We start from the raw sequence: 50,543 nt of genomic DNA on the forward strand, positions 1-50,543 counted from the left end.
CTTCTAAACTCTAAAGGTCCAGTTGCACAAGGTCAGTCAGACCTCATGATGACTGCGATTTACTTAATGCTTTTGGTCGTAATTCCTTCGATCATCATGGCATTATGGTTTGGTTGGAAATATCGCGCGTCGAATAAAGATGCAGACTATAAACCTACATGGGCACACTCAACTGCAATTGAAATTGTAGTATGGGGCGTTCCTGTCATTATTATTGGTATTCTTGCGTATTTAACATGGTGGGGCTCACATAAATATGACCCATACCGTCCGCTTGAATCAGAGAAAGCACATTTAGATATTCAGGTTATTGCTGAACAGTTTAAATGGGTATTTATCTATCCTGAGCAACAAATTGCAACTGTTAACGAAGTTCGTTTTCCTGAAAAAACACCTGTTAGCTTTAAAATTACTTCTAACTTTACAATGAACTCTTTCTTCATTCCTAAGTTAGCGGGTCAAATTTACGCAATGGCGGGTATGCAAACTCAACTCCATGTATTAGCAGATGAAACTGGTGAATACCGTGGCTTCTCTTCTAACTATAGTGGTTATGGCTTTACACAAATGCGCTTTAAAGCACATAGTGTGACTGAAGCGGATTTCAACAATTGGGTTGCAGCAGTTAAAGCAGGTAACGGAACTTCAGTAAACCCTGAAGCTCAACAAAAAACTGTTTTAGATGCAGCAGAATTTGCAACGCTTAAAGATGGTGACCGTTCTAAGCACCAAATTGAAGCAATGCTTAAAAATGCGCATACTCCAGAAGAAAAAGCAAAAGCAGAAGAAGCTGAACGTAAAGGTCCATTCCCTACTAAGCCTCATCCTGTAACTTACTATTCTTCAGTTGAGCCTAATTTGTTCGAAAGCATTATCAACAAATACATGAGTAACTATCATGGTGCAGATCACTCTTCACCTGCTAGTCATGCTGAAACTGTTGGTGCTGAACATGCAACTGCTTCAGTAGAGGAATAAGACATGTCGGTATTATTCGGTAAACTCAACTGGGACTCGATCCCATATCAAGAGCCTATCGTTCTAATTACCATGATTATCATGGCAATTGGTGCTGCTGCGCTTCTTGGTGGTATTACCTATTTTAAAAAATGGGGCTACCTGTGGAATGTATGGTTTACATCTGTAGACCATAAAAAAATTGGTATCATGTATATCATTGTATCCGTTGTCATGTTAATTCGTGGTTTCGCAGATGCAATCATGATGCGTCTTCAACTGTTCCTTGCAAAAGGTGGCGGTGAAGGTTACTTACATCCTGACCATTACGATCAAATCTTCACTGCACACGGCGTGATCATGATTTTCTTCGTAGCAATGGGTCTGGTTGTTGGTATGATGAACATCGCTGTACCACTTCAAATTGGTGCACGTGACGTTGCTTTCCCATTATTAAACTCTCTTAGCTTCTGGTTATTTGCTGGTGCTGCTGGTTTGATGATGGCATCACTTGTATTAGGTGAATTTGCTGCAACAGGTTGGATGGCTTACCCTCCTCTTTCTGGTATTCAGTATTCTCCTGGTGTTGGTGTTGACTACTATATTTGGGCACTACAGATTTCAGGTCTAGGTACACTTTTAACTGGTGTTAACTTCTTTGTTACCATTATTAAAATGCGTGCGCCTGGCATGGGTCTTATGGATATGCCGATCTTTACATGGACTGCACTTTGTACAGCCGTATTGATCATTGCATCATTCCCTGTGTTAACTGCAACAATTGCAATGTTGACACTTGACCGTTACTTCGATTTCCACTTCTTCACAAATGAGCTAGGCGGTAGCCCAATGCTTTACGTGAACTTGATTTGGACTTGGGGTCACCCAGAAGTATATATTCTGATTTTACCTGCTTTTGGTTTATATTCAGAAATCGTTTCAACTTTCTCTCGCAAAACATTGTTTGGTTACAAATCAATGGTATATGCGACTATCGCGATCACAGTACTTGCGTTCGTGGTATGGTTACACCACTTCTTTACAATGGGTGCTGGTGCCAACGTTAACGCGTTCTTCGGTATCATGACCATGATTATTGCGATCCCTACAGGTGTGAAAATCTTCTCTTGGTTATTCACCATGTATAAAGGTCGTATTACATTTACATCACCAATGTACTGGACACTTGGCTTCCTTGTGACTTTCGGTATCGGTGGTTTAACTGGTGTATTAATGGCTGTTCCACCAGCTGACTTCTTAGTACACAACTCATTATTCTTGATTGCTCACTTCCATAACGTAATTATTGGTGGTGTGGTATTCGGTATGTTCGCAGGGATCACTTTCTACTGGCCAAAAATGTTTGGTTGGAAGTTAAATGAAACTTGGGGCAAAGCTTCTTTCTGGTTCTGGTTCTTCGGTTTCTATTTTGCATTCATGCCACTTTATATCCTTGGTTTCATGGGTATGACTCGTCGTTTGAACACATATGACAACCCTGAATGGGACCCATACCTTGCAATTGCGTTCTTCGGTTCAGTACTTGTTGCTATTGGTATCTTCTGTTTCGTTATGCAAGTTGTTGTAGGCTTCTTACAACGCGAAAACAACATGGATCATACAGGTGACCCATGGGATGGTCGTGTTCTTGAATGGTCTACTTCATCTCCTGCGCCATTCTATAACTTTGCTCACCTTCCAAAAATCAATGGTATTGATACTTTCTGGAGCGACAAAGAAAATGGTGTAGCATATGCGCGTCCAACGAAATATGAAGACATTCATATGCCTACAGACCGTGCGGCTGGTTTCGTTATTGCAATGCTATTAACTGTTATGGGCTTAGCGCTTGTATGGCATGTTTGGTGGCTTGTAATTGTAACTTTCGTTGGTGCGATCATCAGCTTCATCGTAAGTTCATTTACGAAGAAAGTAGATTACTATGTACCTGCTGCGGAAGTAGAACGTATCGAAAACGAGCGTTATGCTTTACTTGAAAAACACTTGAAGAAGGACTAAGGATATGGCTGAAGTACTTCATCACGACAACCACGGACATGATGAACATCATCACGATGATACTGACATCACCGTCTTTGGTTTTTGGACATACTTGATGAGTGACTTGATTTTATTCGGTACACTCTTCATCGCGTTCGCTGTATTAAGCAGTCATATTCCACCTGGAACACCAAGCGCAAAAGATCTTTTTGGTGAGTCTTTAGGTTTCGTTTTAACTGAAACTTTTGCTCTCTTAATTTCTTCTGTAACTTTTGGTTTTGCAGTACTTGCTTCTTACAAAAAGAATGTTAGCCAAGTTTTACTTTGGTTAGCAATCACTTGGATCTTTGGTGCATCATTCATTGGTATGGAACTTTATGAGTTTAATCATTTAGTTCATGCTGGTCACGGACCAAGCACAAGTGCGTTTTTATCTGCATTCTTTACTCTAGTTGGTACGCATGGTATTCACGTAACTTCTGGTTTAGTTTGGATGATCGTGTTAATGATTCAAATCAAGAAAAATGGTTTGACAACTATTAACACTCGTCGTCTTGCTTGCCTAAGCTTGTTCTGGCACTTCCTTGACATCGTTTGGATCTGTGTATTCAGCGTCGTTTACTTAATGGGAGTTATCTAATGAGTCATGATCATAATTCTGCAGGTGCTTCGCATGGTAATGTGAAACAATATACAATTGGTTTTATTGTTTCTGTATTACTAACCATCGTTCCATTTTATATGGCTATGCACCCTGCTGACTTTGGTCGCGGTGCAATTGTTGCAACAATTGCCATTACTGCGGTTGCTCAGGTTCTTGTTCAATTAGTCTTCTTCTTGCACATGAACTCTTCATCAGAGCAACGCTGGAACGTGATTGCATTTGTATATACGATTCTATGTATTGCAGTTCTTCTTATCGGTTCTGTATGGGTCATGAACTACTTACATTCAAACATGATGCTCTAGGGTGTCATGTTGAAGAAATATTTATTCCTGACTAAGCCAGGAATTCTCTTCGGTAACTTCGTTACCACTTTGGGCGGCTTCTTCCTAGCCGCTCAAGGTTCTGTAGATTTCCTCTTACTTCTCATCACACTATTAGGTACAACTCTGGTTGTTGCCTCTGGCTGTGTTGTGAATAATGTCATTGACCAAGACATTGACCAAAAAATGCAACGTACGATGAATCGTGCATTAGTCAAAAAAACGATTAGCCCAACAGTTGCTCTGATCTTTTCAGCAGTACTGGGTCTATTGGGTTTTGGCTTGTTGTGGTTTTTTGTCAACGCCTATGCATTTGGCTTTGCTCTATTAGGCTTTGTCGTTTATGTCGTGTTCTATAGTCTTTGGACAAAACGTACCACCATTCAACAAACAGTGATTGGTAGTATCTCAGGTGCAAGTCCTCCTGTGATCGGCTATACGGCTGTTGCTCATGAATTTGATGTTGCTGCGTTATTAATTTTTTTAGCGTATGCATTTTGGCAAATGCCACATTCATGGGGAATTGCAATTTATCGCTTCGATGACTATAAGAATGCAGGTATACCCATCCTACCCGTAGCACGTTCCATCTATCGCACAAAAGTTGAAAGTTTGATTTATGTGATCTTATTTGCAGCAGTGTTAAATGGTTTGTATTGCTTTGGCTATACCAATATTTTCTTCTTAATTACTTTTAATGCGCTCTGTGCGTATTGGGTATATTTATCAATTATTGGCTTTAAAGCAGAAAATGACCAAGCTTGGGCAAAACGCTATTTCTTATATTCTGTCATTTTAATTACAGCATTAAGTTTTAGTTTCAGCTTTAGTTATGTGTCCCCTGCGCCACATTTACCCCTTTTTTAAAAGATAGAGTTCTCTCTATCTTTTCTTAATGGCGGTACAGCATCACACTTTTCAGCCTACCCATACACTTGCTATGATATTTGTCATCATTACAAATCTATAACTCGTGTATGAATCTTAAATCCTCTTTTCAATCTATTATCTTCTTTCAAATCTTGGTATTAAATGTTTGACTCATGTATTCATGGGGTGATCATTGAAAGTATCCAAAAAATTAAAAATATCTATTATTTTTGATTAAAATAAAAATCTCATTTTCAGCACTTGCAGGCTATTTATGTACGATAAAAAAATTATTAAAATTCTCAATAAAATATACAGTTATAGCAATAATTATGACTACGATCATAACAATAAAACTTATACTTTTCATATTCCAGAAAAATTATCAGAAAATGAAAAAATGTTACTCAATCAATCAGGTTTGGAGTTCAATAAAATTGAATACTTTGAACATGACAGCATGATTAAAAAACTAAAAATGTTAAGTCAACTCCCTGAAATGGAAGATAAAGTGAACGCTTTGTTCATCAAAGCTATAGGACAAGGTTTTCATCGTGGCTTACAACCTATAATCAGTTATGCTTTTGCTAAAAATGTGCCTGAACATGATTTTACGCCAATCGAAAAAGGAGACCGTGAACTGTCAGAAGCAACATGGCCTTGTAAAGTTTGCGGTTTACCTCGTTCTTCATGGGAAAATTCGTCTTGCAATCTTTTTCATTTTTATATTGGTTACTGTCGTTTAGGTGCTTATCATGAAATCCTCACCGACTTAGAAGAAATTCAACATTTTCCTAAAGAAAACATTCAACCAGAAGATCTCAGCGTATTTAAACAACTCATAGAAATTATTCAACTTGCTGAGCCAAAAGAAACGCCTTCTGAACTCATTAATCGCATTTCCAAAGCAAAAATTTTGCAAGGAAGTAATTTGACTACACGAACATGGTTGATTCGAATTTTGGCAGAACTTGGAATTTTAAAAAATGAGTTAGCACCTGAATATAGTGTCTATTTTAATTTTTTAGGTCATGATGAATTTTTAAAACTTGAAAAAATTGTATATGCTCAAGCACCTAATCAGCGCAGCGAAGTAAGTTTTCCCATTTCACTCTGGCGTGGAAGTTCAGGTATCAACATAGCTCGACTTCATCAATTTTTAGAAAAATTTGAGCAGTTAATTGAACCATCAACCTAAAATGTATACAAAGGAAAAATTATATATGTGTAGATTTGGTCAATGTCTATTGTTGTTAAAAAAGCTATGTTCAAATTTATTTCAAAGATCAATCATTTTACCATCTGAGGATGAAACTGATGTCAAACTCTCCCATTAAAGTGATCGCTTTTGATGTCTTTGGTACATTAGCAAAAATTACAGAAAAAACCTCACCTTATAAAAAACTAATCCATTGGCTACATCAACAAGGACATACAGCTCATGTCAATGATGCTGTAACTGTTATGTCAATTCATGGTGATTTTGAGGATATCGCGGCACATTTTGGTTATCACATCCCTGCGCCATTACTCACTGAGTTAAATGCTGATCTTGAATTTGAACTCAAGCAAATCCAACTTTTTGATGACACACTTTCAACATTACAACAACTTAAAACTCAAGGTTATACGATTGTACTCTGCTCTAACTCAGCACACCCTTATGGCATATATATTTCAACATTAATTCCAATAGTTGACCTATATGCATGGAGTTATGAAGTCCATGCATGTAAACCTGATCCTAAAATATATCAATATGTTATAGATCAAATCCACTGTAAACCTGAAGAAGTTTTATTTATTGGTGATACTCCTCTTGCAGATGTTGAAGGTCCTCGCCATTTTGGTATGACAGCAAGACTGATCAACCGTAAAAAAGGACAACAACTCACTGAAATATTAGCTGATTTGCTATAATTAGGCTAAAAAATATTCTTTCTATTCTATTGAGTTTTTTGCTCATCGTCATAGCACTCTTTTTTCCAAAAAGATGAATATTAAATTGTGTTTAGCCACAAACTTACCTATAATGGGCGCTCGCAATTTTTGCGACACAATTTGTTAACTTGCTTCAAGTTAACGCTGATTGTGACTCCTTGCTTCAATTTTTAATTAAATTGGGGCTGCATAAACCGTAAGGAGCTGACAATGCGTCACTACGAAATCGTAATTCTGGTACACCCAGACCAAAGCGATCAAGTGGTAGGTATGGTAGAACGCTATATCTCTCACATTAAAGATGCTGAAGGTCAAATTCACCGTCTTGAAGATTGGGGCCGTCGCCAATTGGCTTACCCAATTAACAAAATTCACAAAGCGCACTACATTTTAATGAACGTTGAATGTAATCAAACTACGCTTAACGAATTAGAAGAATTATTCCGTTACAACGATGCTATCCTTCGTAACGTAATTATTCGTCGTGAAAACGCTATCACTGAAGAGTCTTTATTGGCTAAGAGTGCTGAAGAAAAACGTGCGCGTAAAGCTCAACGTGAAGAAGCACAACAAGCTCAAGACTCTGCTGAAGCATAAGGAGAACCTCAATGGCACGTTTTTACCGTCGTCGCAAGTTCTGCCGCTTTACAGCTGAGAACGTTACGTACATCGACTACAAAGATATCGACACTTTAAAACAGTACATCACTGAAAACGGCAAGATTGTTCCTAGCCGTATTACAGGTACTAAAGCTCGTTACCAACGTCAATTAGCGCTTGCTATTAAACAAGCTCGCTATTTAGCGTTGATTCCTTACACTGACAATCATAAGTGAGGTTGAGCTGTGGATATTATCTTATTACAACGCATTAAAAACCTTGGTAAATTAGGCGATAAAGTTTCAGTTAAAGCTGGTTACGGCCGTAACTTCCTTATCCCTCAAGGTAAAGCAGTTGCTGCGACTGAAGCAAATACTGCTGCTTTCGAAGCTCGTCGTGCAGAACTTGAAAAAGCTGAAGCTGAAATTTTAGCTGCTGCTCAAGCACGTGCTGATCAATTGAACGAAGTAAACATCGTTATCACTGCGAAAGCTGGTGATGAAGGTAAATTATTCGGTTCAATCGGTACTCGTGACATCGCTGACGCGTTAACGAATGCTGGTCTTGAAGTAGACCGCGCAGAAGTTCGTTTACCTAACGGTGCGCTTCGTAACACTGGTGAATTCAACATCGCAATCCAATTGCATCATGATGTTGTTGCAGAAGTTCTCGTTACTATCGTATCTGAGTAATTTCGTACCAAAAAAAAGAGCATACTTTTGTATGCTCTTTTTTTATCTGCTATTTCTATCTAGTTATCATTTTTTATTTAGCATTATTTAGCTTTCACCCCATGATTTAGGTTATCCTCTTAACCTATTTTAAATAAATTGAGTCATCCTTGACTGGTTTAAATTAAAGGTTTTTTATTTTATGTCTCAGGCAACTGCCGCAGCTTCTGCAAATACTTTTAACAAAGATGCCAAGTCAACTGACGCCTCGCAACAATTAAAAGAATTTCGTACACCACCCCACAACTTGTCAATTGAACAAGCGGTGCTGGCTGCCTTAATGACTGTGGCTGAATCTTTTGAGCAAGTCAGTGATGTGTTGAATGAAAATGATTTCTATGCAACACGCCATAAATATATTTTTCGTGCCATTGAACAACTCAATAAAGAAAGTTCGCCTTATGATGCAGTTTTAGTCAATGACTGGCTCATTAAACAAAATCTTTTAGAGGCAATTGGGGGTGAAGAATATTTAATGCAACTTATGGCAGATTCGCCTGCAAGCTTTTACAACCTTGAAACTTACGCCACTAAAATTCGTGAATTTGCGACTTTAAGAAATATGATTAAAGTTGGTAATGAAATTTTACAGAATGCTTATGACACCAAAGGTCGTGAGGTGAGTGAAATTTTAGATTTAGCAGAAACTAATATTTTCTCGATCGCTGAGCAACATAATAATAATGCCAAAGCACAAGGTCCAAAGCCGATTACCTCTGTAGTTGCTGATGTCTTTGATAAGCTCAATGAGCTTTCTCAACTCGAAGGTAATATTACAGGTTTAACCACAGGTTTTGTTGAACTTGATAATAAAACGTCGGGTATGCAAGCAGGTGATATGATCATCGTAGCGGCACGTCCATCTATGGGTAAAACGACTTTTGCCATGAATCTTGTCGAAAGTGTGCTGTTTAATTGCGACTTACCTGCTTTGGTTTTTTCGATGGAAATGCCTGCTGACTCGATTGCTATGCGTTTGATTTCTTCTTATGGCAAAGTACACCAAGGGCATTTACGTTCAGGTAAACTCGATGGCGATGAATGGTCTAAAGTTACAGGGACTATTTTACAGCTTCAAGAGAAACATCTGTATATTGATGACTCCTCTGCCCTCCCTCCAACTGAAATGCGCGCACGTGCAAGACGTATTGCCAAACAACATGGCGGCAAACTCGGCTGTATCATGGTCGATTATCTACAATTAATGAAAGTACCTGGTATGGGCGATAACCGTGTTGGCGAGATTGGTGAGATTTCACGAAGCCTAAAAGCTTTGGCTAAAGAAATGATGTGTCCTGTGATTGCTTTATCACAGCTCAACCGTTCTTTAGAGAATCGTCCAAATAAGCGTCCTGTCATGTCAGACTTACGTGAATCAGGTGCGATCGAGCAAGATGCCGATTTGATTATGTTTATTTACCGTGATGAGGTTTATAACAAAGAATCAAAAGAAGCTGGAACAGCCGAAATTATTATCGGTAAACAACGTAATGGTCCTATTGGTTCTGTTCGTTTAGCCTTTGAAGGTCAATATACCCGTTTTAGTAATTTATCACCTGAATATTACGCACAATATGACGATGGAGAGTAATGCATTATTGCTCTTCTTTGCTTAAATTTTTATCATTAAAACCATAATTTAAAGCTATTTAATAATTTATTCCACCAATGTAGAAACCCTGAAAGCTGTTGAATATTTTGCTGTGTATCATTCACAACGGCTTTTGGAAATGCTGCATTTAATTGCTGACAATTTGGATATTTTTGCTGTAGTTTTTTCAAATAATCGTTTTGGTCATATTGGATAAAACCATCTAAAATTCCAATTGTTTTACCATCTGTATATTCACAACTTGAACGATTACGATCCCATGCAAAAAAAGATGTCACGGGCTTAGAAATACTTAAACGATCATTTTGGCAACTTAACATTGCAAATGAAGCAATTTGATATTGTTCAGGTTTAGTGCCATCGGGTGTATAGGCTAAACCAATGATTAAACTATCTTTTGCAATATTTTGACTGGAAAATTCACTTTGCCATTGTTTAGGTTTTGCATACCTAAATTGATCAATCCAAGAACGGAAAATAAATTGATCTGCACTTAGTTGAACTGAAAAAATTGTACGATCATCCTGCATGGCTTGAGAGCTTTGGAAACGCGCAATAAAAACATCATCAGGCGTATGTGGCATACAGGCTAAAGCTTGCTTGATAGTCAACGCTCCAAGTAACAGCATGTACAATAAATTTTTAAGTTGTACAGCATAAAACTGAGTCAAAAATAATTTAAAAATTAAGTATTTCCTCTTCTTTAATAACTTTGAATAACGGTTTTCTGTTTTATTTTTGGAAAATTTTCATCATGATCAATAGGAAAACAAATGTTCTCCTATTTTTAAAACATCTAATGATTAGCTTTATGCTACCACTAAAGCAGTTTTTAAACTTTCAATGTTACCACGCCAATCATCATAGTCTTCTGTTTCCTTCCAAAGCTCATTCAGTTCAGAGTCTTCTCCCAAAACCAAATCTAATGCAGTTTGTGCATTTTTTAATAAATCTGCTGAAGGTTGTAGATTGACTGCTTGCACCCATTCATCAACTTTTTTTGTATATCCATCATTTTGTGTGCCTTTACCCAATAGTTTTGCTAAAACTTCGGCTGCTGCAACAATCACAAAACCATCATCAGCTTCAAGATATTCATCTGCATTTTCAATCGCTCTGGAAAATGTGTTCGACAATAGACTTTCATCTTTTGTTTCTTCTAAACGATAAATCCAATCTAAGGCATCATCATTACCAAAAGGCTCATGTGACCAAGCACCCATTTTTATTCCTCTTTTATTTATAATCGTCAATCATGCAAAAACGATAATGCATAACCTAGAAACTACAATAGCAGTAATTTTTTGCTTTTATTTTGCAAAATGTAAATATAAGTTTAGAACTTTAATATGTTTTTTAAATGTATAACTATTTTTCTTTTACTTGTTGCTTTTATTGTTAAATTTAAAATCTAAAAATGAAAGGAAAAGATAAAAATTTGCGTTTTTTCGATATAAATACGTGAAATCATTTAAAAGATAAATGTCGATGTCTATTTAACTTTGATCGGCTTACAATAGTACCGTTTTAGAAATTCAATGATCAATTTCATTTTCCCCTTATAAAATATCTTTTTAACTATATTTTATATTTACCTTCTTACAGGAGTCTTTCGGGTGCGCCAAGCAACAGTTTATATTGACAGTGAAGCTCTGCAATATAATTTAAATCGTGTTAAACAACTTGCCCCAACTGCTAAAATTGTGAGTATGGTCAAAGCCAATGCTTATGGACATGGAGTCAAAGATTGCTTAGCCGCCTTAAGTTCAACTGATGCCTTTGGTGTTGCTTGCCTTGAAGAAGCTTTAGAAATTCGTGAATTGGGCTACCAACAACCTATTACACTAATTGAAGGTATTTTCAGTGCCGATGAAATGGCGGTAGTGGTTGAAAATGAGATTGAAATTGTTGTTCATCATCAAGCTCAACTGGATTGGTTACGCGCACACAAAGACGCTTATATTGAAAAAAATCTTAAAGTTTGGGTCAAATTGAATAGTGGGATGAACCGTCTTGGTTTTAAAGTTCCTGAAATTATTGACATCATCCACTCACTTAAAGCTGATGGTTTTACTTGTGTTTTAGCTATGCATTTTGCCAATGCTGATGCTGAAAATCATCCCCTCAATGAACAACAAAAAAATCAGTTCTTACATGTCAAAGAAGCATGTGAGCCGATTATGGCATCTTGCTGCAATTCAGCAGCAATTTTCAAATGGTCAGAACTCAATTTTGATTTTGTACGTCCAGGCATCATGCTCTATGGTGCCTCGCCTTTTGCAGATCAATCGGTACATGACTTAGATATCAAACCTGTGATGACCTTTACAGCAGAAATTATTGCTTTAAATCATATTGAAGCGGGTGAATCTGTTGGCTATGGTTCTACTTTTGTCGCCGATCAAGCAATGGATATTGCTATTGTTTCAATTGGTTATGGTGATGGTTATCCACGCGCATTTTTAAAGCAAAATTATGTTTCTATTCAAGGTCAAGCAAGAGCTGTGATTGGGCGTGTTGCAATGGATATGATTGCAATTGATGTTACAGGGTTAAATTTACCCTTAGGTACGGTTGTTGAGCTATGGGGCAAAGATCGTTTGGTTGATGATGTTGCAGAAGCCAATGGTACAATTGGTTATGAATTATTATGCCGTATGAGCGCAAGACCTGTGCGTAAGAAAATCTAAATCTAGCGATTTTTGCGATAAAAAATCCAAGTTTAGACTTGGATTTTTATTTTCTATAACTCAGTTTCTTCAATTTCATACAATAAATGTAATAGTTTAGGTAGATCTTGTTGACTTAAGCACAAAGGAGCAAATTTTTCATAACCCTGATCTAAAAAAAATTGCTGAATCTGGCTACTTCTTTTGACATATTTCATTGACCATTGCGAAAAATGGCGCTGTTTAATTTCAGTATGTTGATATAACTTAATTTGATGATGTCTTGGGTCTTTAAATAATTTATCTAATAACATTTCAATCGTATCTTGATCGCCTTCTAGACATTGAAAGAAGTATTCATCAGCAAAATACAAGACTCCACAGATATCATGTTTAACATTGAAATGACGAGCTTCATCTAAAATATCACGTAAATCATTTAAAATTTTTAGATCATTTGATGTTGTTTTACTGGCATAACAAATTTGAAACATAAATTAATATTCTCATGAAATTTCTTATTAATTTACTGTATTCAATATTACTGCACTAAAATAGTCCTAAGTGTTGAATAATCAGACAAAATTTTGATGGATATGTAAATAATTATTTTTCCACCACACAAAAAAATGACTTATTTAACACAATATTTTAAAAACTTGTTATAGCTAAAATATTTCTACTATTGCTTAAAATGAAACTACTTAAAATAATCTTCAGTAGGTTCAGGTAAATCTTGTAAACCATTTTTTAATGTTTCTGACCATTGTCGGCTAATCTGCTGAAAATATGGATCTGCCTCTGTGATACGTTTACCTTGCGGTGTCAACAAACAGTCTTTATGGTAAATCATGGCATCTAAAGGCATCCCTACTGAAACATTTGAACGCAAAGTTGAATCAAAAGAGATCAAACAACAACGTAAGGCTTTATCCAAAGGCATATCATAAGTCAACGCCCTGTCTAAAATAGGCTTACCATATTTACTTTCACCAATTTGAAAATATGGTGTATCACTGGTTGCACAAATAAAATTACCTTGCGGATAAATATTATAAAGTTGCATTTCCTCACCTTTAATTTGCCCACCAACCAGCAAACTACAAAAATAGTTGCTTTGCTCCAAGGTATCTGAAGTGACTTCTGCAATCACTTGTCGTAGAAGCTGCCCTACTAGCCCAGCTAGTTCAAACATCGTATTTACACTATACAAATGCGGCTCTCTGCCGAGTGCTAAATGATTTTCTAAATGCCCAATGACAGCTTGTGTTGTTGCTAAATTACCTGATGTCTGAATACAAATAAAACGCTCACCAGCAACACCATATGTATACAGTTTACGAAAAACTGAAATATGGTCTACGCCAGCATTGGTTCGTGTATCGCTGATAAAAACTAGACCTTCTTTGAGTCTTAAAGCACAACAATATGTCATACAAACCTCTCTTTATTTTTTGAATATTCATGTTAAATATTTATTTTTTATACTCATTTTTTAAAACAAATATTTAACAAGCAAGCACCTGAACAATTGAATACATACTTTCAATTCCTCCCTGCTCACGTACACCTCTGACTGGGGCTACATCCCAGTAATCACGACCAATTGCAACATAAACATGTGCTTCTGGCTGAAATAATTGATTACTGACATCAATCATATGCCAGTTTCCATCTAAATAAATTTCTGCCCATGCATGACTGGCTAAATGTGATTGGTTATTTGCATACAAATACCCCGATACATAACGCGCTGGTACACCCAATGCTTTTGCCATCGCAATAAAGACATGGCTATGATCTTGGCATACACCATGCCCTGCAAAAAATGATTCTACAGCAGTATGACAAACCGTTGTAGATGCCGTTTCATAAGGCATTTTTAACAATAAAGCTGCTGCTAAACGGTGAAAATGCGACAAATTAACTTGAGGAACATAGTGTTGAGCAAATGCCAACATTTCTGTATTACACAAAGTTGTTGTGGTAGGTTGCAAAAATAACCATGGAGATAAATGATCTTGAACACCATATTGATGCTTTAAATCAATCTCAACAATACCTTGCGCCATAATCAACATCGTTTGAAATGGATCAACTTGGTTACTGGTCAACCAAAGATTAGCAAATGCATCTTTTTTCATTTTTTGAGCACCAGGCACACTAATTTCCCAAGTATGTACTTGTTGATGCGAATTAGACTGCGGCATCATTTTAATATATTGAATACTATTTTTTGCCCAGTCTGTATATTGGTAATGGGTTTGGTGATTAATCATCAATTTCATAAGCGAACCAACTCAAAAAGAGAGTCAATATGATCACTAAAATGATAATAATGTTGACTATCGGGTTGTCTTTTTAAGTCTTGCCATGCCTCTGTAACACTTACGACTCCACAACGATCTAAATGCTGGCTTAATTGATCCAAATCATGCAAAGTTTGTTCAGATGTTTGTTTAAGGCGAATTTGACGATCTAGTTGCTCCATTTTCTGCCCTAAACTAAAAAATAAAAATAGAAATTCATCTTCTTCAGCTTCTAATACATCATGACACTCGGCACAAACATCACAAATAAAACCCGCATTTCGCTCAGCTTGTTGTAATAGCTGATTGAGTTCAGCAAAAGATTTTTGTGAGATCACACCACGTAAATCATGAATATTATTCTTAGCATTTTGAAATTGTTGATGAAATGAAGCGGGTTGCTCAGGATCTAACACCAATTCATTTAAAGAACTTGCATCAAAAGCAGGTAAACAAAATGCGTGTGTATAATCTAAAGCAGTCTCATTGCAATGAAATGGAAACTGGCTACATAAATATTGTATACGATTTAAATAACGCCCTAACCAAAATATATTTTGTGCGTTGCTAGTTAATAAAATCATTTTTATCTCCTTATTTGAATACTCATCAAGCAAACTAAATGGAATATTCATCAATCACCCAAGTGTCTTTAATTCCTCCACCTTGAGAAGAATTGACCACTAAGGAACCTTGTTGCATGGCGACACGAGTTAAGCCTCCTGAAACGATTTCAACTCTTTCTGGCGATGTCAAAATAAAAGGACGTAAATCAATATGTCGTTCAGCGATTCCTTGTTGAGTTAAAGTCGGTGCAACCGATAAATCTAAAGTAGGTTGAGCGATATATGCAGATGGTGTTGCGATGAGTTTCATTCGAAACAGATCAATTTCTTGTTCTGTTGCTTGAGGTCCAATTAACATACCATAGCCACCCGAACCTTGCGCTTCTTTCACAACAAGTTGATCAAGATGACGCAGTACATAATCTAAAGCTTCAGCTTCACGGCATTGATATGTAGGTACATTTGATAAAATTGGCTTTTCGTTGAGATAATAAGTGATCATCTGATCAACATAAGGATAGATCGACTTATCATCTGCGACCCCTGTGCCAGGTGCATTTGCAATGACAACATTTTGACTTAAATAAGCGGACATTAAGCCTGCTACACCTAAAGTACTGTCCGCTCTAAAGCTTAAAGGGTCTAAAAAGCTATCATCTAAGCGCCTATAAATTACATCAACTTGTTGCTTACCACGGATCGTTTTCACATAAACCTTGTCGTTCTCTACAAAAAGATCACGTGATGTCACTAAAGGTACACCCATTTCCCTTGCTAAAAAGGCATGTTCATAATAAGCACTGTTATAGCGTCCAGGGGTTAATACAACGATTGTTGCCTGATCAACATAAGCATTTTCAGCTAAAATTTCTTTTAATAATTGTGGATAATACTCAATCCCTGCAACTTGCTGATTACAGAGTTCTGGCATAAATTTTTGGCTCATTTTTCGGCTTTCAAGCATATAAGATACACCTGATGGGGTACGTAAATTATCTTCTAAAACGAAAAATTCGCCCTGCCGATCACGAACAATATCTATCCCACTGATTTGGCTATATACATTACCATTCAAATGATTGTTCATCATTAATGGTTGATAAGCCTCATGAGCAAGTATTTGTGACTCAGGAATAATCCCTTCTTTTAAAATATTTTTCTCATGATAAATATCGGCTAAAAACAAATTCAATGCTTTGATTCTTTGCGTACAACCCGCAGAAACTTTGTTCCACTGTTGCTTCGCGATCACTCTCGGAATTAAATCAAATGGAATGGTACGCTCAATGCCAGTCTTGTCGCAATATACTGCAAAAGTAATCCCTTGATAGATAAAATGTGCTCTCGCTGTTTCATTGAGCTGTTCAAGTTGGTAAAGACTGTGCTGTGACAACCAATGTTGCATTTTTTCGGCTGTCGCAGCAGATAACACCTGATCATCTGTCATTTCATTGAAAAATACTGAATCCAGTTGTTTTAAAAGATGCGATGTATTTTCTTGCTGTTCAAATTTGTGTTGAACACTAGTTTGCTCTAAATCTTGAGAAAACTCTGTTTTGAGCGTCTGTGTTGGTAATGAAAATTGTTCAGGATCCAAATTTGTACTTATATTTTCTCGTAACATACAAACCCCTTGTTATTTAATCATTGATGTCTTTCATCATGATAAAAGCAAGATCAATGCCAAGCTAAAATGTAAAATGCGCAAATATTATTAATTCACTGATCAAAATATGACTCAATATCAGTTTTACTAAAAGTTGTTTCAAAATTTTTCTTTATAATAATCATAGATTAATATATCTATTTTAGGATATAACTTGCAGAAAGGGTTTTAATTTCCTATTGTGTATGACATTCTCATTCACTTAAACTTTCACGATTTTACTGATATCCCATATGTCGACACAAGAAAAAGAAACTTCCAATAGTCTCTACCGCCAATGGCAAATCCTTTCCCGTTTATCTACAGGAAAATGGATGGGCACACGTGAGTTACAAGAAACCTTGGAACGTGAAGGTATTGACATCAGTTTGAGAACCATCCAACGCGACCTCAATCAGATCGCGCAACGTTTTCCAATTGAAAGTAATAAAACTGTGCCGCAAGGTTGGCGTTGGCGCTCAGATGCACCGATTCAAAGCTTACCGCATATGACGAGTTCACAAGCAGTTACCTTTATGATGGTAGAAGAACATTTAAAACATCTCCTTCCACCTAGTTTAATTGCTGAAATGCATCCATGGTTTGACTTGGCAAAACGTAGCTTATCGACACAAAATAATGTACGTCAATGGGTGAATCGTGTTCGTATTGTCCCTGCAAACCAACCTGTTATTCCACCAATTGTTGAACGTCAAGCACAACAAGCAATTTACGAAGGTTTATTACAAGACAAACAAATAGAATGTGTTTATCGTGCACGTGGACATTTGGGTGAAGAAAAATCTTATATTCTTAATCCTCTCGGCTTGGTACAAAAAGGCGCAATTATTTATTTAATTTGTACTCGACATGACAAATCTGATGTACAAACCTTTGCTCTACATCGTTTTAAATCCGCAAATTTATTAGATCTTCGTGCTTTACATCCTGTTGATTTTGATATTGATACTTATATTGACTCAGGCGCGTTGGGTTTCCGTGTTGACTTTTCTAAAGCAACGGAAAATGTTGAATTAAAACTCATCATGCACGAAGATGATGCACAATATTTCACCGAAAGCCAACTCAGTAAAAATCAAAAAGTAAAAGCGTTAAGCAATCAACTTTATCAAGTGAGTGCGGTTGTACCGTTTACATCTCAGCTTGTTTGGTGGCTACGCAGTTTTGGTAAAAAATTAGTGCGTATTGAACCTGTAGAAGTCTTTAATGCTGTATATGAAATCGAATAAAGATAGAAGTCTTTATTTTAAAATGATCATTTAGCAACAAAAAAAGAGCCTTTACGGCTCTGATCATTTTTTATTTTATTTAAGTTTCTCTTTATTTTGCGCTATCTTTTTTATCTGTATTTTCATATTTTAATGATCTTTTTCATTTTTTATTTTGCACTGATTTAAAAACTCATATTGCACACATGCCTATATACAACATGAGTTATTGGAGAAAATAATCAGTTCATACAGCACGCTAACTCACCCGTATTGTATCTAATTGACTTCATCGTCATGGTGTTTCACCTCTTGTTTTGAATGTAAGTTCACTATAACAAGCGCAATCTTTTTTGAAAAATAATTAAAACAGCTTTTATTTTCACTAATTTTGTTTAGAAAATAATCCGATAATCTTATTTATTTCTATTTTATGAAATTGCATATCATCGTGCTAACAGTAACTCAACCATTTCTTTACCCCTCAGTTGCTCAACCCAAGCTTGAGGAATTGCATCAAACCCATAGTATAAACCTGCTATTCCACCTGCAACACAAGCGGTTGTATCCGTATCACGTCCCAAAGCAATTGCTGTTTTAACCACATCTTGATAAGTCGGTTGTTGTAGGGCATAGCGTGCAGACTTTAGACAGTCCACCACATAACCACTACCATTGCCCTTTTCCAACTCATCAGGACGAATATAAAATTCGAGTTGCGCTAAATCTTCAGGCTTATCCTGAAAATAATTGCGTAATTTAGCGACTGCGTCATGCCAAGCATTTTCAATATTTAAGCCATTTAAGATAGATCTTGCCCATAAACAATATAAAGCACAGCATACCTTTGCACGTAAATGTGCATGCGTAACGTGTGATTGTGCATAAGCATCTTGAATCAATTGTTCGTCCGTTCCTGTATGCAAAATTGCTAGTGGCAGAACTCGCATAAGTGAACCATTGCCATTGGCGTGCTCATCATTTTTTGCAACTTGATCTAATTGAACGCCCTGTAAATATTTTCGGATTGATTCTGCTGTTTGAACGCCGACATCAAAGACTTGAAAATCCACCGCCATATAACCGTGTTGATACCAATTACACATACGGTTCATAAAATCTTCAGGATCAAGTTTGTTTTTATATAACAAAGAATCTAATAGGCATAAAGCTTGCGCACCATCATCTGACCATGTTCCAAACGGTATGTTTGGATAGGTTTTTTGAAAATGTGATGGTGAAATCATATCAATTTTATCGTAACTCGGTAATTGTTCAGGCAAGTTAAATTCGTAAGGTACACCAACAGCATCACCAATGAGTAGTCCGTAAATTGCGCCTTTTATTTGATCTTGTTTGGTCATTTTAGTTGCCTAGATATTCTTTGATAACTTAATAGTGTCATAATGACAATATATTTTCAATGTTGATTGATATAAATTATGTTTAAATTTTAGCTCGCCAATCTAACTATAAATAATTCACGCTTATAGCAAACTTCAATAAAATAAAGGAATACGATGAAAATTGAGATATCTACCCTTTCAGAGCATTTTAAAATTCAGCCTAATGAGGCAAAGAATATTTTCGATTGTATTCAAAGTGACATGACTGATGACCCATATAGCGATGAAGCAACTTATTATTTTTTATTAAATTTTCATGTGAAAGAACTATTGGTTGAAAAAACCGAATTTGATTTTGTTTTAGACATTTGTAATTTAGGAACCACTTCATATAAATATATTTTTGATCAATTTCTAAATATTTTTCCTGAAGTTTTAACATCTTTAAATAATGGTACTGACTTTACATTAGATCTCATTGAGCAAGGTTGGGACAATTATTATCACTTTACAGTAAAGGATTATTTGTATTCGATAAAAGCTGTAAGTATCTTTGGTTCAGATGTTGGTGAAATTGAATTTGTTAAAGTTGATGAAGTTAAACGTATATTTAACACGATAAAAAATACATTTCTCGATGTAATGAAATATCATTTTAACGATGATTTTTATCAAATATATCTTGATGTAAATTCATATGACATTGATTAAAATATTCTCCTAAGTAGCATTCCTTAAAATTTCAGCCATTCCTCCTCACCTACAAGATGATTTTTATGACCAATATTGGTACTTATAATAGAAAGCAAATAGTATTTTATTCTAGGTCATTTATTTTATCTGTCTTATTCAATTAGTTCGTTATTGAGTTGTCAAAAAAATAGCCCACATTTGTGAGCTACTCCAAATCTATTTAAGTAAAAATCAATTTATCAAGCCGATTTTTTCGCTGCATGATTTTTACGAATCGTAATCATCAGCAACTGAACAGCCGCAGGCGTTACACCCGGAATACGTCCTGCTTGCCCCAAAGTTTCAGGACGAACATCTTTTAACTTCAAGGTAATTTCACGAGACAAACCTGAAACCACATCATAATCAAAATCAGCAGGAATACGCGTATCTTCCAAACGCTTCATTTGCGCAACATCTTCTTGTTGACGGTTAATATAACCCGCATATTTCACCGCAATTTCAATTTGCTCACCGACAAATGCAGTCACTTCTGAACCCGTGATTTCAGCAATTTGTGAGAAATTGATATTTGGACGTTTGAGCAAATCAATCGCATTGGTTTCCTTAGACAAGTCATCACCAGTCAAATCAACGAATTTTTTACCCAATGGATTGTTTGGTGCAGCCCAAAGATGCTGTAAACGTGCTTTTTCAGTTTCTACTGCTTCCATTTTTTCACAGTAGTTTGCCCAACGTGCATCATCCACCAAGCCCATTTCACGACCAATTGGTGTTAAACGCTGATCCGCATTGTCTTCACGGAGCATCAAACGGTATTCGGCACGTGAAGTAAACATACGGTACGGTTCTTTGGTACCCAATGTGATCAAGTCATCCACAAGAACGCCCATATACGCTTCATCACGTTTTGGTGTCCATTGCTCCTGATCCCAAGCACGGCGTGCAGCATTTAAGCCGGCAAGTAAACCTTGTGCGCCTGCTTCTTCATAGCCTGTTGTACCGTTGATTTGACCTGCAAAGTACAAGTTATTGATGGCTTTGGTTTCCAAAGAGAACTTCAATGCTTGAGGATTGAAATAATCATATTCAATCGCATAACCCGGACGCAAAATGTGCGCATTTTCCATACCACGAATCGAACGAACCAATTCAAACTGAACATCAAACGGTAAAGATGTTGAAATACCATTTGGATATAACTCGTGAGTATCCAAACCTTCAGGCTCAAGGAATACTTGATGCGAGTTTTTATCTGCAAATTTATTGATTTTATCTTCGATGGACGGGCAATAACGAGGACCCACCCCTTCAATCACACCTGTATACATTGGTGAACGATCTAAACCACCACGAATGATGTCATGGGTACGCTCATTGGTATGGGTAATATAGCAATTCACTTGTTCAGGATGCATTGATGCATCGCCCATGAATGACATGGTTGGCGATGGGAAATCACCCGGTTGTGGCATCATCACAGAAAAATCAACTGAACGCGCATCAATACGTGGCGGTGTACCTGTTTTTAAACGACCAACAGGAAGATTTAACTCACGTAAACGCGCTGCCAATGAAATAGATGGCGGATCACCCGCACGACCACCTGACGAATTATTCAAACCAACGTGAATGACACCACCAAGGAATGTACCTGTGGTCAATACAACGGTTTTCGCATCGAAGCGAATACCCATTTGAGTAACCACACCTTTTACGGTATCGCCTTCAACCAATAAGTCGTCAGCAGCTTGTTGGAAAATATCCAAATTTGCTTGGTTTTCTAAGGTATGACGAATTGCAGCTTTATAACGGATACGATCAGCTTGCGCACGTGTTGCACGAACTGCTGCACCTTTACGTGAGTTTAAAATACGGAATTGGATACCGCCTTTATCGGCAGCTAATGCCATTGCGCCACCTAAGGCATCAATTTCACGTACAAGGTGAGATTTACCAATACCACCAATGGCTGGGTTACAGCTCATCTGCCCTAAAGTCTCAATGTTATGAGTAAGGAGTAAAGTCTGTCGACCCATACGTGCCGCAGCAAGTGCCGCTTCCGTACCTGCGTGACCGCCGCCGATAACAATGACATCGTAAACTTTAGGATAATGCATAGTGATAATTGAGAGAAAATAAAATGACGTAAAATTATAGCAAAAATTTGGTTTCAGTATTAGGCAGTTTTACAAAATTATTTGCATTAGACCGTTAGGAAATATTACACAACTTGACACTTTGTTGCACTATTCACATATAAATGAAATTTAAATTATTCAAAACTTGATTAGGATAAAAAACACTCAAGCAATATTTGTTTTGAAGATTCACTTTATATAAAGGAAAACGATTATGAAAAATACGATCTCTAAAGTGATTGCAACATCATTACTAAGCTGCCTCGCTTTTTCTTTTGCACATGCAGCAGATGAAAACGCAAGTAAGGCTGAAGTCAACAAACAGATTCAAGTATGTAAAAATAAAAAGCAAGGAGATTGGGTTGTTTATGCCAATAAAGGTGTAACTTATAATGGTAGTTGTGAACCAAATGCAAATGGTAAATTGCAATTTACATTCCCTGCACCAGCAGGTGGCAACAGCGCAGCAGCAATTGAGCCTGCCGCAGCAAGCACTCCTGCTCTAGAACAAGTACCTGCAGCAACTGCTGATGCACCTGCCGCAGTCAACGAAGCACCGCAAGCCACTCAACAATCAAGCGAGCAACCGACTGAAGCAGCACCTGCAATTCAATAATTCTCTTTCTATTTTATAAGCGATTAACGTTATAAGTTGATCGCTTTTTTATATAAGCTATAAACCCATATAAAATTAATACTTTAAATTTAAATGAATTACGATCTCATGGATATTCATTTTTCATATCCACAGCACATTTTTTACACTATATTAAAGAAGCTTTAGTAAAAAGCGCTATATGACAAATAAACCAAAATAACAAAGGGATACATTATGGATTCAGGGATTATCACCATTATGTTACCTCTTGCCCTTGCCATTATTATGATTGGCTTAGGGCTTGAGCTTACTCCAAAAGATTTTGCACGAGTGACTAAACACCCTAAAGCTGTGGTCATCGCTTTATTTTGTCAACTCGTACTCCTTGTTGGTATTGCTTTTATTCTTTGTAAAATTCTCGCTTTACCGCCATTACTTGCTGTAGGTCTGATGCTGCTTGCTGCTTCACCTGGTGGCAGTACAGCAAACTTATTTAGCTATTTATTTAAAGGTGATATTGCTCTAAATATCACGCTGACTGCGATTAACTCAGTGATTGCTGCACTCACATTGCCTTTAATTGTGAATTTTTCGATTCAATATTTTATGAATGATGCTCAGCAAATCAGCATGCAGTTCAGTAAAATAATGCAAGTTTTTGCCATTATTCTCATTCCTGTTGCTATAGGAATGACAATTCGACGATATGCTCCTCATTTTAGTGAAAAGCTGAATAAGCCTTTACGAATTTTTTCAGTTGTATTTTTAGTTTTGATTATTATAGGAGCCATCGCTAAAGAGCGTGCGCACATTGTGGAATATATCGCGCAAGTGGGAATTGCAACGATTATTTTCTGTATTTGCAGCCTATTCATTGGTTATTTTGTCCCACGTTTTTTAGGAATTAGTAGTGCTCAAGCACGTGCTTGCGCCTTTGAAATTGGCATTCATAATAGTACTTTAGCCATGACCATTGCATTGACTGTCATGAATAACACGACCGTTGCTATGCCAGCAGCCGTCTATTCAATTTTTATGTATTTTTTCGCAGCTATTTTTGGCATGCTCATTTCACGTTTAGCAAGCAATCAATCTGTCCCCACACATTCCTCCATCTCAAAGCTATAATTCTATTTTTAAAATGGACGTTCAACACTAGCGTCCATTTTTTAATTTGATACAGCACAAATGCATGGTTTCCGCTACAATAACGCTTTTAAGAAAAGTATTAGGTCTTTGCCGTGAAGTGGTTACAAATTCATATTACAGTTGAGCAAGCTCAAGTTGATTTTACAGAAACATTATTAAGTTCACTTGGCGCTGTAAGCGTTACCCTTGACGATGCTGAAAACCAAGACCTACTTGAACCACTACCAGGTGAAACACCACTCTGGAACAAAGTGATTGTTACAGGCATTTATGCTCAAGAAGATGATGAAGAAATTGATGTCGCAGCTTTAGAAACTTTTATCCGTACACAACTGCCAACTGAACCGATGCGTAGTGAATTCTTAGAAGATCAAGAATGGGAACGTACATGGATGGATGCATATGAACCTATTCAAATTGCTGAAAAATATTGGATCGTGCCTGAATGGATGGAAGCCCCTGAAGCAGATGCAGTTAATATTAAACTCGATCCAGGTTTAGCGTTTGGTACAGGCAACCATGCTTCTACATTTTTATGCTTACAATGGTTAGGCAAAATAGATGTTAAAGACAAGATCGTCATTGACTATGGTTGTGGTTCAGGCATTTTAGGTGTTGCGGCTCTTTTGCTTGGTGCAAAAAAAGTTTATGCAACTGATATTGACCCACAAGCTGTTTTAGCCACTCAACAAAATGCTGAGTTAAATGGTGTACTGGAAAATCTTTATGTTGGTTTACCTGAAGAGTTCAACTTAGAACTTGCTGACCAAAAAGCAGATGTATTTGTAGCCAATATTCTAGCAGGACCACTGATGATGCTTGCAGAAGAATTCTCAACTTTAATTAAATCTGAGGGCGAGTTCGCACTTGCAGGTGTAATTGAAGAGCAAGTAGCTGATGTTTCTAATGTTTATTCTCAATTTTTTGATATAGTAGAAGTCGAAAAACGTGATGAAAATTGGTGTCGTATTTCTGGAAAGCGCCATCAGATTTAAACAAATAAAAATGATGAGCTTATGAGTGATAAACAGACCCGCTGCCCAAATTGTTTAACTTTATATAAAGTTTCTGTAACTCAACTTACAGCCGCACAAGGTATGGTCTGTTGTCCTAAATGCACAACACAATTCAATGCACTGCTCCATTTATTTGAATCCTCTACAATTTCTGATGAGCATGAAAACCACCACCCATTATCTTATCGAAATCATCGATCAAAGCCACATGTTCATTTGCCTAAACTAAATACTGAACAAAACACGATTAATGACTTTTTTAGCCGTAAAATTGAAAATTCTAATATTGATCTAAGAACCTATTTAAATACGCTTAATTTTGTTGATGATAGCGCCTCGCAAACTTTCCCTGCTCTACATTTAGCGACGCATCACAACCATAAGCCACATCGGGAAATTCAAAAAACGCGACTTTATTATATGATGTGGACTTTAATTAATATTGCGTTAGTTTCAATTTTGAGTTTCCAAATCCTCTGGTTTAACCCGAATTTACTAGACCGTTATCCTGTATTAAATACGTTATTTACTCAAACTTGCTCATTACTACGTTGTGAAACTATTGATCAACGTTACAAACAAATTTTGGTACAAAACTTAAAAGTAAAAGCACTCGAGAGCAATAAAACACAATTTTCTGGACAATTACTCAATCAATTTTCAAAAAGTTTAGAGCTACCCTTAATAAAGGTTTCTTTATATAAAGAAGGGCAAGTGACAAAAATCTATACCGTTTCAGCGCATGAATATCTGATTGAGAGCTTAACAGGGATTAAACGTATTCCTCAAAATAGCCCATATACCTTTAAATTTGAGCTACCAATTGACAAAAAATCCTTTGACAACTGGAAATTAGAAATAATTCACCCCTAATATTGAAAAAAACTATAAAAAAATTAAAAAAAATGTAGTTTTCTTGCTCACTTTTTCTTAGACAATGGTATCATACGCGCCACGAAAGCTTTGTACCACAAACTCCTCGCAATTTTTCACAACAAATACAGTCTTGACCATGTGCTTAATCTCTCATTTTGCGCATAAGGGATTATTTTTGTTTTAAAGCGATCTGTAACAAATATTAATGTATTGTTACGCTTATTTTTCGCTCAATTGTGTAAGTTGTGGCAAGCTAATTGTTCTTGTTTTAGAGCCAACCGTTTTAGGATCTAAAACGGAGCTCGATATTTTTTTAGACCACATTTATATTACTTTACCCAAGTAGTATCTGATTTTCGGATTAACTCGCATGAATAGCAAATCTCCTATTTTTACTGCACAATCTGATGTCGCTCTTCGTATTCACGTAGATCGCGCAGTTCGCCACTATTTTGCACAATTGCAAGGTGAGCAACCATCTCAAGTGTATGACATGGTGCTAGCAGAAATGGAGAAACCTCTTTTATCTGTAGTTCTAGAATATACACGCGGAAATCAAACTCGCGCTGCTGAAATTCTTGGACTCAATCGTGGCACTTTACGTAAAAAGTTAAAAGCTCACGGTTTAATGAGTGAATAAATGATAAAATGCTCACGGCTTACGTGGGCATTTTTTTTACCTACATTCTGCCTATTTGTTAAATCTCTAGACTTTAAAAACTGTTGACGAAGATCATGACTATTAAACGCGCTTTAATCTCTGTTTCAGATAAAACTGGAATCGTTGAATTTGCCCAAAATCTTGCTGCTCTAGGGGTAGAAATTTTATCTACTGGCGGTACATATAAGTTGCTCAAAGACAATAATGTTGCCGTAGTTGAAGTTTCAGAGCATACAGGATTCCCAGAGATGATGGACGGTCGTGTAAAAACGTTACACCCGAAAATTCATGGTGGTATCTTGGCTCGCCGTGGCTTAGATGAAGCTGTGATGGCTGAACACAACATTGATGCGATTGATCTTGTTGTTGTTAACCTTTATCCATTCGCTGCAACTGTTGCAAAACCGAACTGTTCACTTGCTGATGCGATTGAAAATATCGATATCGGCGGTCCAACGATGGTTCGTGCTGCTGCGAAAAACCATGCTTCTGTAGGCATCATCGTTAATGCTGCTGACTATGCAACTGTTGTTGCTGAGTTAAAAGCGGATGGCGCTTTATCTTATGCAACTCGTTTTGACTTAGCTGTTAAAGCGTTTGAACATACTGCGCAATACGACGGTATGATTGCGTCTTACTTAGGCGCACGTGTTGGCAAGGAAGAAGGCGAAGCAGATAAATTTGCTCGTACTTTCAATACACAATTAAACAAAGCGCAAGATTTACGTTACGGTGAAAACCCGCACCAATCTGCTGCTTTCTATGTAGAAGACACCGCAACTGAAGCATCTGTTTCTACTGCTAAACAGTTACAAGGTAAAGAATTATCTTATAACAATATTGCAGATACAGACGCAGCACTTGAGTGTGTTAAATCATTTGCAAAACCTGCTTGTGTCATTGTGAAACACGCAAACCCATGTGGTGTTGCTGTTTCTCTTGATGGTATTGCAGCAGCTTATGACCTTGCTTATGCAACAGATCCTGAGTCTGCATTTGGTGGCATCATTGCATTCAACCGAGAGCTAGATGTTGCAACTGCGCAAGCGATTGTAGACCGTCAATTCGTTGAAGTGATCATTGCACCAAGTATTGCTGATGGCGTACTTGAAGTGACTGGCGCGAAGAAAAACGTGCGTGTACTTGTATGTGGCGAACTTCCTGCAATTGATGCTCGTCAAGCGCAACTTGACTATAAACGTGTGAATGGCGGTTTATTGGTTCAAGACCAAGACTTAGGCATGATCACCAAAGATGACTTAAAAGTTGTGACCAAACGTGCACCAACTGAACAAGAAATCGATGACATGATCTTTGCTTGGAAAATTGCGAAATACGTTAAATCGAATGCAATTGTGTATGCTAAAAACCGTCAAACCATTGGTGTAGGCGCAGGTCAAATGAGCCGTGTAAACTCTGCTCGTATTGCTGCGATCAAAGCTGAACATGCTGGTTTAGTGGTTGAAGGTGCGGTAATGGCATCTGATGCATTCTTCCCATTCCGTGATGGTATTGATAATGCTGCGAAAGCAGGCATCAAATGCATCATTCAACCGGGTGGTTCTATGCGTGATGAAGAAACAATTGCTGCTGCTGATGAAGCAGGTATTGCGATGGTCTTCACTGGCATGCGTCATTTCCGTCACTAATTGACGAATGAAGATTCATTTTATTTTTTGAATCCTCCTAACCCTCCTTTTTTAAAGGGGGGTTTTCTACATCATAGTAGAACATTTAGGAAGATTCTATTTCTCAAGGATTTTAATGATGAATATTTTAGTTTTAGGTAGTGGTGGTCGTGAACATGCACTTGCATGGAAAATCGCACAAGATGAAAAAGTTGCAAAAGTATTTGTAGCACCTGGGAATGCAGGTTCAGCAACTGAAAACAAATGTGAAAATGTCGCACTTGATATTTTAGACAATGCTGCAATTATCGACTTTGCAAAAAACAATGCGGTTGATTTAGTCATTGTCGGTCCTGAAGCACCGCTTGTAAATGGTGTAGTGGATGCAGGTCGCGCAGCAGGTCTTAAAATTTGGGGACCAACTCAATTTGCTGCACAGCTTGAAGGCTCTAAAGCATTTGCCAAGCATTTCCTTAAACGCCACAACATTCCAACTGCTTTCTATGATGTATTTACAGAAGTAGATGCGGCGAAAGCTTTTGTTGAAAAAAATGGTGCGCCAATTGTCATCAAGGCGGATGGTCTTGCTGCAGGTAAAGGCGTGATCGTGGCAATGACCAATCAAGAAGCATTTGATGCGATTGATGACATGCTTGCAGGCAATAAATTTGGTGATGCAGGTTCTCGTGTAGTCATCGAAGAGTTCCTTGCAGGTGAAGAAGCCTCTTTCATTTGTATGATTGATGGTGAAAACATCTTGCCTATGGCAACTTCACAAGACCACAAACGTATTTTTGAAGGTGACCAAGGTCCAAATACTGGCGGTATGGGTGCTTATTCTCCTGCGCCTGTTGTAACCGCGGATGTGTTTGAAAAAACCATGCGTGAAGTGATGCGTCCAACTGTTGATGGTATGAAGGCAGATGGTCACACATACACAGGTTTTCTGTATGCAGGCTTAATGATTGATGAACAAGGTCAGCCAAAAGTGATCGAGTTCAACTGTCGTTTTGGTGATCCTGAAACTCAACCGATTATGATGCGCTTAAAATCATCACTGGTTGATTTAGTGGAAGCAGGTATTGCGGGTAACCTACCTGCGGAAGCTGACTGGGATGAACGCAAAACTGTTGGTATCGTTTTAGCATCTAAAGGCTACCCTGAAACCTCTAGCAATGGTGATGTAATTTCAGGTTTAGACACTGAAATGACTGACGCTAAAGTGTTTCATGCAGGCACTAAAGCCAATGAAAATGGTGAAATCGTAACTGCGGGTGGTCGTGTACTTTGCGTGACTGCACTTGGTAATACGATTGGTGAAGCACAGGCAAAAGCTTTGGAACTTTGTGAAAAAGTGACCTTTGATGGTGTGCAATACCGTAAAGATATTGGTTACCGTGCGATTGCTCGTGAAAATGCATAATCTCATTTAAGTCATAAAAAACCCGCTTGATGCGGGTTTTTTATCATTCTAAATGAATTTGTCTTTCGATTTTGATAACACGTTGCTTAAATCTTTGCGTCAAAGCATATAAAACAATACTGAACACTAAAAGCAATACAGAAATACCCAATAAAATCTTTTGAATCAGTGCCGACCAAGCTTGTGCTTTTTCAATACGAGGCTGCAACTTTTCAGTACTTGCCGTCACGGACTTGCCATAAACAGCGTGCTGCATCGCCCAAAGTTGTTCAGACTTAAAACCATATTCAAAAAAATTCGGATCTGTACGTTCAGCTTTGACCAACTGAGCAACATAACTAGTTGCCGCATCACGATCTTGTGGCTTATGCAATAAAGCAGTTTGTCCTAACAAATAAGCCTTCACAGGCTCTGCCGTTTCCGTTTGTTGTAAAGACTGAAAAATATGGCTTTGTTGAATATTCCGATCATAATGCACAAGCTCTTCATAAGCAGATTGCTCATTGTCATTCCAATCATATTGTAAGTAAGTTAAACCTGACCAAAGCATGACAAATGCTAACAACCATGCGACAAACTTTAAAATAAATGACTGAAATCGCACAAGAAAAAATCGAAATTTCTTTAAAAATGCAACAACAATAAAAGCACCTATAAATGAAACAACAATTTTGAGCAATAACCAACCAAACCATGAAAACAAATTCATCAGATAGTTAGGTTGATCAATATAAGACTGTAATGTTTGGTCAACGCTTAAAGGAATATGCAGTTGAGAAATATCTTTCGTCAAACCTAAAAAATGAAAAACCAGATCTTGTTGAATAAACACACTGAGTATTGTTGTAATAAAAATCACACAACTCAGCACACTCAACGCCATCACTTTTTTTTGACGCTGTTTTAAAGTCGATAGACCTGTTTTTAAATCAAGCGACTGTATAGGGTAGTCATTTTTAAGTGACAATATCTTCTCCAAAACCAATCAAGAGCTTAAGATGGTTGTGTATTTTCCAAAACCAATTGCTTTAAATTCGTTTGTAAAGCACGAATCCGATGCGAAGCTTCTTCACGCTTTTGCACCCCTTCTTTTTGGATTTGAATCACATCATTCACTGTTTTAATGAGGGTGTTTTGTACATATTCAAGGGTTTCAATATCAATAACTGAACGTTGATTGGCTTTGGCAGTATCTACTGAATTTTGATGTAACAAATCAGCATTGCGCTTTAACAAGTCATTGGTTGCATCATCAATTGTATTTGCTAACTGCACACTATTACGTTGTTCTTGCAAAGAAATTGCCAAGCTAATTTGGTTTTTCCATGCAGGTAAAGTAATATTTTTAATCGCATAGAATTTATCAACCAACATCATATTATTGGATTGAATAATACGAATCATCGGCAAAGTTTGCATTGCAGATTGTTGTAAAACTTGCAAATCACTGACTCTTTTTTCTAAATTATTTGCCAAATGATTTAGATCATAAATACGTTGATGGGTTTGCTGATCTTGTTCCTGTGTACTCAATCCTGCAATTTCTTGCTGTAATTCTTGTTGTTTAAGCTGACCTGCGGCAATATAAATTCCCAATTGTTTATACTCATCTTGCACAGCGCTAAACATTTTATCCAATGTATTCACACGCGCTTTCAAACCATTTTGAGAACTTTCAATTTCTTTGACCAAACTATCAATTTGTTCTTTAGTTGAATTAAAATGCTGATCAAAACTCTGCTTTGCACCTTTAAATTTATTTAAAATTCCACCAAAAAAGCCTGAGCTTTTCGACTGATTTAAAATACTTGATGTATTGAGTTGTTGAGCAACTTGTACCACTTGATTTAATTTTTGCCCAGTTGCGTCCAAATCTTTATTTTTAACTAAGTCTAATAATTCATCTGTATAAGACGACGTTTGTGCTGCAATATTTTTACCATATTCTGCAACTGCATGATGATCAATATTAATTAACTCTTTTTGAGCATTGACAACTTCATGATAATCTTCAGCATTTAAACCAATTTCTTTTAAACCTAACTGTTCATAACGTTGTTGTAAATCTGTTGATGATTCAACAACATGCTTATCAAGTTCATTCATACGACAACCCTATTTCTGCTCTAATGATTTTTTCAATAATGCGATCAATTTTTCACGGCTTTGATCTAATTCACCCACTGAAGCCATCGACTGTTGCTCAGAGTTTTGTTTGAGATGATATTGCCATGCAGGGATCAGCACTTGCTGAGCCTCTTTAAAACGATCCATTAAACTATAAGACAATTGTTGCGTCAGTTGCATTTGCGCTAAAGCGATATCATTACTGGCTTGTAATGTTTCTAATGTATTAATTTTTTTGGATAATCTTTCTTCAAAATTATCTAAAGGATGTCTATTTTTTAAAAATTGCGGATATTCATGCAAAAACTCTTGAGCAGCACGAATATATTTCGCCATTTGCTCACGAAAACCCAAAGCTTGCTGAAACCTTGCTTGAGATTTTTGAATTTCTATTGCCATTTTTTGGTTTAAAAAATTCGCTTCTTGGATTAACACATCAAGATCCTTAAAATATTTGACCTGACCTGCGCTAAACTCTAAATCTAAACCTAACCATTTTTGTAATGCATTAAATTTACGTTGTTTCAATTTTTTCTTTGAATTGGATAATTGCTCAATAATTTGGGCAATGACCTGACTTAACTTTTGTGTCAGTTGAGTATCGACACCATTAAGTAAAACTGACTGCGCTTGAATCAGCTGATCTGCATACAAATTGAGACGCCCTTGATTATCCAACAAAGGTACCAAGTCATTGCGCTTAATTGAAAGCAACTCAGCAGGATCAATCTGTACATGCTGGAGTGGAGTCAGTTCTATAAATTGTGTCATATCAAAATAATAAAAAAATCATAGGTCAATGTATTGGTTTCATACTTGCTAAATACAAGTCTTATTTAAACTTATAATACAAATTTAGAGCTTTAAATATATAAATATGTAAAAAATTCTTTTTAGTGATTGATGATAAAAAACCAGTGCGAACACTGGTTTTTAGATTTCATTCAAATTATTGAGTTGAATGATTTTTATATCGACGATAGCCTAGCAGCCCAAATAGACCTACAACACTCAACCATCCGAAAGAACCACCACCGCTCTTACGTACGCTACCTTCAGATGTTGCTGTATTATTTAGTTTTACATTCGCTTCATTTGAAATTTTACCATCAGCATCATAAACAAAATAAGTAAATTTATAGCTAAATGGATCTAATGTATTTTTCAATTGAACTGTAATTTTTCCACCATAACACGTATATAAACGGTCCTCACCTGGACAAGGACCAGTACGCTCCGCACTAAATAAGAGTGGATCAAGCTTATTATTAATACGAATTGCTAAATCTTCACCTTTGGCATTTGTAAAATAGCTTAGTTTTTTCGATTTTTTAGTTAAAGTGCTGACAAGTCCATCACCATCATCATTCACATAATTAAGCAAATCGAGTACAACCTGACTATTTGAACCCTCTTTGACAGTAAATTCAGCATCTTTGGCAATAGGTGCAATATTTGTAAATGTCCCTAAAATATAAGCAGAAGATGAAACTTTAGTATCTGACTTCAAACGTAGCGTATATTGGCAAAACTCTTTATCACCTGTAGGCGTAATATTGTCATCTAAGCGCCACATTTTGATGAGTTTTAAACTGCTGTCCCATTCACACTTTAAGTCTGAATCAGGAGTAATTTTTTCAGTTTTACCATCAATATTACCAATCCCTTTTGCTATTGCTTCAACAGTATAATTATCTACAGTTAAATGACGAATTTCACGACCATTATTTGCAAGTAATACTTCATGTGGCAAATTAGATGCAAATGGATCAAAGAAAATCGTACGATACTTTTGCTTTGTCTTGATATTTAATAAGTTTTCATAAAACTTTTGCTGAATTCCATAATAAGGTAAAAACTCAGGTTTAGTTTCTTTATTTGCAATTAAATCTTTGTACTCAGTGGCATATTTTTGATATTGATCTAATAATGTCACGACAGAAGTGTTCGTTAACTCTGCTTTAAATACAGTTAAACGTAATATTTCCGTTGAACCTATATCACATGAATTGGAACTATCTGAAGTATCAGACTCTTTTGTTGCATCCACACGACCTACACCGCGCTGATCATACCCTGTACATTCAAATGATTTTGTATCAACTAAGCTTTTACTTGCGCCAGTATTAACAACAGGAAAATACAAAGGCATAAAACCTGTATATTGTGATGCAGACTGCAAGTCACTTAAAATACTAGAAAATGCAGTATTACTTAAATCCACTGTGGTTTTTAATACAGTTTCTTCAACTTTTTTAGGTAATTCACAAACTGAATTTGCACTTGAAGCAGACAAAGCAAAAGCATTATCTCGTAAAGTTAAATTTGGTTTTTCAACTGTAGCTAAATCATTCCCCATGTAATGGCATGATTTCCCTGCACCATTATAGGCAATGACATTGTAGTTCAGTGTTTTACTGGTTGCTGCATTATATAAGAATGTCGCCCATGCGGAGTTTCTTACAATGGTATTACTGACTAAAGACAGACTGGAAAGATCACTTAAGTTCACTTTTCCTTGCGGACTTGTTGAACTAAATTGAATGATACTTCCTGTCGTTGCATTCGCTGTATTGGCAGTAATGGTATTTGCAGAAAATTTCGCTTCAGGTTGCCCACAAAACGCAAAAATACTTTGACTACTGCTTGAACCATTATTTAAAAAACTGGTATTTGAAATATCAATGACACGTTTAGAATCATTTAACTTATCACTACAAGTCATTGCCAAAACACTACCTGTTACAGCATTATTTTTTTGAAATGTACCTGTGTTAATCGTCAAACTACTATTTACATCATTTAAATAAATTGCACCGCCCGTTTGTGAGCTTGAATTTTCAATGACAACATTATTTAAATCTGTTGGACCACCTAAATATAATGCTCCACCTGCATTTGTCCGTGCATTTTGACTAGAACCATTGATGAGCTTTAGATTATTCAAACTTAAAGTAGGTGTATTGGTGTTATTTGTATTAAAAATACGACTTAACCCTTGACCATTGATGGTCGTTTTAAGTGCAGTCGCTGCTGGGTAATCATTAGTTAATACATCACGCTTGCTATAATCAGTAGGTGCTTTACCATATATCGTAATTGCTGAACTTGGTTGCAATTCAGAGTTCAGTTTATATTCACCAGCTTCCAACTGAATAACATTGGTTACAGAATTATGTGGTTGCCCTGCATTACAACCACCAAATGCTTTATGTGTAGCAGCAGCAGTGATCGCTTCGCGTAACGAACATTTATCTGTATTTTCACCATTTTCATCTGCAAAAGTAGTGACATAAATTGTTCGATCTTCTGCTGCCATTGTTGACATAGCAGCAACTACCATGAGGGCTAAGGTTCCCTTTTTATAATTTTTCATTACTAATCCTTAATTTATTTTTTAGTTCGACGTAAACCAATCAAGCCAAATAAAGTAAATAATGCAATCACACCCACTCCACCACCTGAAGTTTTTACTTTTTTATCTTCAAAGTTATTTGGTGGATCCTGTACCACACGACCAGTAATCGCAATATATGGTTCAGTGTTATCACTAAAATAAGTGGTTGATGTTACAACTTTTAATTGGAATTCATCAGAACCATGCCAATTCCCATTTGGAGTATAGGTAATATCACCTTCTTGCGTAATATCCATTTTCCCTTTAGATGGTGTATTGGTTTGTACTACTTTTAAGCAGCCTGGTTTCCATGCTTCACCATTAGCTTGCTTACCAAATAAAGTTGTACATTGTGCTGGTGTAACTAATTCACCATCTTGCAACTGATCAGCAAGGGTAAATTTTGCAACTTCACCATATAAAATATCTTCACCCACTGTTGAGTTCGTGCTTGTATCTACTTTTAACTCTATTGCACCACGGTCACAGAGTTTTGCATTTACTGGTCGTTCAGTGCCTCGTTGATCAATTGCACACTCCAATAAATTAGAGTCTTGTGGACCACGATTGACAATAGGTGAATCTGCTATTGTTTTATAGCTTTCTATTAGTCTTGGTTTAAAAAAGCTCACTACAGCATCTTTTGCAGGATTATATGGGCATAAAATACCCTTTGAACTTAGATCACATTGACCTTCTGCGGTTTTCCCTGCGATCAGTTGTACATTTCCTAAAGCTTGTGCATTGGTTCCGCCACAGCCCACAGAATACAAGTTATTGCTCACACGATCTGCTTCGCCACCCGCTATGATTTTACAATCTTGCGAACCGTTCTGAGCTAAAATACTATTTGCGATATAACCTTTTTTATTTGGTGCATTTAATAAAATACCCATGCTATTTAAAATCATGGTGACGTTATTTACTTGCATATCATCAAGTACATTAACTACATAGCCTTTATTCTTGAAAATAGTACTACTAACAATACCTCGGCTCAGATCTTCAGCCGTTAAATTTTTACTGATTTCTGCACTAAACGGTGCTTTCGTTTCAAAAAGTGAAGCGTTAACGTTAGTGACTTCATTATCACGAATCACAGATTGTGAAACTAAAAATTGTGGCGCTTCACTATAAATCACGCCACCTTGTTGAGCCTTATTTCCTTTTATAAAAGACTTGGAAATAGACACTACACTCCAATTATAGTCTATACCAGGCACACCAGCATTATAAATTGCACCACCTTGTTCAGCAGTACCATTTAATAAACGAGAGTCAGTAATTGCAAGTTGCTCATTATTATAAATTAAGCCACCCGTTTTTTCACAAACACTCGCGCCACAACCTTCTAAGGTCAACTCTGATAAAGCGACTGTGATTTTTGCATCTGTTGCTGTTTCTTTTGGATCCTTTGGATCTTTTGGAAGTGCGACTTTTTTAATATTAAAGATACGATGATTACCAGAGGCTTTTAAAACTGCATTAGATAGACCTACTTGGCTTTGTGTATCCGTTACAGTCGTATCATAAACCGATTTTATTTGTATACTCTGACCAATCGAAAGTTGACTTTTTAAGAGGTATTCTTGCTTTCCTTTGAGTTCAATAATCGCTGCGGCTTCTTTACCACCACACCCATTTAGACCTGCTTCAGGCATTCCCTTGTTTACATATTCAATTGCTTCACGTAACGAACATTGATCATCGGCTTTTACAACGTCTTCAGTTGTTGTCACCACAATATTTGCACTAAATGCATGACCAGTAAAACATAATAATCCTAAGCCTATGCCCCGTTTGAGCATTATAGTCTCCTTGATTTCTTTTAATTATTTCTTATGAGCCAGCATAAAGCTTTGCTAACATTCCTTGTGCGTACTTTGTCACAGCTTTATAAAATTCTCAAGAATTTTATTGTGGACTGTACTCATCGATCAACGCGTAAATTTGTCTTAATGTTGAATGAGAAAGTTTTATCTTCTCACCTTTCAATAATTTTTCTAAACGGTCAACAGATTGTAAGAGTGTACTGGTTTGATGTGAACCATGTAATAGCAAATATTCTGTTATTTGTGGGTCAAAATGTACACCCCGACGTTCTAACACAGAATGCAACAATGCTTGACGATCTGCATAAGAATTACCATTTGGTGTTTTTACACTCACTGCTTGGGTCAAACGTGATTGTAAATCGGGTAGTTCAAGTTTTAACTCAATGGGAGCAAATCTGGATGAAAATACCAATTGCCCACCACCTTCGTTGTTATTATTAATCAAATGAAAAACGGCTTTTTGCCAATGTGGCACACCACTGATCGCTTCAATATCATCTAAAGCAACTAAATCGTATGTTTCTAATGAATGAATAGCTTCTATAGGTGCATCTAACAGTTCAAGCAAGGACACTTTAATTGCTGACTTACCCGTTTCCAAATAAGAGTCACAAATCGCAGATAAAAGATGACTTTTTCCTGTCCCTGCTCCACCATAAATATAAAATCGACTAATCAATCCTGCGTGTAATTGTCTAACGGCATCAATGACTGGTCCCCAACCAGGACCAGAAAAATCACTAATCTTGGCATCCAGTTGTGGCTCTATATCCAACTGTAATTGACGCATATGTCTTTATTTTCCCTTAAAGTGGGTCATTGTCCGATTTCGTTTCATTGTTATCTTGCGTGTTTTTAAACTCAATATCAAGATCGACTTGCTCACTTTCTAGTGAAATATTTTGAGTATTCCCATGATTTTCCACAACAACGGTTGCATTTTGAGGTAAATATAATGCGCTATGCTCATACCACTCACGAACATGCTTCAACAATACAACAATAACGGCTGCTACAGGCAAAGCGATTAACATACCTAAAAAGCCTGCCAACTGAGCCCCAGCTAAAACTGCAAAAACAACCGCTACTGGAGATAAACCAATTTTATCACCCAGTAAAAATGGTTGTAAAATATAGCCCTCAATCAATTGCCCAACACCAAATACAGCCAAGACCAAAAGCAAATGTTTAAGATCCATACCAAATTGGAAAAAGCATGCAATAACCGCAGCAATAATACCAACACCAAAGCCTAAATAAGGAATAATGCTACATAAACCCGCAACCATCCCAATAATCAGCCCGACTTCTAAACCAACCAATTGCAAGCCAACAGCATAAACAACGCCCAACAAGATCATGACGAGAAATTGTCCTTTGACAAATGCGCCAAGTACGCTGTGACATTCGCCTACAATTTTCAAAGTACTTTGTTCATATGGCCGTGGGATTAGATTTCTCATGCTCGCCAACATACGATTCCAATCTAATAAAAAATAAAAAGCGATAATTGGAATCAGAACAATCGTTCCACCAACAGAAATAAAACTCAGACCAGATTGGGCTATTTTCAATGCCATTGCCTGAATACTATCTGCACTATAATTGGTTTGTACATAATCCATGACGACTTTAGAAATTTGATCTGTATCTAACTCCATTCTTTCAACATTGAAGGTATTTGAGACCCAAGGTAAAAAGGTTGAGTTGATCCAGTGAATTCCTGCTGGAATACTGTCACGTGCATAAATTAATTGTTTCCATACCAATGGAAAAACAAACCAAAGTGCCCACGTTAAAATTAAACCTATGGCAATAAAAACAATAGCAATAGATAGCCAACGAGGTAAAATTTTAGATAGTTTTTCAACTACAGGACTAAACAGATACGCCACTAAAAAAGCAGCGACAAATGGAATCACTACAGGCTTTAATAAATAAAGCACCCATAGGACTAAGGCTATCCCTGCAAGGATAAAAATTCGTTTTAATGTCCGATCGTGCATGCAATCACGCCTTTTTCAGATTTAATCGTTATAGAAAGCAAAATATTTCAATAAAGATAGCATTTTAGTGCAGAAATAACATAAGAGTTTCGTATATTCGGGTATAATCTCCGCGCGAATGCGGAGACTTCAATTATGAGCAACTCAACTTCTACCCCAAACACTGGTTTAAGCTACAAAGACGCTGGTGTCGATATTGAAGCGGGCGACGCACTTGTCGATCGAATCAAATCTGTCGCTAAACGCACAACTCGCCCTGAAGTCATGGGCGGTTTAGGTGGCTTTGGCGCACTTTGTAAAATTCCTAAAGGTTATGAAGAACCTGTTCTTGTATCTGGCACAGATGGTGTGGGTACAAAATTACGTTTAGCACTTAACTTAAATCGTCATGACACAATTGGTCAAGATTTAGTTGCAATGTGTGTAAACGATCTTCTTGTTTGTGGTGCTGAACCATTATTCTTCCTCGACTATTATGCAACTGGACATTTAAATGTTGACGTTGCTGCCAATGTTGTCACTGGTATTGGTCAAGGCTGTGAACTTGCAGGCTGTGCATTGGTCGGTGGTGAAACTGCTGAAATGCCAGGTATGTATGAAGGCGAAGACTACGACTTGGCAGGTTTCTGTGTAGGTGTAGTTGAGCAAAGCAAAATTATTGACGGAACTAAAGTCAAAGCTGGCGATGTTTTGATTGGTGTGGCTTCTTCAGGTGCACATTCAAACGGTTATTCACTGCTTCGTAAAATTTTCGATGTAAAAAATGTTGATTTGACACAAATCGTAGACGGTCGTCCGCTTGCAGATACTGCAATGGAACCAACACGTATTTATGTTAAAGCGATTCTTGAACTGCTTAAGCATGTTGATGTGCACGCAATGGCACACATTACTGGTGGCGGTTTACCTGGTAACTTACCTCGTGTATTACCAAATGGCGCACAAGCTGTGATTAATGAAGCATCTTGGCAGTGGCCTGAACTTTTCCAACTCCTTCAAAAAGAAGGTGGTGTGGATCAGTTCGAAATGTATCGTGCATTTAACTGTGGCGTTGGTATGGTCATTGTAGTTGATGCAGCTGAAGCAGACAAAACCATTGAAGTTTTAACTGCGCAAGGCGAAAAAGCATGGACAATTGGTCATATCCAAGACAATGCTGAATCAGTTGAAGGCGCTGACGAAAAAATCCGTGTGATTTTTGCGTAAGTAACAGCACATGATCAAAATTGCTGTACTGGTTTCAGGCAGCGGCAGTAACCTCCAAGCCTTGATGGATGCCAATCTATCAGGGCAAATTGTGGGGGTTATTTCCAACAAACCTGACGCCTATGCATTGGAGCGTGCTGCAAAAGCCAATATTCCAACTGCAATCATTGAACACAAACAATATCCTAATCGTGAAGCTTTTGATGATGTCATGCATCAACAACTCCTTGCTTGGGATGTAGATTTAGTCGTTCTTGCTGGATTCATGCGTATTTTAAGTGCCAAATTTGTCAATGCATGGCAAGGAAAAATGGTGAATATTCACCCTTCTCTATTGCCACATTATAAAGGTATGCATACCCATCAGCGTGTTTTAAATACAGGCGATACTTTGCATGGTTGTACAGTTCACTATGTGACTGCTGAACTTGATGCAGGTCAAGCCTTAACACAAGGTGTCTTAAAAGTGAATTTACATGATTGCGTAGAGACACTTGCCACACGTGTACATGTACTTGAACATCTGATCTATCCACAAGCTGTGGAATGGATTTGTAATGGCACAATTCAACATACACAAGATGGAACAGTATTGTATAAAGGACAAGCTTTAACAGCACCGATCCAATTTTGTAAATTGTAAATTCAAGCAGATTTAAAAAAACGCATCTTTGGATGCGTTTTTTATTATCTATTTAAGCCAAAAATATATGGCTTTGATATAAGTTAGAGACAAGCATTTCATTTAGAAGTGTTTTAAATTGATCTAAGTTATGTACTTTTTGAGTTAACTTTCACCTAAAACTTATCATATAAAGGTTATGCTAAAACTTAGTTAATAAAACCTAGTTAAAAGATCTTATTACTTGATTTAACTTTAAAATAACCTTAACCAAAAACCAAAGTGAGAGAGAAAGCCATGTTAAAATCGATTCTAATCCCAAGTTGTGCAATACTCACATTAGGTATCGTCGGTTGCGCAACGACAACTAACCCCTCTACTGAACGTAATTTAAATGAATTGCAAAATAAAAATTGGGTGGTCAGTGAAGTTTATGGTGTAGCCCTCAGCGCTGATCCTACTCAATCTGATGTTCCTAGTATTCAATTTGACAATGAGCGTGTGAGTGGCTCTGATGGTTGTAATCGTTTCATGGGTGGTTATGCGGTTAAAGGCACAAAAATACAGCTCTCTAACTTAGCTTCTACACAAAAAGCATGTCTAAATGCGACGGATATTCCACAAAAGTTTATTCAAGCTTTAGGTGAAGTCACAACTTATGATGCATCTAAAAAAGAACTGAAATTTATAGATGCAAATAACAAAACTGTATTGAAATTTAAAAATGTTAAATAAATAAAATATCTGTAGTTAAAATGAAAATAAGCGCCTTGAATGCGCTTATTTTTTTATCCCATTCTAATTATACAGACTGAATCAAAGACTTAATCAGTGCAACTGTATCAACAGGATGTTCAAGTGGGAACATATGTCCACCTTGTGTCACTGTAAATGGAACTGCAAATTTGTTTTTAATCATTTGCGGAATTTTACGTTGTAGAAATGGACTAGTATCGCCCACAACAAGCTGAGTTGGCACAGGCGGCTTTGGCACAGGTAACCACATAGCATTTGAATTGGTTCTAAAAATTTCAACTTCATCATACTTCGAAATAGTAAGCTCTACTCCACCACGTACATTGTCTTCTGTTAAAGCATAATCAATATATGCTTGGAAACATTCTGGGTCAAAATTTTGATAAAAACCTTTAGGTCTCAGTAGATCAGCAGCTTGCTCACGAGATTCCCAATGATCACGGCGTTTTAAACTTAATGATGCAGGTGTAATTTTATCAACCATAGCAGGCTTAAATATTTTAGTCATACACATAATAAATGCAGCATGACCAACAATCAGAGGTGGATCAAGCATAATCACTTGTTCAAATAATTCAGGACGTTTATATGCAGCTTTAAAGGTTAAAACTGCGCCCAATGAATGCCCTAAACCAATTACTTTACGTCCTTGTGCTTGTTGAATAATACTATCTATGACCTGATCTGCCAGTTCACTCCAACCTTGTGCAATAGGGTAACGACGATCTGGTCCAATCACAGGTACATAGATGACATCATAATCATCTTTGAGCAACTCAAATAGTTTTGTATAGACTTTTGAAGGAACACCATTAGCATGTGCAAAGTGAATTAGTGGCTTAGAATGATTTGAATGACTCATGATTTTCGCTTTCTACTTTGAATGATCAAAGCTTCTTCACCATTGAATACCACTGCAAAGAAGCTTTGAAGTTTTAAGGTTTATTGCATTTTTACATCTTGGCTCATATTTAATTTTTGACTGACAGCTTCACCTACCCCGTGCCCCATCTCTGAACCTAAACGTCCTAAAACTGAATCAAAAGGACTACGTTCGACAGTATAATTCACGGTCTTTTTGGTTTTTAACTCACGCTTAAGTGTTTCTATATTACCTGCTTTATCTGCAATACCGAGTTGAATCGCTTGCTCACCTGTCCAAAATAAACCTGAAAAAATTGCAGGATCTTGAGATTTAAGTTTTTCTCCACGACCTTGTTTTACAGCATTAATAAAGTGTGAATGCACATTATCTAACAAAGCCTGAATATGTGCGCGTTGTTCAGGGTTAATTGGTTTGGTCATACTCAAAATATCTTTATTATTCCCTGCGGTCATCGTGCGATCTTCGATGCCTAGTTTCTGTGCGAGACCATTCACACCATAATTTGGCATAATCACCCCAATCGAACCCACAAGACTCGAAGGATTGACCCAAATTTCATCTGCAGCAGACGCAATATAATAAGCACCTGAAGCTCCCATATCACCAATAACGGCATAGACTTTCTTTTCAGGATGCTGCTTTTTCAAATATTGTATTTCTTGCCAAATATCATCTGACTGAACAGGTGAACCACCAGGTGAGTTTACGTTTAAAACCACAGCCTTTGCTGATTTTGCATCAAAAGCTTTTTTAAGTGACTTAATCGTATCTGTACTATTTACACCTTGGTTACTTGAATCAATCGTTCCTACAATATTCACAACACCTAAATGTGACTCTGAAATCGAGCTGGTTGAATCCTCTCCATCACTTGAACAACTTCGTCCAAACAAGAGAAAACCAAAGACAATAAAGATATAAAGAAACGTTAAAATTTTAAAAAATATGCCCCAACGACGGCTACGACGTTGTTCTTGTACAGAAGCAAGTACAACTTTTTCTAAAAGTTTCCATTCTTGACCTGTCGGCTGTGGTGATGCAGAAGTATCAATTTGTGTATTTTCATTTTGTGGTTTAGGTGGCCAATCGGACATAAATACCATCCAAATTAAGTTTTAAGGCATCATTATATACAACTAATACAGTTAAACTGTTTAAATCACGATAATTCACTTATAATAATTCGTAATTCAAAACACTTTGACTCAGTATTACACATTGATAAACGATGACTGAAAAGCAAAAAACTTCAACCACTCGACTATTAAATTTTTTTAGTCGACAGCCTATTTTATTTTCACGATTTTATGCTCGCATACTTGCAGGTATTGTGAACATTTTGCATGTTTCAAAAACATCAAGAACAATTCGACTCAATATTGAAATCTGCTTACCGACTTTAAGCAAACAAGAACGTGAACGTATTACTCGTGCAACAATTCGCAATGAACTACAGTCCTATATGGAGTTTTTTACCATTTGGGGTAGCTCAACGCAAAAAAACCTTTCCAGAATTCGAAAAGTTCATGGTGAGCATCATTTTCATGATGCATTAGCACAAGGTAAAGGTTTAGTGCTGATTGTGCCGCATTTTGGTACATGGGAAATTATGAATGCTTGGTTTACACAATTTACTCAAATGACCATCATGTATAAGCCCATTAAAAACCCTGATGCAGATGATTTTGTACGCCAAGCACGTAGTCGGGAACAAGCAGATTTAGTACCAACAGATGAGTCTGGTGTTAGACAAATTTTTAAAGCGCTAAAACAAGGTGGAACAACTGTTATTCTGCCTGATCATACGCCCAAAGTAGGCGGTGAGATGATTGAATATTTTGGTGTACCACTTGCTTCAAGTAATTTAAGTGCTAAATTAATTCAAAAAACCAAAGCAAAATCTTTACTTTTATATGCAATTCGCAATGAAAGTGATGACTTTGATATGTTTATTGAACCTATAGATGAAAAAATTTATGAAGGTACGGCAAATGACGGAACGCGTGTCATTCACCAAACGCTTGAGCAGTTAATTCAACGCTACCCTGAACATTATCATTGGAGCTACAAACGCTTTAAAGCAAATCCTGAATTAAATAATGTTTATAATTTACCTAAAGAACAAGCCATAACTAAAGTCAATATAGTCAAAGCTGAACACCAATCTCTAACGAACCAGCCATAGTTTTTCGTTTCGAGCAAATGAGGTTTGCATACGATTTTGCGAATCTAACTGAAATTGAATATTTCCTTTCTCAATGGTATTGATTACAGGAATATTCAGTTCTTTTAAACGCGCAAGAACAATCGGATGTGGATGCCCATAACGATTATCAAATCCCGCAGAAATGATGGCTAGCTTAGGCTTTAAAGTCGCTAAAAAATCATAGGCTGAACTATGCTGACTACCATGATGTCCTAACACCAAAACATCGACTTTTAAGTTTGGATAATCTTGTAGTAGGTTAAATTCTGCCTCCCACCCTGCATCACCCATAATTAAAAAATTTTGATTATTTTGAGCATTTTTGACTTGAATATAAAGAATACATGACAGTTCATTTTGTTGTTTACCCACATAGCTTAGGCTATTCTGTTGTGGTGCTAAAACGTCAATGGTAACATTCCCATACTGCCATTTTTGCCCTGCATAACAATATTGAAAATGAGTATGCTTAAACCGACCATCATTTTGATTTGAATAAACTTGCTTAACATTCAACTCTTTTTCAATCGCCACGAACGCACCACTATGGTCTTGATCTAAATGAGATAAAATGACTTGATCTAATTGTTTCACACCTTGTTGTTTTAAATAAGGAATAACGACTTGTTGTCCAATACTAAATTTACGTTCATCAAATGAACCTCCTGTATCAATCATTATTTTTTGATCTGGTAAATTTAAAAAAATAGCCTGCCCTTGTCCTACATCCAATACATTCAACTGAAATTCCGATTGATTTTTATACGGAAATAGCAAAGGAGCGCAACATAACAAAGCCCACGTTTTAGGAATGAGACCTCGTGGTAAAAATAAAATAATAATTGCGATGGCAAGAGCAGCAACCATCAAAGGTGTAAAGGCAAACCATTGTAAATTTTCAGAAAATATCTGATCTAAAATATCTAAAAAATGCACCAATAGCGTTAAAGTAAAATCTGCAACAGAAAAAAATAAAGTTCCTAAAGGTTGATAAAGCAAAGCCAAACACGCTCCTACAACTTCTAAAGGAACAATGATCACTCCAATCAAAGGAATAGCAATTAAATTACTGATAGGTGCAATCCACGCTACTTTTTGAAAAATAAAAACCACAAGTGGAAATAGAGCAATAAAAATTTTCCATTGCGACTCCACCAAGACTTGAATATAAAAAATGACTTTTTGTCGCCAAGTTTGGTTCTCTTCGCTCTGCTGCTGAATGGTTTGATACACGCGAATGAGAATAAAACAAGCACCATAAGACAACCAAAAAGCCGCAGATAAAATACTAAAAGGATCAAACCACAATAAAATACTGGCGCTCAGTAATAATACTTTTAAGGCTGAAATAGACTGCTTAAACAGTAAAATTAAACTACATAATGACACTGTTAATAAAGTACGTAAGGCAGGTATTTCAAAGCCCACAAATGCTGTGTATAAAGCAACACACAAAAGAAACGGAAAAATGAGGAAATAAGGTCGGGCTATTGTTAAATAAAGCTGTGGACAATATTTTTGAATAAAGCATTGTAATAAATAACAAAAAATCATAGCAAAAATCAAAACATGTGGTCCTGAGATTGCTAATAAATGAGAAATGCCCAAACGCTGAAATAATGTTTGTGTTTGCTTAGAAAGTAAACTTTCATCACCTGTTAACAAGGCTAATAATAGCCCCTTTTGTTGAAATGCACTCTGTTCAATTGACTGGCGAAAAAACCATCTTTTGGCTTCTATACCTAGCTTAAGCCTTGCCCACCATGATGTTTGCTGTTGTACAAAATATCTATATCCTTGTTCAGAAACTTGAGCTGCTGAAATATTTTCTACAATTTGCGCATTCATCGTACCCATGACATTGTCTTGTAAAAACCAACGCTCCTTATCAAATGCTCCCTCTACAGCATAACTATGCGCAGGTTTAACTTTTCCTGTAATCAGATAATATTGTCCAAGTTCTAAATGCTGTTGCGGTTTAAGATTTACTTTAATTTGAATAGGTTGTGCTTCATAGTTTAAGATCCAAGCATTTTGTTGAATACGTTGCTGCTCTTCATCATTGTAAAGTTGGCTGATGGTATTTACATAAACCAATGCAGAAATAACCTCAGGTTGTTTGATTCGTGATATTAAACGTTGCTCTAAAGCATGATCTGCATATGACCATGCCACAAAAAACATCATCAAACTTAAACCCAAATGCACTACAACTTGACTGATCCACAAATGAATCAGCTTTATTTTTACAATATAAAAAATGGCAACAAGAGCAATACTACTTAGCATCAAAGCAAGCATCATATTCATCTCAAATGGAGACGATTTGCCCATACAATGAATGCCAACAATCCAAGCAATACTGAGTAAATAGAGATACGACATATTTATTATTTTTTTGAATATTTTTAAACAATTAAAGCCCATTTTCATGAGCTTTAACAAGGCAATTGATCGGAATTATTAAGTTTTAATACATAATAATTTAATTATTCTGCAACCCATAAACCATCTTGCATATGCAAAACTTTATCAGCCGATTTTGCTAATTGTTCGTCATGCGTTACGATCAACATTGCCATATTGAGCTCATTGCGTAAATCACGCAACAACTCAAAAATAGTCACGGCTGTTTTTCGGTCTAAGTTTCCTGTTGGCTCATCAGCAAGCATCAGTTTTGGCTGAGTGACTAAGGCACGTGCCAATGCAACACGTTGACGCTCCCCACCTGATAACTCACCTGGTTTATGCGTTAAACGATGGGTTAAACCGACTCGCTCCAACAAATATTCGGCACGTTCTTTGACCTTTTTAAATCCTGCATCTTTACGCAGCATTAAAGGCATTGCCACATTTTCCAGTGCCGAAAACTCAGGAAGTAAATGGTGAAACTGGTAAACAAAACCAAGATGCTGATTACGTAAAAAACCGCGTTCTGCTTCACCCAAAGTATCGAAACGTTGCCCGTTTAGATTCACTAAACCTTGTGATGGACGATCTAATCCGCCCAAAATATGCAGCAACGTACTTTTACCTGAACCACTTGAGCCCACAATAGAAACAAACTCTCCTTGATGAACTTGTAAGGACAAACCTTTAATCACATCAACGGTCGATTTTCCATCAGTAAATGACTTATAAATATCTTTTGCTTCAAGCACCACATTACTCATAACGAAGCGCCTCCGCAGGTTGAATTTTTGCAGCACGACGAGCAGGATAAATTGTCGCAACAAAACTCAAAGCTAATGAAATCCCAACCACCAAAAGCACATCTTGCCAACGCAAATAAGAAGGTAGATAGTTAATAAAATAAGCATCAAATAAATGCCAACCAAATAAATTATTCAGCCAATCGATCAAATTACTAATCCCTAATGCTGAAATAATTCCTAGTACTGCACCAGCCAAAGTTCCCACTACACCAATTACTGTACCTTGCACCATGAAAATTCGTGTAATTGTTGTTGGTGAAGCACCTAAAGTACGTAAAATTGCAATATCAGCTTTTTTATCGGTAACAACCATCACCAATGAAGAAACAATATTAAAAGCAGCGACAAGAACAATCAAAAAGAGCAATAAGCTTACCATCGCTTTTTCCATTTGAATCGCACTAAACAAGTTACCATGCGTATATGTCCAATCTGAAGCATAAAAACCATGTGGTAATTCTTGTACAATTTCATTAGCCACTTGAGGCGCAAGGAAAATATTGTCCAATTTCATACGGACACCTTGTGCGCCATCAGGCAGTCTGAGCAATGTCGAAGCATCATTCAGCGCAATGTAGCCAAGGCTAGAATCTACTTCTGCCCCAATACTAAAAATTCCTACAATTTTAAAACGCTTAAAACGTGGCACAACACCAGCAGGTGATGGCGTTGCTTCAGGTAAAACCAAAGTAATGTTGTCATTGAGACCTAAACCCAATGCATCAGTCATTTGTTTACCTAAGACAATACCGAACTCACCTTTTTTCAGCTGGTCAATACTGCCCTCAACCATATGGTTTTGAATAATAGAAACATTTTTCTCATATTGCGGTTCTATCCCATTCACCATAATTCCTGCAACACGTCCTTGTGCAGTCAACATGCCTTGCAATTGAGTAAACGGAGCAACCCCTGTAACGTGTTCATGTTTCTCAATTTTCTTTGCAAGTACAGGCCAGTCTGTTAAAATCTGCGAGGAAGAAATCGTGGCTTGCGGTACCATCCCCAAAACACGATTTTTTAATTCACGGTCAAAGCCGTTCATCACAGATAAAACTGTAATAAGAACAGCAACGCCTAAGGTTAGACCGATCATAGACACCAAGGCGATAAAAGAAATAAAGTGATTACTACGCCGTGCGCGAGTGTATCTCAACCCTATATACAGCGAGATTGGTTTAAACATACCATCAAAGTCCGAGGTGTTTTATGGAAACGTTACAGCATCAAACCGAAGCTAACGAGCGTCGTGTAATGTCTCGAATCGATGCTGCATTAAGGATAAACTATCAGATTATTTCTGACCATGTCGCACTTAACGATCCATATGATCCAAATTTTGTATTGCCGCGCTATTTTCTACTACTTGCAGAGTTAGATCAATTTGATCATGCGCTTCAATACGAATTAGACCAATTAAATGAAAAAGATCAACAAATTGCTCGAATCTTATCCTTATTCAATCAAAAATTAAACCTCATTACAGGCTCTCTGTATGACTCAATTGTACAAACCATGTTACCAACTCCGCAAAATGTGAATTTTTCGGAAAGCGGTTTTAGCTTCTTTAGTAAGCAAAATATTAAGGAAGGCACTTATATTCATGTGACTTTAAGCCATGCAGAAAACTTTTTTCATATCGCAGCAACGGCACAAATTGCTTATTCAGAACGAGTGTCAGACAATGAAGAGTATTATCGAATTGGGGCATATTTTGTGACCCTACACCCACAAGATCGCGTTAAACTTGCCGAGTGTGTAGAGTCAAACTCATCAGAATAAAACTTTAAGATTTATTTGATATTTTCACTTTATGAGCAAGTTCTCTACTTGCTCTTAGATCTTTAAAGAAATATAAAAATAGTCCAAATAACAATATACTAGCACCAACAAAAATCATTAAAGATAAACTTTCATTATTCAAAAGTGCACCAAGTAACATTGCAAACATAGGTGTCATCACATTGGTTAATGACAATGTTGTGGCTTTAATATTTTGCACTAATTTGAAATAACAGAACATAGCAATCAAGGATGCCATGACCACTGTATACAATAACGCCAATAAAGATTTAGTTTCTGGAATATGATCAGGCGCATGTTGCCAAATAAAAGGAATCAAACATAAAGCCATCAAAGTGGACACCAAAATTGAACCTGTTGCTTGCGCCATCGGCTCAACGGTTGCATTCACTTTCTTCACCCAAAATATGGAGAGCGCATAAGTCGATACACTCATCAGCATCAAAGCGATTCCAATAGGATGAATACGTTGTTCAGACCCCCCGTTCATACAAATAATCGCTAAACCACCAACTGCAACAAGCATCCCGATCCATTGTAGGCTTTGTAATTGTTGCTTAAAAATAAAGCGCCCAATCAGACCCGCCATAATAGGGGCTAAACCAAACATCAAAGCAATAATACCTGAACTCAAATAACTCGTTGCAGCATAGGTAAAAATTTGTGAGCCAATTAAACTAAATGAACCTGCAAAATAACTATGCAAAGCAATTTTATTCAGTGGAAATTTAACTTTAAGAATAATTAAAAGTAATGCTGCAATGGGTAATGCAATCAATAATCGGATCACCAATGCCCACATTAAATATAAATCTTCTACACTCCAAACAATTGCT

General features: G+C 36.8%; 47 protein-coding genes and 1 pseudogene (1 of these 48 cut by a window edge). 26 read left to right on the top strand and 22 right to left on the bottom strand.

The annotated features are described in order from the left end of the window. From cyoA to dnaB, 11 genes are all read left to right on the top strand, one after another. Positions 1-978, top strand: the 3' portion of a protein-coding gene (gene cyoA / locus C9E89_RS06115) for a ubiquinol oxidase subunit II (protein ID WP_107007376.1). Its footprint begins 78 nt before the window's first position; the window shows 978 of its 1,056 coding nt (coding positions 79-1,056); the start codon falls outside the window, past its left edge; its stop codon occupies positions 976-978. A gap of 3 nt (positions 979-981) precedes the next feature. After that, positions 982-2,976 (top strand): cytochrome o ubiquinol oxidase subunit I, encoded by a 1,995-nt coding sequence (gene cyoB / locus C9E89_RS06120; protein WP_107007377.1) that lies wholly within the window; start codon positions 982-984, stop codon positions 2,974-2,976. A 4-nt stretch (positions 2,977-2,980) separates the two neighbouring features. Further along, the gene (gene cyoC / locus C9E89_RS06125; RefSeq protein WP_107007378.1) at positions 2,981-3,598 is read left to right on the top strand and encodes a cytochrome o ubiquinol oxidase subunit III; all 618 of its coding nucleotides are present in this window, start codon (positions 2,981-2,983) and stop codon (positions 3,596-3,598) included. Next, a complete protein-coding gene (gene cyoD / locus C9E89_RS06130) occupies positions 3,598-3,927 on the top strand; it encodes a cytochrome o ubiquinol oxidase subunit IV (protein WP_107007379.1) in 330 nt (109 codons plus the stop codon). Before cyoC ends, cyoD begins: the two co-directional genes overlap by 1 nt. 6 nt (positions 3,928-3,933) lie before the next feature. After that, positions 3,934-4,812, top strand: a complete 879-nt coding sequence (gene cyoE, locus C9E89_RS06135) for a heme o synthase (protein WP_107007380.1) — start codon at positions 3,934-3,936, stop codon at positions 4,810-4,812. Between the two features lie 277 nt (positions 4,813-5,089). Further along, positions 5,090-6,013, top strand: coding sequence for a hypothetical protein (locus C9E89_RS06140; RefSeq protein ID WP_107007381.1), 924 nt, complete (start codon positions 5,090-5,092; stop codon positions 6,011-6,013). Positions 6,014-6,132: 119 nt separating this feature from the next. Next, positions 6,133-6,735 (top strand): HAD family hydrolase, encoded by a 603-nt coding sequence (locus tag C9E89_RS06145; protein WP_107007382.1) that lies wholly within the window; start codon positions 6,133-6,135, stop codon positions 6,733-6,735. A 231-nt stretch (positions 6,736-6,966) separates the two neighbouring features. Beyond that, the gene (rpsF, locus tag C9E89_RS06150; RefSeq protein WP_035267614.1) at positions 6,967-7,353 is read left to right on the top strand and encodes a 30S ribosomal protein S6; all 387 of its coding nucleotides are present in this window, start codon (positions 6,967-6,969) and stop codon (positions 7,351-7,353) included. An 11-nt stretch (positions 7,354-7,364) separates the two neighbouring features. Next, the gene (rpsR, locus tag C9E89_RS06155; protein ID WP_004719336.1) at positions 7,365-7,592 is read left to right on the top strand and encodes a 30S ribosomal protein S18; all 228 of its coding nucleotides are present in this window, start codon (positions 7,365-7,367) and stop codon (positions 7,590-7,592) included. Between the two features lie 9 nt (positions 7,593-7,601). Continuing rightward, a complete protein-coding gene (gene rplI / locus C9E89_RS06160; protein WP_107007383.1) occupies positions 7,602-8,048 on the top strand; it encodes a 50S ribosomal protein L9 in 447 nt (148 codons plus the stop codon). 181 nt (positions 8,049-8,229) lie between these two features. Continuing rightward, positions 8,230-9,678, top strand: a complete 1,449-nt coding sequence (dnaB, locus tag C9E89_RS06165) for a replicative DNA helicase (RefSeq protein ID WP_107007384.1) — start codon at positions 8,230-8,232, stop codon at positions 9,676-9,678. Between the two features lie 35 nt (positions 9,679-9,713). Here dnaB and C9E89_RS06170 read toward each other — a convergent pair whose 3' ends face one another. After that, positions 9,714-10,310, bottom strand: a complete 597-nt coding sequence (locus C9E89_RS06170) for a hypothetical protein (RefSeq protein ID WP_322887899.1) — start codon at positions 10,308-10,310, stop codon at positions 9,714-9,716. Positions 10,311-10,508: 198 nt separating this feature from the next. After that, complete coding sequence (locus tag C9E89_RS06175; RefSeq protein ID WP_107007386.1) at positions 10,509-10,922, bottom strand: DUF4259 domain-containing protein; 414 nt, start codon at positions 10,920-10,922, stop codon at positions 10,509-10,511. Between the two features lie 393 nt (positions 10,923-11,315). Here C9E89_RS06175 and alr point away from each other — a divergent pair, with 393 nt between their 5' ends. Further along, complete coding sequence (gene alr, locus C9E89_RS06180) at positions 11,316-12,389, top strand: alanine racemase (protein WP_107007387.1); 1,074 nt, start codon at positions 11,316-11,318, stop codon at positions 12,387-12,389. Between the two features lie 53 nt (positions 12,390-12,442). On the opposite strand, the gene C9E89_RS06185 is transcribed toward alr, so the two are convergent. The 5 genes from C9E89_RS06185 to C9E89_RS06205 all read right to left on the bottom strand — a co-directional run bounded on the left by C9E89_RS06185 (position 12,443) and on the right by C9E89_RS06205 (position 16,867). Further along, on the bottom strand, positions 12,443-12,862 hold the full coding sequence (locus C9E89_RS06185) for a BLUF domain-containing protein (protein ID WP_107007388.1): 420 nt from the start codon (positions 12,860-12,862) through the stop codon (positions 12,443-12,445). Between the two features lie 206 nt (positions 12,863-13,068). Beyond that, positions 13,069-13,803, bottom strand: coding sequence for a proteasome-type protease (locus tag C9E89_RS06190; RefSeq protein ID WP_107007389.1), 735 nt, complete (start codon positions 13,801-13,803; stop codon positions 13,069-13,071). Between the two features lie 73 nt (positions 13,804-13,876). Then, positions 13,877-14,656, bottom strand: a complete 780-nt coding sequence (locus C9E89_RS06195; protein WP_107007390.1) for a transglutaminase family protein — start codon at positions 14,654-14,656, stop codon at positions 13,877-13,879. Continuing rightward, positions 14,653-15,261: an alpha-E domain-containing protein gene (locus C9E89_RS06200; RefSeq protein WP_107007391.1), complete on the bottom strand. Its 609-nt coding sequence runs from the start codon at positions 15,259-15,261 to the stop codon at positions 14,653-14,655. Before C9E89_RS06200 ends, C9E89_RS06195 begins: the two co-directional genes overlap by 4 nt. Positions 15,262-15,295: 34 nt before the next feature. Then, the gene (locus tag C9E89_RS06205; protein ID WP_107007392.1) at positions 15,296-16,867 is read right to left on the bottom strand and encodes a circularly permuted type 2 ATP-grasp protein; all 1,572 of its coding nucleotides are present in this window, start codon (positions 16,865-16,867) and stop codon (positions 15,296-15,298) included. 275 nt (positions 16,868-17,142) lie between these two features. Here C9E89_RS06205 and C9E89_RS06210 point away from each other — a divergent pair, with 275 nt between their 5' ends. Next, positions 17,143-18,138 carry a helix-turn-helix transcriptional regulator gene (locus C9E89_RS06210; protein WP_107007393.1) on the top strand — a complete coding sequence of 332 codons (996 nt, stop codon included), beginning with the start codon at positions 17,143-17,145 and terminating at the stop codon, positions 18,136-18,138. 425 nt (positions 18,139-18,563) lie between these two features. Here the strand turns inward: C9E89_RS06210 and C9E89_RS06215 are convergent, their stop codons facing one another. Further along, on the bottom strand, positions 18,564-19,481 hold the full coding sequence (locus tag C9E89_RS06215) for an ADP-ribosylglycohydrolase family protein (protein WP_107007394.1): 918 nt from the start codon (positions 19,479-19,481) through the stop codon (positions 18,564-18,566). Positions 19,482-19,637: 156 nt separating this feature from the next. Between C9E89_RS06215 and C9E89_RS06220 the strand changes: the two genes are divergently transcribed. Next, a complete protein-coding gene (locus C9E89_RS06220; protein ID WP_107007395.1) occupies positions 19,638-20,174 on the top strand; it encodes a hypothetical protein in 537 nt (178 codons plus the stop codon). 221 nt (positions 20,175-20,395) lie between these two features. On the opposite strand, the gene mnmG is transcribed toward C9E89_RS06220, so the two are convergent. Next, complete coding sequence (gene mnmG, locus C9E89_RS06225; protein ID WP_107007396.1) at positions 20,396-22,276, bottom strand: tRNA uridine-5-carboxymethylaminomethyl(34) synthesis enzyme MnmG; 1,881 nt, start codon at positions 22,274-22,276, stop codon at positions 20,396-20,398. A gap of 235 nt (positions 22,277-22,511) precedes the next feature. On the opposite strand from mnmG, the pseudogene C9E89_RS24085 reads away from it, so the two are divergent. From C9E89_RS24085 to purD, 7 genes and pseudogenes are all read left to right on the top strand, one after another. Then, positions 22,512-22,745, top strand: a pseudogene (locus C9E89_RS24085) (hypothetical protein); the annotation flags it as partial. A gap of 384 nt (positions 22,746-23,129) precedes the next feature. Next, positions 23,130-24,023 (top strand): bile acid:sodium symporter family protein, encoded by an 894-nt coding sequence (locus C9E89_RS06235; protein ID WP_107007398.1) that lies wholly within the window; start codon positions 23,130-23,132, stop codon positions 24,021-24,023. A gap of 113 nt (positions 24,024-24,136) precedes the next feature. Further along, positions 24,137-25,039, top strand: a complete 903-nt coding sequence (gene prmA, locus C9E89_RS06240) for a 50S ribosomal protein L11 methyltransferase (RefSeq protein WP_107007399.1) — start codon at positions 24,137-24,139, stop codon at positions 25,037-25,039. A gap of 21 nt (positions 25,040-25,060) precedes the next feature. Beyond that, positions 25,061-25,933, top strand: coding sequence for a DUF3426 domain-containing protein (locus C9E89_RS06245; protein ID WP_107007400.1), 873 nt, complete (start codon positions 25,061-25,063; stop codon positions 25,931-25,933). A gap of 373 nt (positions 25,934-26,306) precedes the next feature. Next, positions 26,307-26,576, top strand: a complete 270-nt coding sequence (fis, locus tag C9E89_RS06250; RefSeq protein WP_001086304.1) for a DNA-binding transcriptional regulator Fis — start codon at positions 26,307-26,309, stop codon at positions 26,574-26,576. A gap of 95 nt (positions 26,577-26,671) precedes the next feature. Further along, positions 26,672-28,246 (top strand): bifunctional phosphoribosylaminoimidazolecarboxamide formyltransferase/IMP cyclohydrolase, encoded by a 1,575-nt coding sequence (purH, locus tag C9E89_RS06255; protein ID WP_107007401.1) that lies wholly within the window; start codon positions 26,672-26,674, stop codon positions 28,244-28,246. A 118-nt stretch (positions 28,247-28,364) separates the two neighbouring features. After that, a complete protein-coding gene (gene purD / locus C9E89_RS06260) occupies positions 28,365-29,648 on the top strand; it encodes a phosphoribosylamine--glycine ligase (RefSeq protein ID WP_107007402.1) in 1,284 nt (427 codons plus the stop codon). A 43-nt stretch (positions 29,649-29,691) separates the two neighbouring features. Here purD and C9E89_RS06265 read toward each other — a convergent pair whose 3' ends face one another. The 7 genes from C9E89_RS06265 to cxpE form a co-directional block, all read right to left on the bottom strand. Next, on the bottom strand, positions 29,692-30,615 hold the full coding sequence (locus C9E89_RS06265; protein WP_107007403.1) for a hypothetical protein: 924 nt from the start codon (positions 30,613-30,615) through the stop codon (positions 29,692-29,694). Between the two features lie 26 nt (positions 30,616-30,641). Next, the gene (locus C9E89_RS06270) at positions 30,642-31,754 is read right to left on the bottom strand and encodes a toxic anion resistance protein (RefSeq protein ID WP_107007404.1); all 1,113 of its coding nucleotides are present in this window, start codon (positions 31,752-31,754) and stop codon (positions 30,642-30,644) included. A 9-nt stretch (positions 31,755-31,763) separates the two neighbouring features. Continuing rightward, the gene (locus C9E89_RS06275) at positions 31,764-32,546 is read right to left on the bottom strand and encodes a tellurium resistance protein (RefSeq protein ID WP_107007405.1); all 783 of its coding nucleotides are present in this window, start codon (positions 32,544-32,546) and stop codon (positions 31,764-31,766) included. Between the two features lie 178 nt (positions 32,547-32,724). Next, entirely contained in the window at positions 32,725-35,151 is a 2,427-nt protein-coding gene (locus tag C9E89_RS06280) for a CSLREA domain-containing protein (protein ID WP_107007406.1), read from the bottom strand. Between the two features lie 14 nt (positions 35,152-35,165). Beyond that, complete coding sequence (rbtA, locus tag C9E89_RS06285; protein ID WP_107007407.1) at positions 35,166-36,980, bottom strand: rhombotarget A; 1,815 nt, start codon at positions 36,978-36,980, stop codon at positions 35,166-35,168. Between the two features lie 106 nt (positions 36,981-37,086). Then, the gene (gene hda / locus C9E89_RS06290; RefSeq protein WP_107007408.1) at positions 37,087-37,797 is read right to left on the bottom strand and encodes a DnaA regulatory inactivator Hda; all 711 of its coding nucleotides are present in this window, start codon (positions 37,795-37,797) and stop codon (positions 37,087-37,089) included. A gap of 16 nt (positions 37,798-37,813) precedes the next feature. Further along, positions 37,814-39,013 (bottom strand): chloramphenicol efflux transporter CxpE, encoded by a 1,200-nt coding sequence (gene cxpE / locus C9E89_RS06295; protein WP_107007409.1) that lies wholly within the window; start codon positions 39,011-39,013, stop codon positions 37,814-37,816. Positions 39,014-39,148: 135 nt separating this feature from the next. Between cxpE and purM the strand changes: the two genes are divergently transcribed. The 3 genes from purM to C9E89_RS06310 all read left to right on the top strand — a co-directional run bounded on the left by purM (position 39,149) and on the right by C9E89_RS06310 (position 41,576). Next, positions 39,149-40,219: a phosphoribosylformylglycinamidine cyclo-ligase gene (gene purM, locus C9E89_RS06300; RefSeq protein ID WP_107007410.1), complete on the top strand. Its 1,071-nt coding sequence runs from the start codon at positions 39,149-39,151 to the stop codon at positions 40,217-40,219. A gap of 10 nt (positions 40,220-40,229) precedes the next feature. Further along, positions 40,230-40,862 carry a phosphoribosylglycinamide formyltransferase gene (purN, locus tag C9E89_RS06305; RefSeq protein WP_107007411.1) on the top strand — a complete coding sequence of 211 codons (633 nt, stop codon included), beginning with the start codon at positions 40,230-40,232 and terminating at the stop codon, positions 40,860-40,862. A 276-nt stretch (positions 40,863-41,138) separates the two neighbouring features. Beyond that, complete coding sequence (locus tag C9E89_RS06310) at positions 41,139-41,576, top strand: META domain-containing protein (RefSeq protein ID WP_107007412.1); 438 nt, start codon at positions 41,139-41,141, stop codon at positions 41,574-41,576. A gap of 67 nt (positions 41,577-41,643) precedes the next feature. Here C9E89_RS06310 and C9E89_RS06315 read toward each other — a convergent pair whose 3' ends face one another. Then, complete coding sequence (locus C9E89_RS06315; RefSeq protein ID WP_107007413.1) at positions 41,644-42,459, bottom strand: alpha/beta hydrolase; 816 nt, start codon at positions 42,457-42,459, stop codon at positions 41,644-41,646. A gap of 80 nt (positions 42,460-42,539) precedes the next feature. Further along, positions 42,540-43,577, bottom strand: a complete 1,038-nt coding sequence (gene sppA / locus C9E89_RS06320; RefSeq protein ID WP_107007414.1) for a signal peptide peptidase SppA — start codon at positions 43,575-43,577, stop codon at positions 42,540-42,542. 134 nt (positions 43,578-43,711) lie between these two features. On the opposite strand from sppA, the gene C9E89_RS06325 reads away from it, so the two are divergent. Next, positions 43,712-44,668 carry a lysophospholipid acyltransferase family protein gene (locus C9E89_RS06325; RefSeq protein ID WP_107007415.1) on the top strand — a complete coding sequence of 319 codons (957 nt, stop codon included), beginning with the start codon at positions 43,712-43,714 and terminating at the stop codon, positions 44,666-44,668. Here the strand turns inward: C9E89_RS06325 and C9E89_RS06330 are convergent. From C9E89_RS06330 to C9E89_RS06340, 3 genes are all read right to left on the bottom strand, one after another. Further along, positions 44,651-47,074, bottom strand: a complete 2,424-nt coding sequence (locus C9E89_RS06330; RefSeq protein ID WP_107007416.1) for a DNA internalization-related competence protein ComEC/Rec2 — start codon at positions 47,072-47,074, stop codon at positions 44,651-44,653. The two genes, C9E89_RS06325 and C9E89_RS06330, sit on opposite strands and share 18 nt — an antisense overlap. Before the next feature lie 104 nt (positions 47,075-47,178). Continuing rightward, positions 47,179-47,862: a lipoprotein-releasing ABC transporter ATP-binding protein LolD gene (lolD, locus tag C9E89_RS06335; protein ID WP_107007417.1), complete on the bottom strand. Its 684-nt coding sequence runs from the start codon at positions 47,860-47,862 to the stop codon at positions 47,179-47,181. Then, positions 47,855-49,090, bottom strand: coding sequence for a lipoprotein-releasing ABC transporter permease subunit (locus tag C9E89_RS06340; RefSeq protein WP_107007418.1), 1,236 nt, complete (start codon positions 49,088-49,090; stop codon positions 47,855-47,857). The genes lolD and C9E89_RS06340 overlap by 8 nt, the downstream gene beginning before the upstream one ends. A gap of 23 nt (positions 49,091-49,113) precedes the next feature. On the opposite strand from C9E89_RS06340, the gene C9E89_RS06345 reads away from it, so the two are divergent. Next, a complete protein-coding gene (locus tag C9E89_RS06345; protein ID WP_107007419.1) occupies positions 49,114-49,686 on the top strand; it encodes a PilZ domain-containing protein in 573 nt (190 codons plus the stop codon). Positions 49,687-49,690: 4 nt separating this feature from the next. Here C9E89_RS06345 and C9E89_RS06350 read toward each other — a convergent pair. Beyond that, the coding region (locus C9E89_RS06350) for a DMT family transporter (protein ID WP_107007420.1) at positions 49,691-50,543 on the bottom strand (853 nt) is incomplete at its 5' end.

Source organism: Acinetobacter sichuanensis, assembly GCF_003024515.2.
GTDB lineage: Bacteria > Pseudomonadota > Gammaproteobacteria > Pseudomonadales > Moraxellaceae > Acinetobacter > Acinetobacter sichuanensis.

What these genes read in the sequence shown, in the direction of transcription:
- cyoB (WP_107007377.1), top strand. Translation starts at nt 982, where the DNA reads ATGTCGGTATTATTCGGTAAACTCAACTGGGACTCGATCCCATATCAA.
- cyoC (WP_107007378.1), top strand. Translation starts at nt 2,981, where the DNA reads ATGGCTGAAGTACTTCATCACGACAACCACGGACATGATGAACATCAT.
- cyoD (WP_107007379.1), top strand. Translation starts at nt 3,598, where the DNA reads ATGAGTCATGATCATAATTCTGCAGGTGCTTCGCATGGTAATGTGAAA.
- cyoE (WP_107007380.1), top strand. Translation starts at nt 3,934, where the DNA reads ATGTTGAAGAAATATTTATTCCTGACTAAGCCAGGAATTCTCTTCGGT.
- C9E89_RS06140 (WP_107007381.1), top strand. Translation starts at nt 5,090, where the DNA reads ATGTACGATAAAAAAATTATTAAAATTCTCAATAAAATATACAGTTAT.
- C9E89_RS06145 (WP_107007382.1), top strand. Translation starts at nt 6,133, where the DNA reads ATGTCAAACTCTCCCATTAAAGTGATCGCTTTTGATGTCTTTGGTACA.
- rpsF (WP_035267614.1), top strand. Translation starts at nt 6,967, where the DNA reads ATGCGTCACTACGAAATCGTAATTCTGGTACACCCAGACCAAAGCGAT.
- rpsR (WP_004719336.1), top strand. Translation starts at nt 7,365, where the DNA reads ATGGCACGTTTTTACCGTCGTCGCAAGTTCTGCCGCTTTACAGCTGAG.
- dnaB (WP_107007384.1), top strand. Translation starts at nt 8,230, where the DNA reads ATGTCTCAGGCAACTGCCGCAGCTTCTGCAAATACTTTTAACAAAGAT.
- C9E89_RS06175 (WP_107007386.1), bottom strand. Translation starts at nt 10,922, where the DNA reads ATGGGTGCTTGGTCACATGAGCCTTTTGGTAATGATGATGCCTTAGAT.
- C9E89_RS06185 (WP_107007388.1), bottom strand. Translation starts at nt 12,862, where the DNA reads ATGTTTCAAATTTGTTATGCCAGTAAAACAACATCAAATGATCTAAAA.
- C9E89_RS06190 (WP_107007389.1), bottom strand. Translation starts at nt 13,803, where the DNA reads ATGACATATTGTTGTGCTTTAAGACTCAAAGAAGGTCTAGTTTTTATC.
- C9E89_RS06195 (WP_107007390.1), bottom strand. Translation starts at nt 14,656, where the DNA reads ATGAAATTGATGATTAATCACCAAACCCATTACCAATATACAGACTGG.
- C9E89_RS06200 (WP_107007391.1), bottom strand. Translation starts at nt 15,261, where the DNA reads ATGATTTTATTAACTAGCAACGCACAAAATATATTTTGGTTAGGGCGT.
- C9E89_RS06205 (WP_107007392.1), bottom strand. Translation starts at nt 16,867, where the DNA reads ATGTTACGAGAAAATATAAGTACAAATTTGGATCCTGAACAATTTTCA.
- C9E89_RS06210 (WP_107007393.1), top strand. Translation starts at nt 17,143, where the DNA reads ATGTCGACACAAGAAAAAGAAACTTCCAATAGTCTCTACCGCCAATGG.
- C9E89_RS06215 (WP_107007394.1), bottom strand. Translation starts at nt 19,481, where the DNA reads ATGACCAAACAAGATCAAATAAAAGGCGCAATTTACGGACTACTCATT.
- C9E89_RS06220 (WP_107007395.1), top strand. Translation starts at nt 19,638, where the DNA reads ATGAAAATTGAGATATCTACCCTTTCAGAGCATTTTAAAATTCAGCCT.
- mnmG (WP_107007396.1), bottom strand. Translation starts at nt 22,276, where the DNA reads ATGCATTATCCTAAAGTTTACGATGTCATTGTTATCGGCGGCGGTCAC.
- C9E89_RS06235 (WP_107007398.1), top strand. Translation starts at nt 23,130, where the DNA reads ATGGATTCAGGGATTATCACCATTATGTTACCTCTTGCCCTTGCCATT.
- C9E89_RS06245 (WP_107007400.1), top strand. Translation starts at nt 25,061, where the DNA reads ATGAGTGATAAACAGACCCGCTGCCCAAATTGTTTAACTTTATATAAA.
- fis (WP_001086304.1), top strand. Translation starts at nt 26,307, where the DNA reads ATGAATAGCAAATCTCCTATTTTTACTGCACAATCTGATGTCGCTCTT.
- purH (WP_107007401.1), top strand. Translation starts at nt 26,672, where the DNA reads ATGACTATTAAACGCGCTTTAATCTCTGTTTCAGATAAAACTGGAATC.
- purD (WP_107007402.1), top strand. Translation starts at nt 28,365, where the DNA reads ATGAATATTTTAGTTTTAGGTAGTGGTGGTCGTGAACATGCACTTGCA.
- C9E89_RS06270 (WP_107007404.1), bottom strand. Translation starts at nt 31,754, where the DNA reads ATGAATGAACTTGATAAGCATGTTGTTGAATCATCAACAGATTTACAA.
- C9E89_RS06275 (WP_107007405.1), bottom strand. Translation starts at nt 32,546, where the DNA reads ATGACACAATTTATAGAACTGACTCCACTCCAGCATGTACAGATTGAT.
- C9E89_RS06280 (WP_107007406.1), bottom strand. Translation starts at nt 35,151, where the DNA reads ATGAAAAATTATAAAAAGGGAACCTTAGCCCTCATGGTAGTTGCTGCT.
- rbtA (WP_107007407.1), bottom strand. Translation starts at nt 36,980, where the DNA reads ATGCTCAAACGGGGCATAGGCTTAGGATTATTATGTTTTACTGGTCAT.
- hda (WP_107007408.1), bottom strand. Translation starts at nt 37,797, where the DNA reads ATGCGTCAATTACAGTTGGATATAGAGCCACAACTGGATGCCAAGATT.
- cxpE (WP_107007409.1), bottom strand. Translation starts at nt 39,013, where the DNA reads ATGCACGATCGGACATTAAAACGAATTTTTATCCTTGCAGGGATAGCC.
- purM (WP_107007410.1), top strand. Translation starts at nt 39,149, where the DNA reads ATGAGCAACTCAACTTCTACCCCAAACACTGGTTTAAGCTACAAAGAC.
- purN (WP_107007411.1), top strand. Translation starts at nt 40,230, where the DNA reads ATGATCAAAATTGCTGTACTGGTTTCAGGCAGCGGCAGTAACCTCCAA.
- C9E89_RS06310 (WP_107007412.1), top strand. Translation starts at nt 41,139, where the DNA reads ATGTTAAAATCGATTCTAATCCCAAGTTGTGCAATACTCACATTAGGT.
- C9E89_RS06315 (WP_107007413.1), bottom strand. Translation starts at nt 42,459, where the DNA reads ATGAGTCATTCAAATCATTCTAAGCCACTAATTCACTTTGCACATGCT.
- sppA (WP_107007414.1), bottom strand. Translation starts at nt 43,577, where the DNA reads ATGTCCGATTGGCCACCTAAACCACAAAATGAAAATACACAAATTGAT.
- C9E89_RS06325 (WP_107007415.1), top strand. Translation starts at nt 43,712, where the DNA reads ATGACTGAAAAGCAAAAAACTTCAACCACTCGACTATTAAATTTTTTT.
- C9E89_RS06330 (WP_107007416.1), bottom strand. Translation starts at nt 47,074, where the DNA reads ATGTCGTATCTCTATTTACTCAGTATTGCTTGGATTGTTGGCATTCAT.
- lolD (WP_107007417.1), bottom strand. Translation starts at nt 47,862, where the DNA reads ATGAGTAATGTGGTGCTTGAAGCAAAAGATATTTATAAGTCATTTACT.
- C9E89_RS06340 (WP_107007418.1), bottom strand. Translation starts at nt 49,090, where the DNA reads ATGTTTAAACCAATCTCGCTGTATATAGGGTTGAGATACACTCGCGCA.
- C9E89_RS06345 (WP_107007419.1), top strand. Translation starts at nt 49,114, where the DNA reads ATGGAAACGTTACAGCATCAAACCGAAGCTAACGAGCGTCGTGTAATG.